This window comes from Corynebacterium sp. MSK044, assembly GCF_030232825.1.
GTDB lineage: Bacteria > Actinomycetota > Actinomycetes > Mycobacteriales > Mycobacteriaceae > Corynebacterium.
This window is the reverse complement of sequence record NZ_JASPJJ010000002.1, coordinates 57672-115342: the sequence shown is the minus strand read 5'-3', so window position 1 is coordinate 115342 and position 57671 is coordinate 57672. Positions and strand designations below refer to the sequence as shown.

Below are 57671 nucleotides of genomic sequence, written 5' to 3'. Positions count from 1 at the left end.
ACGGGCTTCACTATTACCGCCGCCAGTGAGATCATGGCCATCCTTGGTCTGGCCACGGACTTGGAGGACCTTAAGAAGCGTCTGGCTCGTATCACCATTGGTTTCACATATGACCTTAAACCTGTCACAGCGGGGGAGATCAAGGCTGAAGGTGCGATGGCGGCGCTGCTCAAGGAGGCGATGAACCCGAATTTGGTGCAGACCCTCGGCGGCACACCCGCCTTCATCCATGGTGGCCCCTTTGCCAATATTGCGCATGGCTGTAACACCCTCGTCGCTACGCAAACAGCGCGGGCTTGTGCTGACATTGTTCTCACAGAGGCGGGCTTTGGTTCGGATCTTGGTGCTGAAAAGTTCTTTGACATCAAGGCTCGTTATGGCGACCTCGATGTTGCTGGCGCCGTCGTCGTGGCTACGATTCGCTCGCTGAAGTACAACGGCGGTGTTGCCCGCGAAGACTTGGAACAAGAGAACCTCGACGCTCTGCGCGCTGGCGTGGTGAACTTGGAGCGCCATGTGGAGAACATCCGCAAGTTCGGCGTCACACCTGTTGTGGCACTGAACCGCTTTACGTCTGACACCGAGGCGGAGATGAATGCTATGCGCGAATGGGCTGCTGGTTTTGGTGTGGCTCTGGCGCAAGCCGACGTGTGGGCCAAGGGCGGGCAGGGCGCACTTGAGCTGGCTGATGTGGTGCTAGACAACCTCACTGAAAACACTTCGACGCAGCTCTATGACGCGGCTGACGGGATTGAGAATGCGATTGAGACCATCGCGAAGGAGATCTACCGTGCGGATGCGGTGCAGTACTCCGTCAACGCCCAGCGCGACCTGAAAGCGCTCAAGGAAAACGGCTGGGACACGCTGCCGGTGTGTATTTCCAAGACGCAGTACAGCTTCTCCGATGACCCGGATCAGCTCGGCGCACCGACCGGGCACACTTTGCACGTGCGCAAACTCATTCCACGTACTGGCGCTGGTTTCATCGTTGCTCTGACCGGTGATGTGATGACCATGCCGGGTCTGCCCAAGGTGCCCGCCGCTAACAACATTGACGTGGACGGCAACGGCAAGATCACCGGGTTGTTCTAAGCGCCAGCAGCAGTATCCGCAGTGCTGCCCGGCCACCCCGGGTAGTTCGGCGGGGTACCACCGAACTCAGGACACAGTGACTGGAAGGCACACCAGTCGCACAGCTTGGATTTCTTCGGGCGGAAGTTGCCGGATGTGCCATCGGCCTCGATCTTGGCCCACAAGTCACCTAGGTCTCGTTCGAAGTACTCGAGCTCCTCACGCGAGGGAGCTAGGAACATGGAGTCCATTACCTTGAGATACATGAGTCGCAGCTGGTGGGGGATCGTGCCAAACAAGCGCCAATACACCAGCGCGTAGAACCGCATTTGGAACTGCGCCTCAGCGGAGAAACGTGGCGAGGGTTTCTTGCCGGTTTTGTAGTCCACCACGCGCACCTCACCCGTGGGCGCGATGTCCACGCGGTCGATGAAGCCACGTACTGGCACGCCGTTAGGCAGCACGGTATCCACGTACATTTCCTGCTCGTGCGAATCGAAGCCGAGTGGATTCTCCATCTCGAAGTAGCCGCGCAGAAGAGTGCGCGCATCGACGAAGAGCTGATGCTCATCCTCGATCGGTTCCGCTTGTGTGGAGTCCTGCTCCAACATCGCCGCCCAGGACGGCTTAATCTGCTTCACTGCGGCCGGGTACGTGCGCTGTTCACGGGGCCACGCGTGCATCTCTTCGAGCACAGCGTGCACGAGGTTGCCTTTCACCTGTGCCTCCGTTTTGGGCTCCGGAAGCCGATCAATGGCGCGCAGGCGGTACTTCAACGGGCACTGCTGGTAGTCATTAGCGCGGGACGGAGATAATGCGAGCGGTCGTGGAGTCATATTGCTCTTCATCCTAGAGTGGTGTGTATGCCAGTTGCTCACCAGATCAGCGATTTCACCGAGTTCATCACCGCCAGCCCCAGCGCCTTCCACGCCGCCGCGAATACGCGCGATGCGCTTGTCGCCGCAGGTTTCAGCGAAGACACGGCTACCTCACCAGGAGGGCACGTGCTTATCGACGGCGGCGCCGTCATCGCCTGGTGGATCCCCGAGAACCCAAAACCGGGTTTCCGCATCGTCGGCTCGCACACGGATTCACCCGGGTTGATGCTCAAACCCCAACCGGACGTGCAGAGCGAAGGATTCCGCCAGTTGGCGGTGGAGGTCTACGGTGGGCCGATCTTGTCCTCCTGGTTTGACCGGGAACTCCGCTTCGCTGGGCGGGTCGCTTTGCTAGATGGTTCCACGCGCCTGGCAGACACTGGTCCGGTTGCGCGTGTGCCTAACCTGGCGATTCACCTTTACCGCGGCGACACACCAGAAGTCGACCGCCAAGTGCATACGCAGCCGATCATGATGGTGGATTCCCCGATCATGGACATCGTGGCCGCATCCGCTGGGGTAGAGGTAGACGAGATCGTCTCGCACGAACTTATCAGTGCGGACGCGCAGAAGCCTGAGGTCGTTGGGGACATGTTGGCGGCGGGAAGGTTGGATAATGTGTCGAGCCTGTGGGCGTCGATAAGCGCGCTTTTGCGTGCTGTGGAAGAGGATCCGGACCATGTGCTGGTGCTGGCTTCTTTCAACCATGAGGAGGTCGGTTCGGCCTCCGTCACGGGCGCGGGTGGGCCGCTACTGGAGCACGTTCTCACCATGCTGGCTGAAACCACGGGCCAGCCTATCGACGTCTTCCGCCAGTCCACGATGATCTCCGCCGACGCGGCGCATGCTGTGCACCCAAATTACCCGGGCAAACATGATCCGACGCATCGTCCGCTGATGAACTGCGGGCCTGTGCTGAAGATCAACGCGAACCAGCGTTACGCCTCTGATGCGGTAACCGAAGCCGCGTGGATTCGTGCGGCGCGAGCCGCCAACGTCCCGGTACAAACATTCGTGGGGCATAACTCCGTGCCGTGCGGTTCGACGATTGGACCGATTGCGTCGACACGCCTGGGCATTCCCACCGTGGACGTAGGCATTCCGCTGTTGTCCATGCATTCCGCGCGTGAACTTGCTGGTGTACAGGACCAACTATGGTTCGCGGATGCTCTTACGGCATACTTTGTTGGCGCATAACTGATCTCTGGATTGACCCCCAACCACAAGGAGAACCATGTACTCCGGCCCCTTCCGCCCCGGCGATAAAGTGCAGCTGACTGACGCGAAGCGCCGTCACTTCACCATTGAGCTTGTCCCGGGCGCGAACTACCACACCCACAAGGGTGCGGTTGCCCATGACGACATCATTGGTGCCGATGAAGGCTCTGTGGTGCGGTCTTCCATGGGTTCGGACTACCTGTGCTTCCGTCACCTGCTGGTGGACCATGTGTTGTCCATGCCGCGTGGTGCTGCAGTGATTTATCCGAAGGACGCGGGCCAGATCCTCGTTGAGGGCGATATCTTCATGGGTGCTCGTGTGCTGGAAGCTGGCGCTGGGTCGGGTGCATTGACTATGTCGCTCCTGCGTGCCGTGGGTCCGCAGGGTCATGTGTTTTCCTACGAGATTCGGGATGATCACCTGCAGTTCGCGCGTGACAATGTTGAGGAATACTTCGGCGGCCAACCCGAGTGGTGGACCCCGCGTTTGGGGGATTTCGGGGAGGTCACCCAGGAAGATCTTGGCGGACCTGTTGACCGCGTGATCCTGGATATGGTGGAGCCATGGCACTTCATCGAGACCGTGAAGAACGTGCTCATCCCCGGTGGCGTGTTCATGACATACGTGGCCACCGTGCCACAGCTGATGAACATTGTGGAGGGCATCCGCGCTGCTCAATGCTTCACCGAGCCACGCTCCTGGGAGACCCTGCTGCGTGAGTGGAAGGTCGAGGGCCTGGCTACTCGCCCGGAACACCGCATGAATGCGCACACCGCCTTCCTCGTGTGGACGCGGCGTTTGGCAGATGGTGTCACCCCACCGCGACCGCAGCGTAAGGCTCGCCGTTAAACAGAGCCGATAAGCTAAACAGCATGACCGATCCTGCAGCTGAACTCCGGGAACTGAAAATTCAGAACCAAGCCTTGGGCGCGCGCAATAAGCAGCTGGCTGAAATGCTCAAATCGTCGCGCGACAAGCTGAAGGATCTTTCAGCACAGGTGGAAGTCCTCGGTGAACCAGCGTCCACTTACGGGATCTACTTGGGTCCGGCGCGCCGTGGACAGGAAGCAGAGGTGTTCACCTCTGGGCGCCGGATGCGTTTGAAGGTATCGCCGAACGTGGAGCCGGGTTCCTTGCTCATCGGTGCGCTTGTCCGTTTGGGCGAAGGTTCCGTTGTGGTGGAAGCCTGCGGTTTCACCCGCGTGGGGCAGCTGGGCACCGTGTCGGAGAAAATAGGTTTTGACCGTGCGATTGTCTCCGACATGCAGGGCGCTGAACAGGTGGTGCAGCTGACAGAGAAGCTGCAAAAAACAGCCCGTGCTGGTGACACAGTGCTGCTCGACTACAAGTCCGGCTATGCGTTCGAGCGCATCCCTAAAACGGAGGTCAACCAGCTCTCACTCGAAGAAGTCCCGGACGTCACCTACGACGACATCGGTGGCTTGCACTCTCAGATTGAGACGATCCGTGATTCCGTGGAGTTACCATTTGCGCACCCGGATCTGTACAAGGCCTATGACCTCAAGCCGCCGAAAGGCGTGCTGCTGTATGGCCCGCCGGGGTGTGGCAAGACGCTTATTGCCAAGGCCGTGGCCAACTCTTTGTCCTCGCGTATCGGCGATGGCGGCAAAGCGCACTTCCTCAACGTCAAAGGTCCTGAGCTGCTGAATAAGTATGTGGGCGAGACCGAGCGCCGCATTCGCCTCATCTTCGAGCGTGCCCGTGAACTCGCCTCAGAGGGCCGCCCGGTGATCATCTTCTTCGACGAGATGGAATCCATCTTCCGCACACGTGGCTCCGGTGTTTCCTCCGATATGGAGACCACCGTGGTGCCACAGCTCCTCACGGAGATTGACGGTGTGGAAGACATCGCCAACGTCATCGTCATCGGCGCAACCAACCGCGAGGAACTCATCGACCCGGCTATCCTTCGGCCGGGTCGCCTGGACATCAAGATCCGCGTCGATAGGCCTGATCGCACGGAGGCGAAAGACATCTTCGCACGCTACTTGACCGATGACCTCCCACACGATGGGGAGGTGGACGAGCTCATCCAGGTTGCCGTGGATACGCTCTACGCGCCGCGGCCATTCGTGAAGCTCACGCTTATCGACGGCACCCAGGAAACCCTCCACTACTCCGACTTCGTCTCCGGCGCCATGATTGCCAACGTTGTGGACCGTGCGAAGAAGCTGGCCATCAAGGATGAGATCGCCGGGCACGGGTCCGGCGTGACGGCCGATCATCTGCGCGCCGCGGTGCGTGCGGAGCAGGATGAGAGCGAAGACATGCCCAACGTGTCTAATCCGGACGAGTGGGCGCGTATCACCGGGCGCACTGGCAAGCGGGTAGTCGCAGCTGAGGTGCTGTGATAGCTCGAGGAGCCGAAAGGTAGTTAAATATCGCGCAGACGTATCTCGAGGTCGAACGCGAGCACGAGGGCCCACGCCAGTTCACGTTTTTGTCTGAATGTGAGAAACCCGATCTCATCCAACACACTGGTTCTGGAGACCGTTTGCACATTGTCTAGGTTCACCGCAGATTCGTGATCCAGGCCGTTTCGTTCGTCGACGATCACTTCTGTTTTCACCCCCCGCACCTTGGTGAAAATTGGGGCAACCGTGATAGTAGAAAGATAAGGTACGGCGACGTCGCGTGTAAGAACCACTGCAGGGCGGATCTTATCCAACTGAACCCAGTAGATGCCCCCGGACCGGATGTCAGTCATCGAACACTACGTTTCGGCTTACCCAGTCCACTATAAGGTCGGCTTCTGGTTCGGGGTTATCTCGTAGGATCTCCACGTCCCTGAGCGCGATAAGCCTGCGCAGCTCTCTTTCGACTGCACTCTCGACGATGTCCGCGCGGCTGCGCGCTAGTTCTGATGCGACGGCCTCATCCATAGCGGAAACAAGGCTGTCAGAGATCCTCAGCGATATTTGTCTTGTTTGCGAGTTCATGAAGCCTATTGTATCCCAAAATGGGATGTGTCTAATTGGTGGTAGATGGGGAAGGACAGAGTGCGCGAAGAACAGTGTCGAAATCCTGGTCGGACAAATGCGCGAAGCTCATGATGATGCCCTCGTGCTGTTGTTCCGGCCCAGACCACAGGGACTCTAACCGTCCACATTTGATGCGGTCCGCTCGGAGAGCGGCTGCGAACGCGTCGCGGTCGTTAGAGGAACCGAACGTCAACGCCAGGTCGACGCCATTGGATTCCGCCATTTCGCTTACGTGCGCACCACGGGCTTCGAGCACTGGAACGAGATCGGCCTGGATGATCGCCCGTCGTTTCGTGAGCCTGTTCCGCACAGCCTTCGTGTTGCGGCGAACGTGGCCGCTTTGCAGAAGGTGCGCGACCGCTAGCTGAGTGACAGCGGACACTGGCATGCCGAGGATCTTCCGCGTTTCGCGCACGTCCTCAGCGAAGGACGGGGGAGTGACAACGTAGCCGGCTGAAAGGTTGCGGCTGAGCAATGTCGAGAAGGTGCCCAGAGTGAAGACATCTGCCGCCGTGTTCAGCGCCGCCAGGGGCGGTTGTGGTGCGAGCCGGTAGCGGAGCTCCGCGTTGAAGTCGTCCTCGATTAAGACAGTGCCGGTCTCGGCTGCCCAGGTGAGGAGTTCGGAACGACGCCCGGCAGGCATCGACGCGCCGAGGGGGTGCTGGAAGGCGGGGGTGACAAGCACCGCATCCAATTCTTTGGGCAAAAGATGTACGTTCACGCCGGACTCGTCGACTGAGCACGGCACCGCTTCGTGTCCCACAGTCGGGATAACGCGGCGCAGGCCGGGGTGGCCAGGGTCCTCAACTCCGACCCTCAACTGGCCGTGACGCTTTGCGAGGGTGAGCAGGATGAGCATGAGGCCCTCACGCGAACCGCCGGTGATGACAATCTGGTCCTCACTTACAGTCAGACCGCGGGTAAGGCGAAGATGTTCGGCGATCGCACACCGTAATTCGGGTTGCCCGGCGGCGTCGATGGTGATGGCAGGTTCCGCGGCAGCCTCCCGCCACGCTTGGCGCCACGCGGCGGGGCGGACGCCGCCGGCATGTCCCGAAGACGGCTTCAACGAAATAGTTTTTTGCGCTGTTTCAACTTGTGGCCGAAAAGTAGGCTCTTTCGCCGTCCCTGGGATCCCGGCTGGCAGATCGGGGTGCACGCGCGTTGGCGATCCCTGCGATGCGAGCAGATAACCTTCGCTGATGAGCTGGTCATAAGCGGTGACCACACTCCCCCGGGAAATCCCCGCCAGTTTTGCCAGCTCCCGTGTTGAGGGCACAACGTCCCCCGGCTGCAGTGATCCGTCGGTGATCGCCCTCCGGATCGCGGTGGCTACTTGTGCGGGGAGGGGGATGGGGAGGGAGCGGGAGACGTCGATAAGCATACTGGTCCAAAGAATCTAAATAGAACTGGCACTAGGAATCTACCAGTGGGCGGGGGAGACTGGCACAATGACTTTCACTACGAATCTCTCCAAAGCTGAACTGACCGAAACTTTCAAGGGTGGCGTGATCATGGATGTGGTCACCCCTGAGCAGGCAAAGATCGCGGCCGATGCTGGTGCCGTTGCCGTTATGGCTCTTGAGCGAGTCCCAGCGGACATCCGCGCCCAGGGTGGCGTGGCCCGCATGTCTGACCCGGACCTCATCGAGGGCATCCTGGCTGCGGTGGATATCCCGGTGATGGCCAAGGCGCGTATCGGCCACTCGGTCGAGGCCAAGATCCTGGAGCACCTCGGCGTGCACTATGTCGATGAGTCTGAGGTGCTCAGCCCGGCTGACTACGTCAACCACATTGATAAGCGTGGCTTCAACGTGCCGTTCGTGTGTGGTGCCAGCAACCTGGGTGAGGCACTGCGTCGTGTCAACGAGGGTGCTACCATGATTCGCTCCAAGGGTGAAGCAGGAACAGGTGATGTCTCTGAGGCCACCAAGCACCTGCGCACCATCAAGGGTGAGATTGCCAAACTCCAGTCCATCTGGAACTCCAACCGCGATGAGCTGTACGTTGCCGCCAAGGAGCTCCAAGCGCCCTACGAGCTCGTTTCCTACGTGGCTGAGAACGGCAAGCTGCCGGTTCCGCTCTTCGTTGCTGGTGGTGTGGCCACCCCGGCTGACGCAGCGCTCATGATGGAGCTCGGCGCGGACGGTGTCTTCGTTGGCTCCGGTATCTTCAAGTCCGGCAACCCCGAAGCACGTGCTGCTGCTGTAGTGAAGGCAACGCAGAACTGGCAGGACATTGCCACCGTTGCGGAGGTCTCCCGGGGCCTGGGTGAGGCCATGGTGGGCATCAACGTTGCTGACCTGCCGGCACCGCACCGTCTTGCGGAGCGCGGCTGGTAAACAACTCGAACAAAGGAAGCTGTCGCAAGTTCTGTTCTATTTAGACAAATGGGAGGGGGTGGGTTATACCAGGATAATTTGATTAAAATGCCTAGGGCAGAATGCGTGTCTTGTCTGGGACCGGGTTCGTGGAAGTTGACAGGAAGTTTGTATGTGTGGCTCTGATTCAGAAGATATTTAACCGATAACGACTGAACAATGGCCAGGGTAAAGGTCAAGACGTCAGCAAGCCCGGACTAGGAATGGATCGTAAGAAAATGTCCGCAAACCCGAGATTGAGGGTGTTTGAATTTACTCAAACTCTCTCTTCGTGGAAAGACGATATCGTTAACAATTGGGGATGGTCGGATCCAACGTTTCTAGTCGGTTTCCTGTCGATGATTTTTACAGCCGTCGTACCCGTCATTCTATGGAGGATGGGAGCGCGACAATCAAAAACAAACATGGAGCTGCTGGATAGACAAGCCATTAGCCTGTCGCGCCAGGAACGAATTGTGGAGTGTCAGAGGCGCGATTCTCTATTATCAGAGCTTTCAGATGCTGCCAATGAAGCTTATCTGCGAGTCGTATGGGACGAGATCAGAGAATTTCCTGAGAATGATCAGAAGCTCTTGAGGTCGATTATTCGAACCAATCCAAAAATATCGCTTCCAGGTTCCAACCGTGGCCTGAGATTATTGGACGAGTTAGATCAGGATTCTGTGGATGATTACTGCAATGGATTGGAAAGGCGTTACGGAGTTTGTAAAGAGCTTTCCGCCTATCGAGGGCTTTTAGATTTTTTGCGGCTTGTGTCTAGAGAGAACTTGAATATTGATACTTCCTTAGTCGTTGAACTAGTAACAGGGGAATCAGCGGCCGTAGAAAGACCGACACACTTGTTCTTTACAGATCTCGTGCTGATCCATCCCCCGTGTGCAGCGCAACTTATTTATCGATCCGAGGGTATTGATGCTCAAACGGCGGGTGGCCTCAAGCTCAATGTCCTTACCGGAGTATTTTTGGCAGTAAAACTTGTTGAAAAAGCCGACTTCGAAGCCCTGAGGGTGAGTGGCAAGAGTAGAGACGATATAAAGACGGAATTTGTTAGGTCTATTCCTCTTGCTCTGGCTCACCTAATGCATCGGGGCGGTTTACGGTCAGTGGAGAGATGGTCGTATTCTGATTCGTCCGAGAAGGTATCCGCAACTATCGCATGGTTGATCTTTGCAGTCGGAAAATTTGCTGATGTAGATGACCACTGGGCGTCTCGAATGGTTGAAAACCTAGAAGCTGCAATTTCGTCCATTCCTGCTCAAGATCGACGCTGGGGCGTTGATGCCCAGGATATTCGTGAGGGTTTTGATCAGATCAGAGTGAAACAACCGGCTTTGTGGGCAAGGTTTGGTGGCGAACTTGAAAAGGCGGCATCAGAGATCGGATCTTGGCGTTCGTAGCAAGTCCTTGGGTTTTTGTTTAGAAGACTGAAATGGTAGCGGTGTGGTGAGTATCTGGTAGCGCCTGAGTGAGTATCCGGTAGCGGAGGCTCGCCAGGGCTCCGCACCTGCGGCGAGTCGGTCAAGGGTTCAGAGATGGTGGCGTTGTCAAGGGCGGGTTTGATACCGGCGCTCCGAGGGCTCGGTACTGCCGCGTTCCGAGTAGTTGGTACCTGGACAGCAGAGCCGGGCCGACTGTATGGCCCCGGCTGCAGGCATTACTCGTTCGAGCAGGCCACTGGGGGTGTCCTTGCACATGGTGAAGACTTCTATGCGGGTTCGGTGTCCGCTATGTTGCAGCCGGCTCTCCGTCAGCGTTATTCGCGATTGCCCGCAACGGTTCAGTGTGTCTTCGGTGCCCAGGGGGCTCGGCTCGGGCTCGCCAGAAACCCCACTACCACTGTTGACGGCCTGGAATCGAGACAGCGGTGCAGTCCGCGAGTAGGGCTCCAGGCATTTCCTTCGTATAACGGGTTGGAGCTGCCACAGCATCACCGAAACACGGTACTTCCAGCATCAACTATGAAAGCGCCCTGCAGTACCGAGTACGCGGAACACCGGTACCAGCTACGCGGAATCGCGGTACCAACTACCCCGAATCGACAGGTATCAAGGATGGGCTTGGGCCGCTCCTGAAGCGAGATGAACTGCAACCGCGCCTTGTTCAATTTAGTGGCGAAGAGTCGGGGGCGGCCGTGGAGGCTTCCGCGGTATAGCTCCAATTTCAGCAGCGGACTCCATCCGGAACGTGCCGCACCCGAATAAAGCGGATACAGGAACCATCACCCCATGCAATTTGAGCCGCTACCGGATGCTCACTGAAGCGCTACCGGATAGTCACGACACTGCTACCAAATAGCCGGTCGCAACAGTTTTCCTTCTAGTGATGTTTTGCGGCTCGTCGCTTGGAATGCCGACACCTTGGCGACTATCTGAAAGTGAGGATCGTAACCTTCTAGTAGAGGAGCTTGCGGAATGAATAACAGCCACATGTCACGCTTGGGTATGTCGCCCCTGTTGAGACCGAAGCAGCATGTTTTGGGCAGTAAACCAGGTGAAAGCAACTACAGAAAGCTCGGAAAACGCGTTAAAAGCAAATCCCGGGATAGCTCGAAAAGCACACGAGCGCATGGTCTACAGGAGTAGGCTGTGCGCTCGTGAAACTTATACCATCGTTCGGGCTGAATAGCCCGGCGCGCATGACGGCGGTGGGCTTCCTGTTGCTCATCTTTGTGGGCACGCTGCTGCTGATGCTGCCGGTGTCCGCTGTGGGGGACACGTGGACGCCCTTTATGCCGGCGCTGTTTACCGCAACTTCTGCGGTGACCTTGACTGGTCTCATCGTTGAAGACACGGGAACGTATTGGACTGGTTTTGGCCAGGGCGTGATCATCGTGCTCATCCAGCTTGGTGGCTTGGGCATCATGTCCTTGGCGGCCTTGTCTGGTCTGGTTGTGACAGGCAAGGTCAGTTTGAAAGCGCGGCGCACGGGGGCTGCTGAAGGGCGACCGATGTCCGGTGCTGGTTTGCGGCGCACCTTGATCTTCACGGTGCTGTTTACCTTGGCTGCGGAGGTTCTCATAGCGCTGGTCCTCGGCCTGCGCTTTGCGTGGGGCTATAACCATTCGTCTGGTCGCGCAGCGTGGGAAGGCATCTTCCATGCGATTTCAGCATTCAACAATGCGGGATTTAGTACGGAGAGCGACAATCTTGTTCCCTTTGCCGCGGATGCCTGGATCTTGCTCCCCATTGCTGTCGGGTTTATCGCCGGCGGTTTGGGCTATCCCGTGTGGTCCGAAATAGCATCACGGGTTCGGCACCGGACATCGCGCGCTCGCCGCATGTCGTTGACGGCGCGGATGACGTTCGCAGCAACGGGCTTTCTCCTTCTCGCCGGCACCGTGTTGATTGCCTGTACGGAATGGGAAGGCCAGCTGGATGACATGCCCGTGTGGCAGAAGCTGCTCAATGCGTTTTTCTCCGGCGCGTCACCGCGGACGGCCGGGTTCAATTCCATTGATTTTGGGGATGCACACCCCATCACGCTCATGGGCACGGACCTGCTCATGTTCATTGGTGGTGGCTCAGCTGGTACCGCGGGCGGTATCAAGATCACCACGGCCGTCGTGCTGTTGGCTGCCATGGCTTCAGAGTTCCGCGGCCGGGAAGAAACAACCGTGGGTAAACGGACGTTGCCGGAGTCAGCCACCCGGCAGGCACTCGCTCTAGCATGTGCCGGTTTTGCTGTTGTCATTCTCGGTGTTGGTGCTGTGCGAGTCTTTGACCCGGAGTTCACCGGTGACCAGGTGGTGTTTGAAGTGCTCTCCGCCTTCGGCACGGCTGGTTTGTCCACTGGTATCACTGCGTTGCTGTCCGCACCGTCGCAGATTGTGCTGTGCTTCATCATGTACCTCGGTCGCATTGGCTCTGTCACATTCATTGCAGCGCTAGCCGCATCGACGTTGAATCGTCATTACAGCTACCCGGAAGAAAGGCCCTTCATTGGCTAAGCAGATTCGCGCGTTCCACCGCTCCCATGGACGCATTAACATTCCACCGGTCATGGTGATCGGCCTCGGTCGCTTTGGTATCTCTCTCGCCTCGGAGCTCACAGCCAACGGCGTGGAAGTCCTCGGTGTCGATGCAGATAGTCGCGTGGTCAAGGAGCACGCGCCGTACCTCACCGATGCTGTGGTGGCAGATACAACAGACCCGGAAGCACTAGAGCAGCTGGGCCTGGATGACATTGAGTGTGTCGTGGTTTCTGTGGGTAGCCAGCTGGAAGCATCCATCCTCACGGTTTCGCACCTGCTTGATGCTGGTGTTCCGGATATTTGGGCGAAGGCGAGTTCAGAGCCGCACGGCCGGATCCTGAGCCAACTGGGCGTACACCACGTTGTGCACCCAGAGCGAGACACCGGACGCCGTGTAGCGCACCTGCTTGGCGGCAAGTTCCGGGAATTCGCCGAGGTCACTCCGGGTTACTGCGTGACCTCGATGAGTGCACCCCATGCTTTTACCGGCTTTGCCTTGGACCTGGAGGAGATCTGGCGGAAGCACCGCGTGCAGATCATCGCGATGAAACACGACAACGGCGATGTCATGCCGATGGTCAATGGGACGGTGCTCGCGCCCTCCGACATCATCATCGCTGGCGGTAGCCCAGCTGCACTGGAATCTCTCAACAGATAGGCGGCTATTAAGCTGAACTCTCATGACGCGTTTCATGGGTACAGAGACCGAATACGGCATCACCACCCCCGCCCAGCCGGGTTTGAGTCCGATTGTCAGCTCCACCCACTTGGTGGTGGCGTATGCGGCGATGCACACGGCGGCTCGTGCCCGCTGGGATTACCAGGATGAACACCCGCTGAAGGATTCGCGCGGGTTTGACCTGAAGCGCTACCAAACGGTTCCCATCGTCGCGCCGGATGCGCTGGGTGTGGCCAATGTGGTCACTGAAAACGGGGCGCGATTTTACGTCGACCACGCCCATCCGGAGTACTCAAGCCCGGAAGTCTCCGATGCGTTCAGTGCGATGGTCTATGACGCGGCCGGCGACATCGTTCTGGGCCAAGCAGCCGCGCGCGTGCAAGAGCTCTACGAAGAAGGAGTCTCCGTCCTTCATGGGCACGATCCGTGCCCACCGGTGAAGCTGTACAAGAACAACGTTGACGGCAAGGGCGCATCCTACGGCTCGCACGAGAATTACCAGTACTCGCGTTCAACGCCGTTCGATGCGATCACGCAGGGCCTTATCCCGTTCTTTGTTACCCGCCAGATCTTCACCGGCGCGGGCCGCATGGGTTTGGGGGAAGCCGGGGAGGAGGATGGTTTTCAGATCTCCCAGCGTGCAGATTATTTCTTCCAGGAGGTCTCGCTGGAAACCACTCTTAACCGCGGCATCATCAACACCCGCGATGAGCCCCACGCAGATGCCACGCAATTTGGGCGCCTCCACGTCATCGTGGGCGATGCGAACATGTCGCAGTACGCGAATCTGCTCAAGCTCGGCACCACGAAACTCGTGCTTGATGCGATTGAACAGGGCGTTGACTTCAGCGATCTGCGCCTTAATGACCCGGTTGCAGAACTCAAGGCAGTCTCGCGGGACTTGAACTTCACGCACGAATTGACGCTAATCGACGGCTCATCCACCACCGCCATTGCCCTCCAGCGGGCGTATCGGGATCATGTGGTGGCGGAAACGGACGCGGATAAGCAAGTGCATGCCTTGTGGGGCGAGATCCTCGATGATCTGGAGCGCGAGCCGCTGAGCACGGCGGATCGGCTTGATTGGGCGGCGAAGTACACGCTGATCAATGGGTTCATCCAACGCGGAGTGGGCTTGGGCGATGCGAAGTTGAAGGCCGTGGACTTGCAGTACGCGGACATTGATCCGCAGACCTCGCTCTATCACGCGCTCGTGCGGGCGGGCAGGATGCGCACGCTCGTCAGCGCGGAAGAGATCGCGCATGCAGCGGCGAATCCGCCGGAAGATTCGCGTGCCTACTTCCGTGGCCGCGTGGCTGCAAAGTTCGGGGCAGATGTGCTGTCGTCGAGCTGGCAAACCATTCAATTTGATACGACACAGGGGCCACGGACGATTTCGATTGCCGCGGTGGACAAATTCACCAAGGCTGACGTGGCCCGCATTTTGGACACGGCCAAAACAGCGGATGACATCGTCGCTGTCCTTGGCACACAGGCGAAGTAGGGTAGAGGACATGGCTCAAGAGCACATTACGAAGCACTCTGGTGGATCCGAGGACGAGGGCGACGCCCAGGACGCCGGCCAGGTCACCATCAATACTGCCGGCACGGATGATCTGTTGGATGAGATCGATTCGCTGCTGGACAACAACGCTGAGGAATTTGTGCGTTCCTACGTGCAAAAAGGTGGCCAGTAGTGGCTGATCATCCTGTGGTCTACCCGCGCCGCATTATGGGCGTGGAAACCGAGTTTGGACTCACCGCTATGCGCGATGGCTCCGCGGTCCTCGGACCTGAAGAGATCGCGCGTTACCTGTTTAAACCCGTCGTGGCTCAGTACAAGAGCACGAATGTGTTCACGGAGAATGCTGCACGCCTCTACCTCGACGTCGGTGCGCACCCGGAATACGCCACGGCGGAATGTGACTCGCTGACCCAGCTACTCAACCACGATAAGGCTGGTGAACTGCTGTTCAACGACTTGGCTGCCCAAGCGGAGGAGACTCTGGCGAAGGAGGGGATCGGAGGAGATATCTACATGTTCAAGAACAATGTGGATTCCGCAGGGAACTCCTACGGCACCCACGAGAACTATCTGATCAGCCGTGGACTTTCGCTGAAGCACTTTGGTAAGCGCCTTCTGCCGTTCCTGATCACGCGACAGTTGCTGTGCGGTGCCGGCATGATCAAGAACGGTCAGTTCGTTCTCTCCCAGCGCGCCGATCAGGTGTGGGAGGGCGTGTCGTCTGCTACCACGCGTACCCGCCCCATCATCAATACCCGCGATGAACCACATGGAGATTCTCGCCGATTCCGCCGCATGCACGTCATCGTGGGTGATTCCAACATGGCTGAACCTTCCTTTGCTTTGAAGATCGGCTCCACACAATTGGTCATTGAGATGCTCGAGGCCGAGTGGGATATTCCGGCTTTCGACGTCGCTGAGCCGATCAAACACATCAAGGAAATCGCTGCGGATACCACTGGCCAGACACCACTGGTGCTCAAGGATGGTTCCACGGTGAGTGCCCTTGAGATTCAGCGTGGCGTCTACGAGGCAGCAACCCGCTGGCTGGAACAGCGCCCTGATGAAGGCACCCCAGTTGAGGAGCTGCGCCGCGTGCTTGAGCTGTGGGGACGGGTGCTTACGGCCGTCGAAAAGCAAGACTTTGAGCCTGTCAGCACTGAGATTGACTGGGTGATCAAGCGGAACCTGTTGGAGCGTTATCGTGCGCGCCTGGGCGGGGATTGGTCCCACCCAAAGCTGGCGCAGATCGATCTGGCTTACCATGACATCAACCGCGAGCGTGGCCTGTTCTACCTGCTGGAGCGCAAAGGCATGGTCAAGCGGTGGACAACCGATGAGGCAATTGCAGCCGCCGCGCATACCGCTCCAGAGACTACGCGTGCACATTTGCGTTCGGTGTTCCTCAAAGAGGCTCGTGCGCTTGGTGCCCACCACACCGTGGACTGGGTTCACCTCAAGGTTGATCGCCCCGTGCCGCAGACCGTGGACCTGCAGGATCCGTTCGCGGTGACAGATTCCCGCGTGGATGGTTTGCTGGACTATATGCGTGAACACGCCGATGAACTCGATGCGCCACTAGGGGGAATTCGTGGCTAAACCTTCCAACTCTGTGCACCCGAACGCGGATGCCGCGATTCAACGTCTGACCAATCTCACCTTTGCGCTGCTGGGCTCCGACCGTCCCCGCGAGTACGAGTGGGTGCGCAGCAACGTTGAGGGGTATGAGAATCGAACGGACGTCGCGTTCAAGCGCATGATCACCCGCGATGTCGTATCTTTGAAGCGTGCCGGCGTGCCCGCGCGTGCGGAAAACGGCCTGGTGTGGGTGAACAAGGACGCGTACGAGCTGCCACCTATTTCCTTCACCGATGAAGAAGCATTCGTCCTTGGGCTAGCGGGAGACCTCGGCACGCAGGGGAGCCTTGGTGCTTTCGCGCGTTCCGGTTGGACCAAGATTGCCGCTGCTGGTGCCACGCGCACGTTTGATGAGGCTCCCATTGCAGCTTTAGACAACGATATTTCGCGCTTGGACTCAGACATTGTGGCTGCTGTTACCGCGTGCGTGCGTGCGAAAACCAGAATGCGCTTTGACTACAGGCCTTCGCCCACTGCGGACGTGCAAACGCGGACAATGGATCCGTGGGGGATCGTTGCACTAAACAACCGCGCTTATGTTGTTGGTTTTGATGTGGAGCGCCAGGCACCGCGCAGCTTCCGTGCTGTACGCGTATCCAACATCCGCAAAGTCCAGGTCACAGATTTCACTGAAGCTGACAAGCCGCTGCAACAGGTGGTGGAGGAGTCCCTGCGTGGTCCAGTTGTCGATGCGGTGGTAACCATCGAGCCAGGCACGTGCACTGAACTCGCGGCCGCTGGTGTAACCCGCGCTGACGGCGCTCTCGTCTTCAAAGGTGTTGAACGCGATTGGCTCGTGCGCACCGTGGCCAGTTACGCACCACACGCGGTCGTCGACGAGCCAGCGGACGTGCGTGACAGCGTGGTGGCATTGCTGCGCGCTGCTGCACAAGGAGGCGAAGAGCAATGACGAAGAAGGACAGCCCGGAGAAAATCTCTCACCTCGTGCGCACGCTCAACCTCATTCCGTACCTGCACAAGCACCCGCACACGACGCCGATGGAGATCGCCCGCGACCTTGGGTATTCGCACACGGACGTGATGGACGATCTGCAGCGACTCATGCTGTCTGGGGTGGGCAAGCGCCCCGAGGAACTGATCGATCTCGCCCCTGAGTGGACGGGTGTCACCGTTATCGATGACCAAGGCATGAACGCGCCTTTGCGCTTGACTCCCACCGAGGCCAACGCCTTGCTTCTCACCCTCGAATCGCTGGAAACAATGCCGGGTCTCATTGACCACTCTGCGGTGACCTCGGCCGCCCAAAAGATCCGTGAAGTGATGAGCAATGTGGGCGTGTCTGATGCTGAGCACCCGGATACCCCCGGTGCATTGGGCACGATTTCCGAAGCGCTGGCGCAGCGTCGGATGCTGCGACTGAACTACTACTCAGCCACATCCGACACAACCCGCGAACGCACCGTCGCCCCAGTTGGCATCTTCCATCGCGATGGCAATACGTACCTCTCCGCAGTGGAGGAGGGCGCAGCGAAAACCTTCCGTGTCGATCGCATTAAAGATGCATTGCTTATCGACGCCCCCGTGCCCGCCTCATCTACCCCCGGCGGCCCGGTATACGACGCGACCGATCCTTTTGGCTTCGGCACCGCCAAGGTGGCCACGCTGCGCATCCACCCGGAAGCAACCTGGCTGGCAGATTTCTGGCAGATTGAGCTCCACGACGAGCGTGATCGAGGGTGGGTCGTAGCCTCGATGCCGTACGGCAGTGATGACTGGCTTGTGCGTTTTTGCTTGAGTCAGGCTGACCGTGTGGCGGTCACCGAGCCAACGCATATCGCCGAAGAGCTTGCCGCTCGTGGAAAAGCTGGCCTTGAGCGTTATGCTTGACGGGATAGTTCGCCCCACTGTGTGAAAGGAAATCCGATGCCAAACCTCGGTGCGATGGAAATCCTCCTTATTGTCTTTGTCATCCTTCTGCTCTTCGGTGCAGCAAAGCTACCGGACCTTGCCCGTTCTGTTGGTCGTTCCGCGCGCATCTTCAAGTCCGAGGTTAAGGAGATGCAGAACGACGAAGCATCTGCCGACCAGAACCAGAATCAAGCTCCGGCCCAGCCGCGTGAGCTCACCAGTGGAAACGCCGGAAACACGGCTGCACAGTCTTCTGCTGAGGAAGGTTTCTGGGATCGCCCGGAGAACCAGCGGACTAATCCGGCTAATTAACCCGTGACTTCTCAGCCCACCGCATCCCCGCAGAAGAAGAGGCGGCGGAGGCGGAATAACCCCGAGGGATCCATGTCCCTCGTTGAGCACTTGCAGGAGCTGCGCCGCCGGGTGCTGATCTCCTTAGCCGCCGTCGTTGTGGGCACCGTGCTCGGGTTCATGTGGTACCAGTGGGCACCCGGCAACATCTTGCCCCTGGGAGAAATCATTCGCCGGCCATACTGTTCGTTGCCGGTGGAGTTGCGCGCTGACCTCACCTCGGATGGCTCGTGTCGCCTTATCGCGACCTCCCCGTTTGAGATGTTCATGCTGCGCCTGAAGGTTGGCTTCCTCGCGGGACTCGTGGTTTCCTCACCAGTGTGGCTCCTGCAGATCTGGGGCTTCATCACCCCCGGCCTGCTCAAGGATGAGCGTCGCTGGACCCTCTCCTTTGTCACCTTTGCAGTGACTCTTTTCGTTGCTGGTGCAGTGCTTGCGTACTTCATCGTTGACCAGGGCCTGTACGTGCTCATGTCCATCGGTCGTGAGTACCAAGTCGGTGCCCTGTCCGGTGGCGAGTACTACAACTTCGTTCTCGCACTCATCGTCATCTTCGGCGTGAGCTTCGAGGTGCCCCTACTCATCATCATGCTGAACCTGGCCGGATTGTTGCAGTACGAGCAGGTGCAGGACAAGCGCCGCATCATCATCGTTATCCTGTTCATTTTCGCTGCGTTCATGACACCGGGCCAGGATCCGTTCTCCATGATCGTCCTGGCGCTGTCGCTGTGCTTCCTCGTGGAGATGGCGTTCCAGTTCTGCCGTATCCATGACAAGCGCAGCGCCAAGAAGAATGAATGGGGCGAATTGTCAGACGATGAAGCATCGGGCCCCATCGCCGCGCCGACACCAGTGGGTGCCGCAACGTCTGTCGGTGGACCGTCGGGGGCTGTACACGCTTCGCCCGCACCGCAGGCCCCGTCACCGGTTGCTCCACCAACGCGTTCAGAAGGCATCAACAACGCCTCTGACACCCCGGGCTACTTCGACGACGTTCTCTAACTACCACCACGTAGGGTGGGGGACATGGAAACCGGCTCATTGTCTTCGCATCTCGACGAGTTTCGTGCCACCAAAAGCTTCCCCCTCGATGATTTCCAGGTGGAGGCCTGCCAAGCAGTAGAAGATGATCGGGGCGTACTCGTGTGTGCTCCGACGGGCTCCGGCAAAACCGTGGTCGGTGAGTTCGCAGTGTCTTTGGCCCTCTCCCGTGGGACAAAGTGCTTCTACACCACGCCGATTAAGGCGCTGAGTAACCAGAAGTACCACGACCTCATCGATGAACATGGAGAAGATGCGGTCGGTCTTCTCACCGGTGACACAAGCATCAACGGCAAGGCCGAGATCGTGGTCATGACCACCGAAGTTCTGCGCAACATGATCTATGCCGAATCCCCGGCGTTGGATCGTCTTTCCCACGTGGTGATGGATGAGATCCACTATCTCGCCGACCGTGACAGGGGAGCGGTGTGGGAAGAGATCATCCTCAACCTCGACGAGTCCGCGCGCATCATCGGCTTGTCCGCAACGGTGTCCAATTCCGAGGAATTCGGTGAATGGCTGGGGGAGGTGCGTGGCGATACTGCCGTCATCGTCTCGGAGAAGCGCCCCGTGCCGCTCAATCAGTTCATGATGGTGCAGCGCAAGATTCTCCCACTGTTTGAACCAGGTACGGACGGCCAGGTGAACAAGGATCTAGAGCGCACCATTGAGCGCTTGGAATCCGGCGCCGCCAACGAAGGCCGCGATGATTTCCGTGAGGGCCGTGGTTTCCGCTCCCGTTCGGGTGGTGGACGTAGTGGCTATCAACGGACCCAAGATCGTGTTCGCCCGGTTGGCCGGCCGGAGGTCGTGGAATCCCTCAAAGGCCGCGACATGCTGCCTGCCATCGTGTTCATTTTCTCCCGGGCTGGCTGCGATGGAGCGCTGTTCCAGTGCCTGCGTTCCCGCAAGGAGCTCACCACCCCGGAGGAAGCAGAACTGATCAAACAGATCGCGGATGAAGGTGTCGAAGGAATCCCGGAGGAGGACCTGGAGGTTCTCAACTTCCGCCAACTGCGCACCGCGTGGTCCAGGGGGTTTGCTGCGCATCATGCGGGGTTGTTGCCGGCGTTTAAACACATCGTCGAAAAGCTCTTCGTACAAGGTCTCGTGCGTGTTGTTTTTGCAACGGAGACCCTCGCTTTGGGCATCAACATGCCGGCGCGAACCGTGGTTCTGGAAAAGCTGGTCAAGTTCAATGGTGACGCACACGTTGATCTGACACCGGGGCAGTACACACAGCTGACCGGTCGTGCGGGCCGTCGTGGCATTGACACGATTGGTAACGCGGTCGTGCAGTGGTCACCCGCGATGGACCCGCGCGCGGTGGCGGGTCTTGCGTCGACGCGCACGTACCCGCTCATTTCGCTGTTCACGCCGGGTTACAACATGGCCATTAACATGCTGCAAATGAACGGCTTTGAGGCCTCGATCCGGCTGATTGAGAAGTCGTTTGCGCAGTTCCAGACTGACCGCAGTGTCGTCGGTGAAGTCCGCAACATTGAGCGGAAGAAGAATCGAATTGAGTCCCTCCGGAGCTCATTGAACACTGAACTCGCGGAGCTCGGTTTTGATGAAAGCGATGATTATGTGGCCGAGCTCGTCGAGTACACCCGCTTGCGCAAGGATCTTTCGGAAGAGGAGAAGCGCTCCAAGAAGAACTCTTTGAATGAGCGCAACAAGGAGATCCAGCGCGTGCTTGGCCGGCTGCAGATTGGCGATGTCATCGCGTTGCCCTCCAAACGCCGACCTGAACTGGCTGCCGTTGTCGCTCCCGCCGGACGGAAAGACGATCCGCGACCATGGATCACCACCGAACGAGGCTGGTCCGGGCGCATTGACGCCGCTGCTTTTGCTAACGCACCAGTTGTCGTCGGTTCCATCAAGGTGCCACGCGACATCGCGCATAAGCCGCGCAAGCACACGCGCAAGGTTGTGCAAGAGCTCAACCGCGGTCGATTCAAGGCACCGAAGAAACTGAAGACGCAGGCACGCGTGAGGCCGTCGAAACGCATGCTTGAGCTTCGCGACGCTATCCACAGCCACCCGGTCCACTCCTGGCCACCAGCGGAACGTGAGCGTTTGGCACGCATCGGGGAAGAGATCGTGCGCGAGGAGCGCGCCCTGGCCTCCAACCAATCGAATGTGAACGCGCAGACCGACACTTTGGGCAAGACCTTCGAGCGCATTATCGGGCTGCTCACGGAGATGGATTACGTGGAGATCATCGATGGTGAGCCGACGGTGACGGAGGAAGGCGAACGCCTCGCTCGTATTCACAACGTGTCTGATCTGCTCGTGGCGCAGTGCCTCAAGCGCGGGATCTGGGATGAGCTTGACCCAGCCGAACTCGCTGGCGTCGCCTCCATGTGCGTGTTTGAAAACCGTAAGACAACCGGTGGGTACCCCGAGGCCGCGACCGACCGCATGGCTGACGCTATGAACGCAACTAACCGGATCCATGGGGAGCTGACCAGTGATGAGCAGCGGCATCGTCTGCCACTGACCAATATTCCGGATCCCAGCTTTGCGCTATCCATCCACCAGTGGTGCGCGGGCGCGCCTTTGGGCTACGCGCTAGCGGCAGCCGCGGAATCGGGTGCTGAGCTCACCCCGGGTGATTTTGTGCGCTGGTGCCGCCAGGTCATCGATCTGCTGGAGCAGATCGTGCGCACCGGCTACTCCGAGGAGATCAAGCAGAATGCACGCAAGGCAGTCGATGCGATTCGTCGTGGTGTGGTGGCCATCGGCAACTAACTCTTCCTCTTTTTCGTCTGCGTTTTACGATGGCGGGCATGATGCTTGATACCTACGCCCGACGGATCGCAGTGCTTCAGAAGAGAGTTTCTGATTCAGCCCTGGGTGGTGCCATTATCGGCACCGGCGCGGAGCTTGCCTACCTCACCGGCTCGTGGTCCACTTCGCATGAGCGGCTCACTGCTCTAGTCGTGCCACCTTCTGGCTATGCCCGTCTGTTCGCGCCAGCGACAGATGCCTCCGCAGTGGCGGAGGTTGGAAACATCCCCGGTGTTGTGGTGGAGACCTGGCGCGATGGAAACGAACCGTACGAACGGATCGCGGATCTGCTTGCGGATGGTCCGGTTGCGCTTGGTTCTTCACTCACCGCTGACCATGTTCTGCGTTTGCAGATGGCGGGGGAGATAGGGGAGACGGTTCTCGCAGCCGATGTATTGAGCGACGTCTTCGCTGTCAAGGAACCAGAGGAGATCGCCGAGCTGGAGCAGGCCGCGCATGCCATTGACGCGGTCCACGCTGCTGTGCCGGAATTGCTCGTCGCTGGCAAGACTGAGCGTGAAGTGGCTGATGAGCTTGATCAGCTCATTCTGAAAGAGCACGCCACCGTCGACTTTGTCATCGTGGGTTCCGGCCCCAACGGCGCCAACCCGCACCATGATTTCTCTGATCGCGTTCTTGAACCAGGGGACCCCGTTGTGGTGGATATTGGTGGTTCCCTGGCCAGCGGTTACCACTCCGACTGCACCCGCACCTACGGCGTGGAATCCATGCCAGACCGTGCTGTCCTCGCTGCCTATGAGGAGCTCCGCGCAGCCCAGTTGGAAGCATTATCCACGGCTCGGCCCGGCATGACCGCCGGCGAATTGGACGCAGTGGCGCGTGGGCGCATCAACCAGGCGGGCTATGGAGTGAACTTCTCACACCGGCTTGGACATGGCATTGGATTGGCGTTGCATGAGCCCCCATTCCTGGTCAGCGGCAGTGACACGGTCCTGCAAGAGGGCATGGTGTTCTCCATTGAGCCGGGCATCTATGTCGACGGCCAGTGTGGCATGCGCATTGAGGACATCGTGGTTCTGGAAGCCCAGGGGGCGCGCCCATTGAACCTGGCGCCGAAAGACCTACTCGGTGAAAGTCACTGATCCATATAATCGGCAGGCATGACACACCACGCCAGCTCACACGACGGAACGCTTCTTCTCCTCGGCGCCACCAGTGATATCGGGGGTGAAATCGCCGTCCGGATGTGTGCTGGACGAAAGGTTGTGCTGGCGGGGAGGAACCCGGAGGGATTCGGGGGCGTCGAAAAGCAACTGCGTGAGGCGGGTGCTACTGATGTACGGGCACTGACCTTTGATGCGACAGACCTTGCCTCACACCGCAGTGTTGTTGAAGAAGCTGGTGCGAAGGGCCCGATCACCACGGCCATTGTGGCTTTCGGCATTCTCGGTGACCAGGAGCGTGCGGAGCACGATGAGTCTCATGCAGCGGAGATCGCCACAATTGACTACACCACGCAGGTGAGCATGCTCACTGTTCTCGCGGATGTCATGAAATCGGGGGAGATCTTCGCCTTTTCTTCGATCGCCGGGTGGCGGGCGCGTCGTGCGAATTATGTGTACGGCTCGACGAAGGCAGGGCTCGATGCCTTCTGCCAGGGATTGGCCGATCGATTGAATGGTGGTCCGTTGAAGCTCATTACCGCGCGGCCAGGCTTTGTCATCGGTTCCATGACGGAGGGCATGAAGCCCGCGCCCATGTCCGTCACACCAGACCACGTTGCTGATGCGGTAGTCGCGGCGGCACGGAAGGAAGGCAGTCGGACCATCTGGATTCCGCGCCAGCTGCAACTGCTGGCGTGGATCATGCGGTGTGTGCCTCGACCCATCTGGCGGCACATGCCACGTTGAACCCGAGGTTAAAGGAGCCAACGATGTCGACGAAGAAGAACCGCATTATTCCCCGCACTGTGATCGCAGGTGCCCTAGGAGCTGTTGCCACCGCGGCGTGGTGGCAAACTCGTAAAACGGGGACGCACGGGTTGTACATCCGAACTCTGCTCCCACTCGTGGTGGACTTCCTCACACCCCGGCGAAACCCAAAAGCGCCCGACCTCAACCCGCAGTGGCTTGCCGGACAAACGAATGGTGAGCTCATCCGCGCTGATGAAGTGCGCGTGATGGGGCTGAACTCATCGATGAACTCGGGCGCCGCATGGCGTATTGAATACTCAACGACGGATGCGGAAGGCCGCCCGCTGTTGGCTACCGGGCTGGTGATTCGTTCGAATAACCCCTGGGAGGGCACAGGCCCACGCCCTGTCATTGCGCATGCACCAGGCACGCAAGGCACGGCGGCGCACTGCGATCCCTCACATTCGCTGTCGGTGTTCACGTCGTTCAAACTGCCTCTGGATATCATTTCGGCCTACGAGCAGCCAGCGATCAACATGTTTGTCGCTGCTGGATGTCATGTGGTGGTCACGGACTACCCGCGTGATCCGGAATCAGGCCGGCAGCTCTACTGCAACCATGTCGCGGGTGCGCATGCTCTTTATGATGCGGTGCGGGCCGCCCGCCACCTCGGCATCGAGAGTGAGACGCTGGGGCTCTTCGGGTTTTCCCAGGGCGGTGGCACCGTGGCTGCAGCAGTGGAGGAGCCAGACTACGCGGGAGATCTGCAGCCGAAAGCGGCGGTGTGTGGTGCACCGCCATCAGACTTTGACGCGATCCTGGAACATGTTGAAGCAGAGACAGCCTCATTCGTTCTGCCCTACGCGCTCGATGGGATGATGGCGACGGAGCCGGCGATCGAAGCGGAACTCGCTCCGCTTCTAACGGATTCGGCGAAGGAGCTCTTGGAACTCGCCCGGAACCGCTGCGTGCTGGGGGCCATGCCGCATTCGGCGAGGCAGGATACGTCGAGCTGGATCGTCGATAAGCGATCATTGCCTGAGGTGATCGCCTCGTTGCCGGCTACCCGTGAAGCGATGGACAAGATGCGATTGGGGTCGCGCCCGCCGCGTGTGCACACTCGGCTATGGGCAAGTGTGCATGATGACATCATCCCGTATTCCTCCACGCAGAAGCTTGCCGACGAATGGGGTATCGATCTGCTGACTCGCCGCCTGTTCCCGCTGCTGCGTTTCGACGTGGGCAAGCACCTCATCCCATTCTTCATCTGGATGCACGATGACGTGACGTGGCTGATTGGCAACCTGCAAAAGAATTAGTCTGCGGTAGTGTTCACCGCATGCCCTTTATTGCCATCTATGTCCTGATCGAAGCGCTCGCATTCTGGGGAGTGAGCAAGCTCGTCGGTGTCGGCTGGGCGCTCGCCGGCTTGTTCATCCTGATGGCTTTTGGCGCGGTGGCTGCCAGCATGGCGCTGCGCTCAGAGCTCCAGCGTGCATCAATGGGGACGTCGACCATGGGCCAGTTTGCCGGTGGCACAGCTCTTGTCGCAGCTGGATGGGGTTTATCCGTGATTCCGGGCTATGTCTCCTCGCTGTGCGGTGCCTTGCTCGTATTCCGGCCTACGCGTGAGCTGATTCGCTCTTTGCTTGCTCGTAGCTGGCAAAAGAAGATCGAGGACTTTGGCGTGAAGTTTTACAGCTCCTCACCAATGAGCGGTTATTCGCCCACGTACGGCTCGTTCATTGACCACGATGAGATTGAACAGTGGTCCCAGGATGCCCGCCCCGAAGACTTCGGTGAAGCGGGGGATTCACGCTAATGGCCCGCCCGGTGGTTATTGCATGTTTGCGTGTTGCCCTCGCCGCCCTCGGCGGTGGCCTCACGTACTTCTCCTTTGAACCGCATGGGCATGCCTTCGCAGGGATTGTTGGCATTGCGTTGCTGTGGGCTGCTCTCCAGCCTTGGAGTGAGGCCCCTGGGCCTAGCGTGAAGCTCGGTGCGTTGAGTGGACTCGTGTACGCACTGAGCCTGTATCTGCCGCTTCTGCCGTGGGTCGGGGAATTCGTTGGCGTTCTGCCCTGGGTCGCATTGTCTATTTTTTGCGCGCTGTACTCGATTGTCACCGGAGTGTTTGGCACGCTGCTCGGGCGTACTCGCCTTGGATTCATCGGCTTCCCGTTCGTGTACGTGGCGGTGGAGTACGCGCTGTCTTCCTTCCCCTTCGGGGGCTTCTCCTGGGTGCGATTGGCATGGGGACAGATCAATAGCCCGCTGGCCAACCTGGCCTGGATAGGCGGCCCAGCCTTGATTACCTTCGCGGCGGTCATGGTGGCGAGTGCCGTTGGTACGGCGCTCCTCGTGTTGCTCCCTTGGGGGCAACGCCACTCGCAGTCACGATCGCTGGCCGTCGCTGCCTTGGCGCTGGCTATCGTGCCGCTGATGGCGGGTGCTGCTGCGGGCATGAACCTGAACAGGGACGCGAACACGACAGGTGAGGTCACAGTCGCAGCAGTACAGGGCAATGTTCCGCGCCTAGGACTTGACTTCAACGCGCAGCGCCGTGCGGTTTTGCAGAACCACGTGCAGCGTACGCATGAGCTCGCAGCTGACTTACACTCGCAGAACCTTCATGCGGATCTTGTTTTCTGGCCGGAGAACGCTTCGGATGTGAATCCATTCCGGGATGAGGAGGCACGTGATCTCATCATGGGTGCCGTCACAGACGTTGGCGCGCCGGTGCTCGTGGGCACATTGACCAAAGACAACGTCGGGGACCGCAACACCGCGGTGGTCTTCGACCCAGTAGATGGGGCAGAGGACAAGCACCATAAGAAATATCTGCAGCCGTTCGGTGAATGGATGCCTATGCGGGATTTTTTCCGGCGTTTCTCCCCATACGTGGACCAGGCCGGTGATTTCAAACCCGGCACAGGCAATGGCGCTGTGACCATGGGCGGTCATGTTGTTGGTGTGGCCACGTGCTATGAAGTCGCATTTGACATGGCCTACCGCGATGCCGTCAAAGCAGGTGCGCAGATCCTCACCACACCGACCAACAACGCCACCTTCGGGTTCACGGACATGACTTACCAGCAGTTGGCAATGAGCCGGCTGCGTGCGATTGAGACGGACCGCGCTGTGGTTGTGGCTGCCACGTCAGGTGTGTCCGCGATCGTGCACCCCGATGGTTCCGTGTCACAGCACACCGAGATCTTTGAACCGGCGCATCTGATTGAGAAGTTGCCGCTGCGCGATTCTGTCACCTTTGCAGTACGTTACGGCGAGCTTATTCAGTGGTTGCTGGTGGGATTTGGGCTTGTGATCATGCTCGCGTCGTTGTTCCGGGCACGGCGGGGGTATGCTTCAAGGTTGACCGACGAGCAGCCCGCGCTGCACCGTAACCAACAATAAGGAGAGACCGTGGCTGGTAAACCCAGTGACTCAACGCTGGTGATCATCCCCACCTACAACGAGTTGGAAAACCTTCCGCTCATCATCGGACGTGTGCGTGAAGCAACGTCGGAGGTGGAGATCCTTGTTGTTGACGATAATTCTCCCGACGGCACCGGCGCCAAGGCTGATGAGATCGCAGCATCTGACAAGCACGTGCACGTCCTGCACCGCCAGGAAAAGACTGGCCTGCTGGGTGCCTACGTCGCTGGCTTCGAGTGGGGCCTTGAGCGTGATTACCAGGTCATCTGCCAAATGGATGCGGATGGCTCTCACGCGCCGGAGGAGTTCCCGCGTCTTCTTGCCGCCATTGATGCGGGTGCAGACCTGGTGATTGGTTCCCGCTACGTGGAGGGCGGTGAGGCTGTGAACTGGCCGCGTAACCGTTATCTGCTGTCCAAGGCTGGCAATATGTACGTGTCGCTTGCGCTGGGTACTGATGTTGCGGATATGACTGCGGGGTACCGCGCGTTCCGTCGTGAAGTTCTTGAGACTATCGACTTTGATGAGCTCTCCCGCAAGGGCTACATCTTCCAGGTTCAGATCGCCGACAAGGCCGATCAGGAGGGCTTCGACGTGCGTGAGGTGCCCATCACTTTCACGGACCGCACTTTGGGTGAATCCAAGCTGGACGCCAGCTTTGCCAAGGACTCTCTCATCGAAGTATCCAAGTGGGGCTTTGAGCGCCGTTCCACGCAGCTGAGCAACCTCAGCCATGAGATGGGCCGTCTGGCTAAGTACCAGCTCAGGGAGCTAGGTGTGAACAAGATTCCGCGCAGGCTTTCGCGCATGGCTACAACGACCAAGGACATGGCAGAGGAAGGCACGAAGCTGCTCAAGTACGAAGTTGGGCGTCTGGTGAACAACCGCCACTAAAAGTCTGCATACATGCGAATACCCGGTCAGCTTGAACTGGCCGGGTAATTTGCTTATCGATGCAGAGTGCGGGCACGCGCCGACAGTTCGGTTTAGCTTTCTGCTTGTTCCTTAGCCAGGCGAGCAGCAGCACGGCGACGCTTACGCAGCTGCTCCAGGCGCTCCTCAAGCAGCTCATCGAGCTCGTCGAGCGTGCGGCGCTCACACAGCATGTCCCAGTGGGTGCGTGGTGGCTTCACAGGCTTGGATTCAACGCCTTCGCCCTCCATGAGAGTGCCGGTCTGGCCGTTCTTGCATGGCCATTCCTCGGGGATTTCGGCATCATCAGCAAAAGGGATCTCGAAGATCTCGCCCGATGGGGTGCGGTACTTGGCCATCCTGCGGGGAGCTAGGTCGTGGTCACGGTCCGTTTCGTAGCTCACTGCGCCCATGCGACTACCACGGAGTACCCGGTCAGCCATGCTTTACCAATCCCTTCATTAAAAGTCTCGGCCTGGAGTGTAGGCCGTGCGATCTACGAGTATAACGACTCATATGCATAACGCGCCTTTGGCTCGGTTTGTTCCGCGCCAATGATAAATTTTTTATTTCGTAACGCTACGATATTGGTTGCTATGGATAACGATAGTGGGGAAGTGCTCTCCGACTGCGAATGGTGCGGTCGGCCATTTGCGCAAACACCAGGCCGTGGGCGCCGCAGAAAATATTGCAGTGACTCGTGCAAACAACGCGCCTATGAGGCGCGGCGAGGCATCCCAGCGCGGACACGCAACAGCCTCGAAGCATTTGAAAGCCATGAGGTTGACCCCCAGCGTGCAGAAGGTATTCGCGACCGACTCTTTGAGCTGAGGTGCGCAGCTGAAGATGTTGCTACGGCAGCCAAGGAGGGTGCGGATGCTGAGGAGATTGAGTCCTTGTGCGTTGAGCTGGTTACCATGGCTAAGAAGCTAGAAAACATTCGTTAAAGTCCGTTTAGGAAGGCGCGAACATGAGTGATATCGAGCGTGACGGCGAGACTGTCCGCGAAAAGAAGCAACGCAACAACAAGCCAATCATCATTGGTGGTGTTATTGCCGTTACTGTTCTCGCGCTGCTCGCAATTATTCCTATGGTGATGGCACTGATGGCTACGCCAGGTATCAAAACCGAGCCCATTGACACGGATGGTGCCAAGCCCGCCACAGCGGACATGGATGGGACGTGGGAGGTGCTCAGCCGCCAAGGTAAGAACTACACCTCGGCTGGCTTTACCTTCGATGAGTTGCTCCCGGGTGACGCTCGCACAACATCAGGCTCCACGACGGCTGTGAGTGGTGAAATGACCGTCGAATCCGGAACTTTGACCGCCGGCGAGATAACCGTGGATATGACCAATATCGTCACGGACCGCGACCGCCGTGACGTTAATGTGCGTAGGAAGATCCTTTATACGGAGAAGTACCCGGAAGCATATTTTGTTCTCACCCAGCCGGCGGATGTTTCGGCGCTACCAGAGGATGGAACCACGGGCACGGTGGAGCTAACAGGTGACCTGACTATTCGCGGTGTGACTAATGAGGTAACTCAGGACTTTACGGTGTTGCGTACCGGTGATCACGTCATTGTCCATACGGACATTCCGTTTAACCGTCTTGATTACGGAGTGGAGACGCCAGACTTCGTCGCGGCCAAGATTGCTGAGGAAGGCGAGATCAACATTCGCCTTAACTTGGTGAAGAAGGATTAGCCGAGGCTAAACGCCATCTCTTCCCCTTTTGTCCGATAATGTACATTATGTCAAGTAGGGTTTGATGGGGAAGATTCTTAGTCTTTCGGGCTAGCCTTTAGCGCACTCCCCGCCTGTGCCGGTGCGTCAGCGTGTATTGCACAACATCGAGCATTCCCAATTCAGCCATGGCTTGGCGTAGTGCGAGCTGCCAGACCCATAGGCGCCGGTACACCGCATCAAACCCATCAGCCGCCGCTTCACGTAGTTGGCCTTGGAATGTGGTCAGCTGGTGTTTGAGCGACAACGCCAGGTGATCCGGAGCGTGTGTTTCGCCGATTACCCGCAACCCGGTGTATTTATCGGCAATCTTCCTCAACTCGTCAGAATTGCTGTACTCCAACGATGGCCAGATATAGGCGCGCAGAGACTCCATGGCGTCGCGGGCGGGCCCTGAGATCTTCTCTGTGGCTGTCACGCATTGAATCACTGCCCTGCCGTTCTTCGATAGCAATGAATCCATCAGTTCCAAGCGGGCACGCTGATGCGGCTTAGGCAAGGTCTCCAGGTTCTCTGCGCAGACGATCGCGTCATAGCGTCCCGCGCGGCGTGTCAAAGCGCGTGACAGGTCTTCAGCCACACTGATGTGAACGGAATCCGCTACCCCAGCGAGCGTGAGACGCTCTCGCAGCGTTCGCACCACCGCCGGGTCCGTCACCACGGCATCGACAGTTGCGCGGCGTGACGCAGCCGCGATTGCCACTGCGCCCCCAGAGCATGGAATCTCGGCGACTTGGGTGCCGGCGCGGACCCCGGCTTCGTCGAGAAGCATGCTCACGCTGCGCGTCTGGGCGTCTCCGAGGTCATGCTTCATCGTTTCCAGAGGTGGCGCGAAATGTGTTGTGTCTACAAAGTAATTCGTGGGCTCCTTGCCACGCCCAGCGGCCGGCACGAAAGATTTATGGCTCATACGTTCCGTAGTGGGAACGCCCGTAGAAAAATGACCCGCGAATGCGCTCATGCCATCCCCGGCGTAGCGTGCGACGAGTTCCGGTGGAACCTCTCCCCCGACGAGGTGCGGATCTTCCTTAATATGCGGTGTTCGCGGGGCATACCCGGAGGAAAGCAGGCCCCGAATGACCTTCACCAGATCCGCGGAGGTATCCGTCCGCCACTCGCCTGCCATGTACCCTTCTGCAAGCCCCACCCATCCGCGAACGGCGATGCGCTCAAAGAGTTGTGCATGATCCACTACGAGGTCGTGGTCCCCCTCTGGCGACAGGTCAAGGCCTGCTTGGGCACAATGGCGGGCAAATTTCGCTTCCGCCATTCTCGCACGGATGCGCATTCCTGCAGCTGAAGGGATATATACGAGGGACGGCCAACGTTCGGCGTCCACAGAATCCAGGTGAGCAGAATAAGCGGGATGAGTGGGCACGTGCTTCAGGATAAACCTTTGGGATGCCCCATATGCGGAGCCACGGCGCGCTTAGAAAACAAACCGGCGTATGATCACATGACGGATCTGCCTATAAGGCTTCACCCAGGCTAAAACAGGCTCGCAACAAGCCACGCGCTCAAGAAGAAAACTTAAAGGAGTTTTTTACATGTCCGACAAACCGTACCGTCCGGCCGGAAACCGCCACCATGTTGTCATCATTGGCTCTGGTTTCGGCGGGCTCTTTGCCGCGCGTGAACTGGACGGCGCTGATGTGGACGTGACGCTCATTAGCCGCACGAACTTCCACCTCTTCCCGCCGCTCCTGTACCAGGTAGCCACCGGCATCCTTGGCAGCGGTGAGATTGCTACATCCACCCGCCAGATCCTGGGCAAGCAGAAGAACACGGACGTTGTGCGTGGTGATGTCACGGACATCAACCTGAAAGACAAGACCGTCACCTTCACCGAGGGTCAATTCACCCGTGTCTACGAGTACGACTCCCTCATCGTTGCTGCCGGTGCTGGCCAGTCTTACTTTGGCAACGACCACTTTGCTGAATTCGCTCCGGGCCTGAAGACCATTGACCATGCACTGGAGATTCGCGCACGTCTGCTTTCCGCTTTCGAGCGCGCTGAAGTCACCGAGGATCCGGCTGAGCGCGAGCGTCTGCTCACCTTCGTCATCGTGGGTGCAGGGCCGACGGGTGTCGAGCTTGCTGGCCAGGTTGCAGAGCTTGCCCACCGCAGCTTCCGCAACGAGTACTCCAATTTCCGCCCGTCGAGCGCAAAGATCGTGCTTCTCGACGGCGCTCCGCAGGTCCTCCCACCATTTGGCAAGCGTCTGGGCAGGAAGGCTCAGCGTGAGCTGGAGCGTCTTGGTGTGACCGTGTACTTGAACTCCCTGGTGACCAACCTTGATGCGGATTCCGTCACCTACAAGGACATGACCACCGATGAAGAGACCACGATTGAGTCTTACACCAAGATTTGGTCCGCCGGTGTCGCTGCTTCCCCACTGGGCAAGATGGTGGCAGAGCAGGCTGGCCTCGAGGTTGACCGTGCCGGCAAGGTGCCGGTAAACAAGGACCTGTCCGTTGGTGATCACCGGGACGTCTTCGTCGTCGGCGACATGATGAACCTTGACCGCCTCCCGGGTCTTGCCCAGGTGGCTATCCAGTCTGGTGAGTACGCTGCGAAGGCCATTAAGGCCGGTGTTGAGCAGAACCAGCAGCCGGACGAGCGCGAGGCATTTGAGTACTTTGACAAGGGCTCCATGGCTATCGTGTCCCGCTTCCACGCTGTGGTGAAGATGGGCAAGGTGGAAATCGCTGGTTTCATGGGCTGGATCATGTGGCTGTTGGTACACGTATCCTTCCTGGTGTCCAAGCGCAACCGCATCGTGTCCATGTTCACCTGGACGTTGAATGCTCTGTCGCCCAAGCGCTACAACCTGGTGTCCACGTTGCAGCACATGCACGCGCGGACCGGGCTGCTCCAGCTGCAGAAGCAGGTGGGAGACGATGCAGATAAGTTCGCTGAAATCCGTGACACCAAGGATGAGAACTAAAGCCCTACTGCTGTAAGATCCCGGCTATCTCCACTCCCCTTCTACATCTGAAGCGGGGTGGAGATTTTGTCCCTAATCCACACGACCCAGGAGTAACAAGGGGGTCCCCGCAATGCCGCCCAAGATTCCGTTGCCACGCAACCGAAAGGCTCCAGCACAACGCGAACGTCGTCCCCTGCCTGTTCCTGTGGAACGGTCGGTGGATTTTTGTCGCGTCTTCGTTGATGGGGTGAACCAACCAGGTACGTACCAGTTCTCCACCGCCATGCAGCGCGTGCAGGGCGCGGACAACGCCTATGTGTGGCTTTCACTCAAAGAACCCAGTGTGGAGCAAATGGAACAGGTTGCCGCTCTATTTGGGATCCACGAACTGATTGTTGAGGACGCGGTGACGGCCCACCAGCGCCCCAAGGTTGAGCGCTATGGGGATCAACTCTTCATTGTGGTACGCACAGTGGAATATCGCGATGATTCTGAGGTGACAGATCTCCGCGAGATCATTTCTACTGGTGAGGTCCAGATACTGATTGGCAGTAACTTTGTCATCACCATCCGCCACGACGCGGAACTACCCAACCTAACGCGTGAATTGGTGGAGGACCCGGAGATTTCCTCTCTTGGTCCGGCGGCCGTGGCGTGGAAAGTCGCTGACCACATCGTGGAAAACTACGCCCGGGTAACCACCTACCTGAGTGAAGACGTGGATGAGTTGGAAAATGAGGTGTTTACACCACGCCGAGAAATCAACATCGACAAGATCTACATGTACAAACGTGAAATCTTGGAGATGCGCCACGCTATTGATCCACTTGGTCCGGCACTCCGGACTGGGCTCTCCTTGCACAATGATCTGTTGAGCAAGGAGCTGAGCTCCTACCTGCGCGACGTTCAGGACAACGCGATGATTGTCACTGATACCGTGTCAGGCTTTGATGAGCGGCTGTCATCCCTTTTGGATGCTTCCGTGGCAAAGGTTTCCATGCAGCAGAACACCGACATGCGCACGATTTCTGCTGTGGTTGGTATGGCAGCGCTGCCCACGATGATTGCCGGAATCTATGGCATGAACTTTGAGTACATGCCGGAGCTCGGGTGGCACTACGCCTACCCCATTGTGCTCCTAGTCATGCTGGGCAGTATGGCAGCCATGTACTGGTGGTTCCGTAAGAACCACTGGCTCTAGCGCATCACCATGGTGCGCAGCGTGGTCACTGCTGCGAGCTTGCCGTCGTGCCGCATTTCAATCTTCCAGATCTGTGTGCGACTGCCCACGTGAATCGGTGTTGCCTCGGCTTCAATCACGCCAGACTGCACGCTGCGGATCAGGTCGGTGTTGTTGTTCATACCCACCACCGGTGCGCCGGCTGCTAGGTAGCCAGCGAAGGAACCCATGCTCTCCCCGATGGAGCAGAACACGCCACCGTTAACCAGACCGGCTGGCTGGTGGAGGTGCGGGCCAACCTCAATGGTGGCTACCATCTTCTCTGGGCCGAATTCTTTGTACTGGAGTCCGATGAAGTCATCGAACTTGGTCATCTGGCTGTTGAGGAAGGCAAGTTCCTGCTCAGTAAGTTGCCGTTTGCTGAATTCTTCGAGGTTGCTGAGGTCTTTGATGTCCATGCACCCAAACTGTAGCAACGAACACATTCCTTGTGGCCTGCTTAAGCGAGGATCTTTGTATGCTCTTTCCTATGACTTCGAATGACGCATCGGCGAATGCCACCTCTGCCCCCGCTGATTCCACCGCTGGTCTTGCACAGATTGGCGTGGTGGGAATGGCCGTGATGGGTTCTAACCTTGCCCGTAATTTTGCTTCCCGTGGCCACACCGTGGCTATCTACAACCGTTCCCCAGAAAAGACCCGCGCTGTGATGGAACAGTATGGCAATGAGGGCTCTTTCATTCCATCGGAGACTATCGAGGATTTCGTGGCTTCCCTGGAACGTCCACGTAAAGCTGTGATCATGGTGGCTGCAGGCGCCGGCACAGATGCTGTGATTGATCAGCTGGTTGAAGCGATGGATGACGGCGACATCATCATCGATGGTGGCAACGCGCTTTTCACCGACACGATTCGCCGTGAGAAGGAAGTTGCTGCGAAGGGCCGCCACTTCGTGGGCGCGGGTATTTCCGGCGGTGAGGAGGGCGCGCTGCGTGGTCCGTCTATCATGCCGGGCGGCCCGAAGGAGTCTTGGGAGACCCTGGGGCCGCTGCTTGAGGATATTTCCGCCAAGGTGGATGGTGTTCCTTGCGTGACGCACATCGGTCCAGATGGTGCTGGCCACTTTGTCAAGATGGTGCACAACGGCATCGAGTACGCGGATATGCAGGTCATCGGTGAGGCATACCACCTGCTCCGCTACGCAGCAGGCATTGAGCCAGCTGAGCTCGCCGAGATTTTCTCCGAGTGGAACCAGGGTGACCTGGACTCCTACCTGATTGAGATCACGGCTGAAGTTCTGCGCCAGGTTGATGCGAAGACGGGCAAGCCGTTTATCGACGTCGTGGTGGATGCCGCTGGCCAGAAAGGCACCGGCCGTTGGACCGTAAAGGAAGCACTAGATCTCGGCGTGCCCACCACCGGTATTGGTGAGGCAGTGTTTGCCCGCGCACTGTCTTCCTCTCTTGCACAGCGTCAGGCAGTCCAGGAGACCGGCCTTCCGGCTGGCCAGACCGCTGATTTGGCCAGCCTAGGTGTGGACAAGGAACAGTTCGTGGAGGATGTTCGCCGTGCGCTCTACGCATCCAAGCTGGTTGCCTACGCACAGGGCTTTGATGAGATTACCGCGGGCTCGCAGGAGCACGGTTGGGATATTAAGCCGCAGGATTTGGCGACGATTTGGCGTGGCGGTTGCATCATCCGCGCGAAATTCCTCAACCGCATCACAGAGGCCTACAACAACAATCCGGAGTTGCCGTCCCTGCTGCTTGATCCGTATTTCCGCGGTGAGCTAGAGAACGGTCTGATTGATTCCTGGCGCCGCGTTGTCGTTGTGGCAACTCAGCTGGGTCTTCCCATTCCGGTGTTTGCTTCCAGTCTTTCCTACTACGACTCGCTGCGTGCACAGCGTCTGCCAGCTGCGCTGATTCAGGGGCAGCGTGACTTCTTCGGTGCGCACACCTATAAGCGCGTTGACATGGAAGGCACATACCACACCAACTGGTCCGGTAACCGCGAAGAAGTGTCCTCCTAGAGCGGTTCGGGTTCACGAAAGCACCGGAGGAGGCAGTAGACTTCCTCCGGTGCCTACCTTTGACCAGCTGGGATTACCAGCCCCCATTGTCAGTGTTCTGAATAGACAGGGAATCACGGAACCATTTCCTATTCAGGCTGCAGCAATCCCAGACATCCTTGCTGGGAAAGACGTGCTGGGGCGCGGGCCGACTGGTTCGGGCAAGACTTTCACCTTTGGGCTTCCCATGCTGAGCCTTTTGGTCGGTGCGCCATCGCGCCCAGGCAAACCACGCGGACTAATTCTTGCCCCTACCCGTGAATTGGCGGCGCAGATCCGTCAGCGTTTGGATGATCCCGCAGCAGCACTCGGTATGCGTGTCCTTGAGGTTGTTGGCGGTGTGAACATCAACAACCACATTCGTTCCTTGGCCTCCCCTGTTGATCTTCTGGTGGCTACACCAGGTCGTGCCCAGGACCTGATCAACCAAGGCAAGCTTGACTTTTCCGCAGTAGAGATCACGGCTATCGACGAGGCGGATCAGATGGCCGACATGGGTTTTCTCCCTCAGGTGCGTAAGCTTCTGTCTGCAACCCCAAAGCGTGGCCAGCGGTTGTTGTTTTCGGCGACACTGGACGGGGACGTCGATAAGCTTGTGCAACAATTCATGCACTATCCGGTGACTCATTCGACGGCGCCTGTGCAAGCCGCGGTGGATTCGATGGAGCATTACCACCTTCTCGTGGGCACGCGTGAAGCACGCAACGATATCGTGCCCTTTATTGCGGCGCGTGAGGGAAAAACTGTCATGTTCATGCGTACGAAGCATGGCGTTGACCGGCAGGTGAAGAAGCTACGTCGGGTGGGTATCAATGCGCATCCGCTGCATGGCGATAAGGGCCAGGGGGCTCGTACCCGCGCGATTGAGGGCTTTGCGGACGGCTTCATCCCTGTCCTCGTGGCCACTGATATTGCCGCGCGCGGAATTGATATTTCGGATGTTTCACTGGTCGTGCACATTGACCCACCCGCTGAACACAAGGCGTACCTGCATCGCGCTGGGCGTACAGCACGCGCTGGCACCTCGGGCACCGTGGTCACCCTGGTGATGGATGACCAGCGAAAAGAAGTTGATCAGTTGCTTCGGAAGGCTGGAGTCGACGCGACCAAGGTGGAGGTCCGCGCAGGTGATGCAGAATTAGCTAAAATAACGGGAGCGAGAAAGCCCACCGGAAACCCGCTGCCCCCACCAGGACAGCCGGCAAAGGCAGGACAATCCTCGTCTTCCAACCACCGGTCGGCGCGCGGCAACAACCGTCGACGCGGAGGCAACCAACCACACCGCTCAGGCGCGCGCCGCCAGAAAAGGAGTTCAGGGCGCGGAAAGCGCGGCACCAACCGCTCTTCCTAGCGTCCCCGGCCCATGGACATTCTCATATCCATCCTCGCCCTTCTCGGGTTTATTTTGCTCACAGCCTCCACAGGCTTGTTCGTTGCTATTGAATTCGCTATGACGGGGCTGGAGCGCTCGGTGCTTGAGGCCCATGTCCAGGAAAAGGGCGATAAAACAGCCAAGGCAGTTCAGCGCGACCATTCGAATCTTTCCTTCGTACTCTCCGGGGCGCAGCTAGGCATCACCCTCACCACGTTGGCCACGGGCTTTCTGGCAGAGCCTGTACTCGCTCGATTCTTCGGGCCCGCGCTAGAACTCGTGGGTTTGAATGAATCTGCATCACGCGCTGTAGCCATCGTGTTGGCACTCATTGTGGCCACTATTTTGTCGATGGTCTTCGGCGAGCTGGTGCCCAAGAACATCGCCATTACTAATCCGTTGGCCACCGCGCGTTTCGTAGTGCCGCCGGTGAACGCTTTCAACACTGTGTTCGCCTGGTTTATTAAGTCCATGAACGCCTCCGCTAACTGGTTCGTGCGCAAGATGGGCATTGAGCCTGCTGATGAGTTGGCATCTGCCCGCTCTGGCCCAGAACTCGGTGCGATGGTGCGCAGCTCAGCTCAAGCCGGTGGTTTGGATAAGGAGACCGCGCGGATGATTGACCGGTCCCTCCAGTTCGGTGAAACCACGGCGGAGGAAGTGATGACGCCGAGGTCCACTATCGATTCCCTCGATGCTGAAGACACGGTCAGCGACCTCATTGCGCTGGCTATGGAAACAGGACACTCCCGCTTCCCCGTTCGCCGCGGAGATTTGGATGACACGATTGGTCTTGTCCACATCAAGGACGCTTTTTCCGTGGACCGTGCACTGCGCGCCACAACCAAGGTGGAAGATCTAGCTAAACCGATCAGCTCTGTACCGGGCACACTCGATGGTGATGCTGTTTTGAATCAGGTGCGTTCCGCTGGCTCTCAAGTGGTGCTCGTCGCCGATGAATACGGAGGCACACAAGGATTGGTCACCATTGAGGATGTTGTTGAGGAGATCCTCGGCGAGGTCTATGACGAATACGATGACCGTGAATCAGAGCGTGACTTCCAACGATTCGGTTCTTCGTGGGAGGTCTCCGGGCTCGTGCGCCTGGACGAATTGAGTGACCGAGTCAGCTACCTCGCTCCTGACGGGCCTTACGAAACGCTGGGTGGGCTGATCATGTTCGCCCTAGGACATATCCCCGAAGTTGGGGACACAGTGGTGTTGCCAAGGACTGAACAAGAAGTCCACGAGGATTTTGAAACCGGTAATGCGGGTGCCTGGATTGCACGTGTCACCCAGATGGACGGGCGTCGCCTGGACAAGGCGATTCTTACTCCCATTTCCCATGAGGATGTTGCGAGGTACCAGTCATGAGTCTCGGTCTAGCAACAATTCTTATCGTCGTTTTGCTCGCGGCAAACGCCTTCTTCGTTGCTGCTGAGTTCGCCCTAGTGTCGTCCCGCCGGGACCGCCTTGAATCGATGATCGCGCAAGGCAAAACGGGTGCGAAGAGGGCTCTCGACGCATCTGAGCATCTTTCCTTGTACCTGGCTGGTGCTCAGTTTGGCATCACCATCGCGTCATTGATCTTGGGTAAGGTCGCAGAACCTGCAATCGCCCACTTCTTGGAGCGTCCGTTTGAGTTCATCGGCGTGCCCGACAATCTGGTGCACCCGTTGTCCTTCGTTATCGCGTTGCTGTTCATCACAGTTTTGCACATCATCTTTGGTGAGATGGTTCCCAAGAATGTGGCCATTGCAGGGCCTGAAACACTAGCGGTGTGGTTGACCCCAGCCATGGATCTGTGGGTAAAGGTAACGCGTCCGTTGATTTATGGGCTGAACGAGATCGCACGCTTCACCCTTAGGCTGTTCGGCATTGAACAGCGTGACGAGCTTGATGCGACCGTGGATCAAGAACAGCTCGCTTCGATGATCCTAGAGTCCCGTGAGGAAGGCTTGTTGGATGCGGAGGAGACTCTGCGTCTAGCGAATGCCTTGAAATCGGAATCGCGCAACCTGAAGGAAGTAATGATCCCGATCGATCAGCTGGTAACACTCCCCTACTCACGCACCGGCATTCCGCTGTCTGTTCTGGAGAACGCGGTGCGAGAGACCGGGTATTCCCGCTTCCCAGTAGAGGGCTCCGGTGGAGCTTTGGTCGGCTACATCCACGTCAAGGACGTGCTCGATCTGCTGGACACGGATGAGTCTGGTGTCACGGATCCTCTGATCCCCTATAACCGTGTGCGCAGGCTGAGCATTGTGGATGGCTCCGGCAGCCTTGATGATGCCTTGACGGCTATGCACCGGCGCTCTGCCCACATGGCACAGGTCCGCGATAACGGTGAGCTCGTCGGCGTGCTTGCGCTGGAGGACCTTATTGAAGAGTACGTGGGAACCGTGACCGACTGGACGCACGAGGAAGACTAGTGGACCAGGTGGTTCTTCCCCGCGCACAGTGGGAAGCCGACGCAGCAGCGCATGAGGAGCGCACCCGCCAGTGGATTGAGCCGAACCTGCAACGTCGTGCGCGGGGTGAGAAGCATCCGATCTGGGACTTCCTCTTCGACTACTACGCTGTGCGCCCGGCGCATGTGTATCGCTGGCACCCGGGGTTAGGCGTCGCTTTAGAAGATGCGGCCGATGCCCCGCAGACCCGATGGCGTGACTATGCAATCAGCGGCGATGGCACGGTGACCGCGGATGTTGCGAGCTTTGTGGCCCACCGTGGACCAAGTCTTGCTAAAACGCTCGAGCTACTTACTGCTATGGAGCTCAACCGGCCACAGTTTGATTGTTTCGGGCTGCACGAGTGGGCGATGGTGTACCGCACCAAGAAGCCGCGCCATGATCTTCCGTTGCGTTTGGGCACGCGTGGGACAGCAGAGGTTGTGGAATCGCACACGCTCAAGTGCACGCACTTTGATGCTTATCGGTTCTTCACTCCACCGGCGAAGCCGCTGAATCTCACGGTGTTGAGCAACGACACGCGCCCCGCCCATGATCAGTGTGCCTGTTTGCATACCGGAATGGATTTGTTCAAGTGGGCTTTCAAAGCCGGCCCGCTTATTCCCGGCTCCCTTCTTCTGGATTGCCTCGAGTTAGCCATGGATATTCGCCTGTTGGACATGGAGGCCTCACCCTATGATTGCCGCCCGCTGGGGTACGGGGTTGTCGCAATAGAAACGGCAGAGGGGAAAGCAGACTACGTGGCACAGCAACGAGCTTTTGCGCAGCGTGCGGAACCTCTGCGACACCAGCTCGTGCGCTTCTACGAGCTCGCGCTGTCAGCCGATAAGCTGTAGTGCGGAAACTCACTGCACGAAAGGGACCTCCAGATGGGACGCCATTCCTCGGGGAAGAATAATTACGCACTGTCAAAGGGGGCCATTGCCTTCCTTGCCTTGATTGCGATTCTTGGGCTCCTTGCGGCGTATATCTTCTCTAACCGCAGCAACACCAATGATGAGCTCAATGCCGGTGGTACGGAGGAGGAGTCGTGTGTCGCGGGAGACCTCGCGTTGCCAGTCGCCGCTTCCTCCGAGGAAGTTGGGCGCATGCTTATCGACGTCTACTCGGAGACCGCCCCCGTCGTCCGCGACTACTGCGTCCGCCCGGTGTATGTGGATTCACTGGCGGAAGCTGCAGTGTATATTGCTCCGAACACTTCCATCTCCCATACCGAGTTGGAAGAAGCCGGACGGGCAGCAGCAACGAATGAACCGTTGACGGTGGCGTCCGTTCCAGCGGGTGTTGCTGGTTCCACTGAGGTTAAGCCTGACACCGTTGATGTGGCTACGGTGGATTTCCCCATTGGGGATCAGCCTGAGGCCTCAGCTCTGGTGGCCGCTAAGCTGGCCCCTTCTGAAAGCGAAGCAGTTGCTGCTTTGACCGAGCATCGCATCGCGTCTACCTCGAAGGCCGAGTTGAACTCCACTCGTCTCATTGCCACAGCGGAGTTTGCCACCCCTGAAGGCTTTAAGTTCAGTCGGGTTGAGGGAGCCGACATTGTTTATTCTGCTATCCCCTTGACCACGTCGGACATCGTCACTGAGGATCAAGCCCGTGCCGGCCAAGCTTTTGCTGACACAACCGGCAAGCTTTTCACCGGTGATGGTGCAACCAAACTTCCTGTCATCGCTGAATCGGTGTGGGCCGCTGCCCTGCCTGAGGGTGGCCGATTGAAGACTGGTAGCGTGGACAACAGCACTGAATCAACAAACATGGCAACTGCAGCATCCACAGATACGCTCTTTGTTCTAGATACGTCCGCGGGCATGACCAACTATGCTTCTGCGGCCGAGGACGGTATTGCCCAGGCAGCGAAGAAGCTTTCCGCTGCGGGCCACCGTGTTGGTCTATGGAACTACTCCTCTCCCTTGTCCCCTGGAGTGGCTAACGGCTACCGTACCAATGTCGCCTTGGGAGACAACGGCGAGGAGGTCGCCAGCGCAGTCACACGCTTCCTCAACGACGGCAGCCCTCAAACCCACGAGGTTGTTCTTGCCGCGCTTGCTTACGCCCAAACAACTGCGAGTGCTGAGAACCCAGTGCGCATTGTCCTCGTCACCTCCGGCACGTCTGATGCGTCCACCCCGATCGCTGAATCGATCAAGCAAGCCGGGGACGCCAGCGTCGAACTGTCAGTCGTCCACGTTGGTGGCGGCGAAGAGGATAAGGATCTTGCCTCCGCCGCACAGTCTGCGACAACAGCGGCGGATGCTAAAGCGCTGCCTCAGGCTATCTTCGGCGCAGCGGCTGTACGCTAGCCACCCCATAACCCAAAGGAACCTGCTGCCTCATATTGAGGTAGCAGGTTCCTTCTTTAAGCTTCGGAAGTTTTAGGAGCTACGGCGACGGCGGCGGTCAGCCAGCTCATCTAGAGCCACCACGTTGTCAGAATCTTCCTTGGACTCGATGTCCCCAATACGCTCGGATGGGAAAGCGGAGATCGTGCCGGTGAGTTCCTTAACAATCTGCGGGACAGCAATAGCAAACACGCCCTGGCCACCACCGAGCAGATCGATGATTTCGTCGTTGCTGCGGCATTCGTAGACCGTTGCACCGTCCGAAACAAGGGTGATCTCTGAGATCTCGCCGACACCGCGGTCGCGCAGGTTGTCCACAGCGAGACGGATGTTCTGGAGTGAGATGCCGGTGTCCAACAGGCCCTTGACAATCTTCAGAACAAGGATGTCTTTAAAGGAGTACAGACGTTGGGAGCCCGATCCGGTCGCGTTGCGGATGGAAGGACGCACAAGATCAGTGCGTGCCCAGTAGTCGAGCTGCCGGTACGTGATGCCGGCAACTTGGCATGCGATGGGCACACGGTAGCCAACCTCATCGGAAGGACCCAGATCAAACAGGGTCTCCTGGACTGGGGCCTCGATCTCGCCGTCGGCGGCGTAGGTGTCAAACGTACTCACGTAATTACTCCCATGAAGTTTCAAAAGGGGCGCACTAGTTATTAAATGCCAAGCTTAAACTTCGGTCAAGACTTCGACGCGCAACACGCCGTAACTTAAACCTCTACTTTAAGTTTAGTCCTATCTTGCACCATTGTCATCTTAAATAACAACAGTAGCTTTTACATCACTAATCACATAGGTAACAGCTCTAACTGTGCGAGGTGTCTAAGTGGGTGGCAGTGATGGGGGTTCTACTCCCCAGCTTCGCCGAACCCGAGATCCCCTTCTTCAACACCAAGATCGCGCATGAGCTGCTGGAAATCTGCGTCAGCTTGTGCATCCCCACTCGCAGATTCGGGGTGCCTCTGGGGTTGGCTGTTCGTGTCCAATTCAACATCAAAATAATCAGCGGCGTCTTCTGGGGACAACCAGATAGAAGCTTGATTAATCACCTGCTCATCTACCTCGATAGGTAGATCCATCATCGAAGCAATGATGAAGAGATCAGACGGACGACAATCAACTTCAGTGCCATTGTCCATGGTGATCTGCCCCATAAAAACACCGTTGTAGTAACTGCTGATTTCAAGGGCTGAAACGCCGGTTGTGGAGTGTGCGATGACTTCGGTCAACACATCGTGAGTATCCGGTCGCTTTGGTTCCCACTCAGCAATCCGGCCGACGAGCTGCGCGCCACCAACGGGCGGTAACCAGACAGGAAGGAAACGTTGGCGTTCCTCCCAAAGCAATACCGCGCAGAGGAAGTTTTCGGGCCCGATGGGAAAGACTCCACAGAGCTTAACGGGTACTGTGCTCATGGAGCGACTACCTACCACTTGAGCGCCGCAGCTCGTTCTTCACCAAAGATGTGTTCAGTGCCAGGATCTGGCTCATCATGTTTTGTGCCATTTCATCAGCCTCCTGAGCAGCAGAAGCCTTCCCTGATTTCGCCACTGGCTGGGTCACGCTAGCGATTAGATCAGCCTGACGTACTGCAGCTTGGCGCAAGGTCTTGATGTGGCGCTCATCCAACCCGAACTGGATCAAACCATGAACGGCGGAAAGAGCGCGGACATCATTTGCGGAGAATAATCCTGAAGGATCAGGGTGAATCAAACCTGCTTTGATACAGGACTCCACGAGCGCCGGATCGCACTTCGCTTGCTCCGCCAACATGTCATCGGAGAAGCGGGCTGGCGCCTGGGCCGCAAGACTGTCGGTGGTGAAGAACTGCTCTGCTGGCTGTCCAGGAATCAGGGCGGCTACTGCGCCATTGTCCATGGCTTCAAGCTGCTCACGGATGACCTTAAGTGGAAGATAGTTATCGCGCTGCGTTACCAGAATGTATCGCAGGCGATCCACATCAGCGTCTGTGAAACGGCGGTAACCAGATTGGGTGCGCTCGGGCGAAATTAACCCCTCAGATTCAAGGAAACGGATCTTGGACACCGTGACATCCGGGAATTCCTCACGCAAACGTTTAATCACCACACCGATAGACATGGTTTTCACGCCCGTGCGGGGGGCGGGCGTTGCGGGAGTAGTCTTCCGGATTGCGCTCACGGCGTTCAGTTCACCTTGAAGGAGGGGCTAGGGGTACAACAAAGTCGCCTCGTCGATGACGAGTGCTGTAACGGGGTTTATGCGTTGTCCGCAATAAAGACCAGACGGAACTTGCCAATCTGGATCTCATCGCCCGTGGACAGTGCCTGCGAGTTACGTGGCTCACGGTTGACGTAGGTGCCGTTGAGCGATCCGACATCCACAACCTCAAACTCGCCTGCGTTACGGCGGAATTCAGCGTGACGGCGGGAAACGGTCACGTCATCGAGGAAGATGTCAGCCTCTGGGTGACGGCCGGCGGTGGTGGTGTCCTGGTCTAGCAGGAAGCGTGCGCCAGCATTCGGGCCACGCTTTACTACGAGGAGGGCTGCGCCCTCAGGCAGGCCCTCAACGCCGCCTACGTTCTCAGAGGCGGTAGCTCCCGTCTCCATCTCCTTCAGAAGATCGGCACGGAATACCGAAGTGGTTTCTACCTGTGCCTCCGGCGTACCGGTGTTCTCGCTCATGTCTTCTCCTGACGTTGTCGACGGAATCAAACTTACCGAACAAATTTCAGTACAAAATTTAGTCCACGATCATCATACCGGCATCTTGAATCACTGCGAGTTAGAACCGGCTGAGTCGCAGCGTTTTCACAGTCTCACCTGGAAAAAAGGAGTTCCGACACGCCGGAGCTAGGCGTTCCAGTAGCCTCCACTGCCCTACCGGAACATGTTGGCAATACCCGAAATGACGGAGTTGCCACCGCCTGACAAAGGGTTATCGGAGACCATATAGGTCCAGGTTGCGCTGGGCCGTTTCCAGCCGGCGTCTTCCATGTGGGCCCCGGCATCGTCGATAAGCACACTATTGAACGTGTCTACTGCCTGTTCAACCGCACGATTGGCCAGGTGCTTGAACTCGCGCACGGCAATGCGGTGGTACTCAGTCAGGGGCGTCTCACGCGCGATGGCGCGCAAGTGGATGGACTCTCGCACCTCATCCATGTGGGCCAGATGTTCTGACCATTCGTCATCCAAGTGGAAAAGCATGATCTCACGCGCAGCTTGTTCCAGAACGCCCTGATCAATGCCCGCAGCCTCAAGCTCAGCAGCACGCTCCGAACTACGCTCAGCGAGCTCAACCCAAGCCCGGTCGGTGTCGAGGAGGGTGGCGCGGCGTTCGTCGATAATCGCCCGATGATCAGCCAAGAGTTGGTTGTACTTCCACGTCTGCGCGTGGATTTCCAGCAGCTGTCCCTCGGTCACGCGCTGGCAGTGGGCGATGAAATCATGAACGCGCTTGGTGTCAATCCGGCCAGTCTCATCAGGCTGTGCTGTGATCTGCTCATCCGCGCCTCCTGCGGTGACGATGTCATCCTCCAAGGAGACGAAGAACAGGCTCAAACCCGGATCTCCTTGGCGTCCAGCGCGCCCACGCAGCTGGTTGTCCAAGCGTGCTGTGCGGTGGCGTGCAGTGCCGATCACAGCCAAGCCACCGAGTTCCACAACAGCATCGCGGTCAGATTCATCCGCACCGCCGAGACGAATATCAGTACCGCGACCAGCCATCTGGGTAGACACGGTCACGCGACCCAGATCACCGGCTTCGGCGATGATGCGGGCTTCTTCCTCATCGTTCTTCGCGTTGAGCACGTTGACGGTAATCCCCTGCTCCTCCAATGCCTCCGCGAGCGCCTCCGATTCAGCCACGTCATGTGTACCCACGAGAAGCGGCTGGCCAGTGGAGTGAATGTAGGCGATCTCCCCCACCAGCGCCTTGAACTTATCGTCCATGGTGGCGTAGATTCGATCCGCTTCGTCGAAACGTTGTAGCGGTTTCGCCCGCTCAATCGTGGACACACCAAGGTCATAGAACTGGCGGAGCTGATCCGTTGCCTCCACCGCCGTACCGGTCATGCCGCACACCAGTGGGTATCGGCGCATGAGAGCCTGGAGGGTAATGGAATCGAGGATCCGGCCCCCTTCGGAGACATCCAAGCCTTCCTTCGCCTCTACAGCGGCTTGGAGGCCGTCAGGCCAGCGCTGCAGCTCGGCCACGCGGCCGCGTGAGGCATCCACGAGGTCGATTTTGCCGTCCTGCACGATGTAGTGGACATCCCGGATGAGCAGGGCCTTCGCGTGCAGCGCCAAATTCACACGGACCAGGATGGTGCCAATGTTCTCATCGGAATACAACGAATCAATTCCAAGGGCCTTCTCAATCTTGGCCGCACCGTCATCGGTGAGGAAGACATTCCGGCGGTCTGAATCGATGGTGTAGTCTTTGTCTTCGACTAGATGGGACACCGCCTCAGTGATCTGGCCGGTGGCCTGCTCCCCCGGTTTCGAGCCGGCGAGGACGAGGGGGACCAAGGCTTCGTCCACAAGCACACTGTCTGCTTCATCGACGAGCGCAACATCTGCTGGGGCCTGGACTGTCTGGCTTCGGTGCGTGATCTGGTTGTCGCGCAGATGATCAAAGCCGATCTCGGCGACAGGCGCGTACACAATGTCACTCTTGTACGCCGCAACGCGCTCTTCGCGTGTAGAGGCCTCCGTGACCGACGCGACCGACAACCCAAAGAACTCCACGAGTGGTCGCATCCACTCCGCATCGCGATGGGCGAGGTAGTTATTCACCGTGATCACGTGCACCCGTTTTCCGGTCAGTGCGAAACCCGTCGCCGCCATCGCTCCAACGAGTGTCTTGCCTTCACCCGTGGCCATCTGGATGACATCACCTTCGAGCAGGCGGAGCACCGCCTGGTTCTGTACCTCAAACGGCGTCATGCCGAGCGTGCGCGTCGATGCCACGGTGAGCAATGCGAGGAACTCCGGCTTCTTCGAAATCTCCCCGTTCGCAACAGTCTCCCGCACCGCCTCAGCGATCTGCGCGTCGCTGTACTGCTCATATCCAGCGATCAGCTCATGCGCTTGCGACACAATGCCTTTCGACTTCTTGTTGTTGCGCTCGGCGGTTGAGCCCATCGCCTTCCAGAACCAGTCAAACTTGCCCATGGGGCAACTTTACGTGACCAGCCGATTACATCAATCAATCCCCCGTGGGGTAATCTAGCGGACGTTCGCCTCATGCAGGCTTAACGCTTGCGCTTATCGACGAACAGCGGGCTGTGGCGCAGTTTGGTAGCGCACCACACTGGGGGTGTGGGGGTCGCAGGTTCAAATCCTGTCAGTCCGACAAAATCTTTTCGGGGCTTATACTTCAGGTGAAATGAGTCACACTCATTTCACCCTTTCGCTATTTTTCCACCTGCCCGCAAAGGACACTGGTATGGCGACGAAGTCCACCGACCCCACTCAGCCCAACAAGCCCAAGAAGCTCAAGCGGAAATACAAGCAGCTGAAGCGCCGCTATGAGAAGTTTCCGGAGCAAGTCAAGATGACTTTCAACATCCTGGGCACCGTTGCACTCTTTGGCTTCTTCATTGTCATGTCCTTCTTGATCATGACGATCCTGTGGTTGTTTTTCACTGTCCCCTGGTTAGCCTCTGGTTTGTCATTGGCGCTTTTCCTTCTCATGCTTAGTGGAATCAACGGATGGACCAAAAACGGAACGTACCTTTTCTGGGGTGCGATTGGTCTTACTACGCTTCTGGATTATCCCGGAAATCCGATTTACTACAGGCCCTTTGAAAAGCTCTTCCTCGAGGAACGACAGTTCGTTTCCGGCACCGCGACCATTGAAAAACCTTCGGCGGGTGAAACAGTGCTGAGCGGAAACAACGTGATTGTCGATGCTGCCGGGGACGTCATCTACGACATCATCGACTTCCACGTCTTCCTTTACCGTCTCGCTTTCTACGCCATTCTTTATGGCTCCCTGATCACCATTCGGGGCTACTTGCCAAAGGGGGAGGTTCCAAAGAATCAAGCTGCGTGGTACGGACCATCGACGATCACGGACTAAGCCTTAGACCCCGAGGAAGACGTCGACTAGCGCATTAGGTGTCGGATTCGACGACGCGGTAGTTAGCCCGGTTGACGAACTTGGACGTTGCACGCTTAGCGACGAGCAGCCCAATGAAACCAAATGCCCACACGGCAAGGACCGCGAGCCAGCCGATGCGGAAGGACTCCCAGGTGTAGTTGCTGCCTGTCGAAGTGGCGTCGAGCAAGAAGCCAACGCTCGGCGCAGCAATCATGGTGGCAACGAAGCCGCCCATGTTGGCCAGGCCGGTGCCGGTGGCCAGAATCTTGCGGTCAACTTCCTCACGGACGGAGTCAAAACCGAAGTTGGATTTAGCACCCATTGCTGCCATCAGAATGTTGAGCACAATGACTGCCCAGAAGGCAGGCGGGTTAGTGGGCAACAGGAATGCGACCCAGATGAGAAGGTCCATGACGGCGATGATTGCCACCACGTTGATGCGTTTGCGGCCCGTGCGGGCGGAGATCATTCCCATGAGTGGGCCAGCGAGGATGACGGCCGCGGTGTTGATCACCAGAACGGAACTGGCTTGAGCCGGGCTGAGTCCCAAGCCCAAGGTCATCAGCGGCATGCCCCACAGAAGGGTGAAGATGCACTGGTGCATCAGGCCGGTCCAGTGAGTGAAGAAGCCCTGCCAGCACACCGGGTTGGTCAGGACCATCTTCAAGGTTTGGCCGATGGTGAGGCGCTCCGATTCGGTGCTACGGTGGGCGTTTTTGTCTTTGCGGGCGTCGGGGGCGTCGGCAAGCGCAACGAGCCCCACGATTACGATGATGAGGCCGGCGGTACTGACGGACAGGAACGCGGGCACCCACCCCGCGGCATGAAGGATGGCCAGGAACGGGACGGCGGAGATGAATTGGCCTAGCTGGCCCAGTCCCGCGGTGAGCTGTGTGAACAGCGGAGTCAGGCGCAGCGGGAACCATAGGGGCAACAAACGCATGGCTCCCAAGAATGCAGTAGCGTCGCCCGCACCAATGAGCACACGAGCAGCGACTGCGAGTGGGTATGACGTGGTGAACGCGATGATCACCTGGCCGATGGCCATGATGAGCGCACCAGCGACCATTGTCTTCTTAGGGCCGATGCGGTCAATGATGATGCCGGTAGGAATCTGCGCCAAGGCGTACACGCCCACCTGGACAGCGGTGAACACAGCCAGCTGGGAGGCGTTGATGTGGAAGCGATCGAGGGCCTCCACGCCGGCAACACCGAGGGACGTACGGCCGACGATTGCCACGACGTAGGTAAGCAGAGCCGCCACCCACACGACAAGCGCGCGAGCAGTCAGCTGCTCACGCGGGTTCTTTGGTGTGGAGTCTGCGGGTTGGCTCCGTGTTGCTTCCGGTTCACGAGAATGACGCTGATTTTCCACGCGTCTCATGCTAGACCTGCCCCACAAACTGTGTATCGGCGGGTCGTGCTCTCCCCATTAGGGGGAGAGCACGTTTCGTGCTTCTGGACAATCTGCCGGTGATGCAGACTTCAACCTGCGGATTTGTTACTCACGTACTTGGTTGCGGTCTCATTCCATGGGCTGTGCGACTGCCACCGCTCATTGGGTTTCTCGTTGCCGGCTTTGCGCTCCATGCCGCTGGCGTAGAACATGTTGCGGCACTCGACCTCTTCTCCGACATCGGCGTGAGCCTCATGCTGTTTGCCATTGGTCTGCGCCTCGACCTCAAGGCGTTGACCGATGAATGCGTGATCAGTTCAGTGGCCATGTACCGCGAAGATGTCGAGGACCTGGAAGCCCTTGGCCTCAACGTTGTCGTCCACCTCCAAGACGGTGCCGGCGAATCCTTGGCAGAACGCACCTTCATTGAGAACAGGCACCGGCAGCTGAAGGCGGAGTAAACCTATGCCCCACTCTGGAGCCTAGTTGCGCCGGGGGATGCGGAAAAAGTCCAGGATCGTCTTCGTCGCAAAGTTTTTGCTTGTTAGTGCGCCCGGCCCGATGTCGATGAGACCGCCGGGCCACACGTGTCTACTGCCCTCGAGGCGGTAATGCTCCAGCGGCGCATCGCAATGCTGCCAGGTGAGTTTTTGTCCCGGACGTTCAAAGGGTTCAGCGATGGGCTGTGGGTGGCAGTGATTCCGCTTCTCCGCTTCGACGAGAACGCGCTGTACAGGCTCATAGCGGGTGTGATACCGCCAGCCGCCTTCATAGTCGATGACTGGATCGGCAGTGCCATGGAAGTCAATCTGCTTCATGGGCACCGGCGCGCACCCCTCAAACACCTTCTCGTAGTAGGCGGCTGACACAGTGGCAATACCGGTGAGATGGTGTGGCCGATGGCAGGCTGCATACGCCACAAATCCGCCGCCGTTGGAGTGGCCGGCAGCGAACACACGGGCTGGATTAACCGGATAATCGCGCAGCATCTGCTCACGCACCGCGTCGAAAAATGCGAGGTCCTCCTCCCCCGTCGTCGTTGCGTACGGTGCGGGAGCCCACGAGGTGTTCACGCCCTGCATGTACACCACAACAGCGTGGGCGGAATCAAAGTTCGTGGTGGCGCGCATCTGATCCATGGTCATGCGGTAGCCGTGAAAAACCATGATGAGTGGCAACCCATCAAGCGCGTGCACATCCGTTGGTGTGGAGACGAGGTATTCGCGTTCATGCCCGCCAATGTGCATCGTGCGGCGGTGCGTCGTCGTTGGGCCATTGGCCATTGGGCGGTATTCCGGCGGTTCGTTGAAGACTTCCACGACTTTGTCCTCAACCGCGGCTTTGCCCGGCAGTGAGCCGCATGCGCTCACATGAAAGCAGCTCAACAGCACCACAGCAGCAGCAGCAACTGCTGAGCGGAAAGCAGATTTTAGGCGGGCATTTTTCACTCGTTCTAACCTACGCTACTTGCCCAAAAATTCACGTCCTACCCAGACACCAGGTACATTGCACCCCATGAGTTTCGGCCCGGAGCAACATCGCTTCATTCCAAGCAAAAAGAATGCGCCGGGGTTCAGCGACGAAACAGCACGCACGTTCACCGCGGGGGCGTTTCAAGCAGGAGCATCGCTTTACGACGATGTCCGGCCTTCCTACCCTTTCGCGGTTTCTGAGCTTGTCACTGATGCGACAACCGTGATTGATGTCGGTGCAGGATCGGGCAAACTCGCGGCAGATTTGCTGACCCCTGGGCGCACGGTCTTTGCTGTGGACCCGTCAGCAGACATGCTTACCGTGTTGAAGCAACAGCACTCAGCAGTACATGCTTGGCGCGCAACTGCTGAGGCAACCGGGGTGCGGGATAGTTCGGTGGACGCCTACGTCAGCGCGCAAACCTGGCACTGGGTGGACACTGCAGCAGCAAGCGCGGAGGCTGACCGAGTAGTCGCACCTGGTGGCAAGCTCATGTTGTGCTGGAACACGCTGGACGTTTCCCACTCATGGGTACTGCGCTATTCCCGCATCTCCCATTCCGGTGACGTGCACCGCGAAGGTTTCTACCCTGAGGTATATGCCCCCTGGTCCCTGACTGAGGAGCTTCGCCTGCGCTGGTTCCAGGAAGTCACCACGGCTGATTTGTTCGCGTTGGCTAAAACGCGGTCCTACTGGTTGCGTGCATCAGACACGACGCGAGCGAAGGTAGAGGCGAATCTGAGGTGGTACCTCTACGAACGATTGGGGTTTGAAGAAGGAGATCGGATTCCTCTGCCCTATCGCACCGACGCATTCTTGTATGAGCGTGCTTAGTGCTCAGCCCAGGTGATACCAAAGAAATCGAGAATAATCTCGGTGACATCAATGCCCCGACTGCGTGCCCAGATTCCTGCTGGCCATTCATGGCCCATGCCCTCGACAGGAATGTGAGCAGTCCGCGCCTGGTCGCCGTTGCGCTCAGCGAAAGCAGTGGCAACATCCCGTGCTGGTTGGATGACTCCCCCGCCACCACGGTTTTCACCGGCATAGGGCACAACGTCGTCCCAGGTGCCATGGATATTTAGGTAGTCAATGGGAGATCCTGCAGCTAGCTCATCCGCACTCGACCGGATGGCACCGGCAACGGTAGCTGCACCGGCGTACTTGTCTGGGTTGTTTGTGGCCAGAACAGCAACGAGCCCACCGCCATTGGAGAATCCGGCGAGGTACACGCGCTGCGGATCAATGGAGTACGCAGAGCTGATGTCAGCAATAATCGCTTCGATCAGTGCGGTGTCTTGCTCCACCGTCGTGATGGCATAAGGCGCTGGACTCCACGCCAGGCCCTGTCCAGTGGGAGTGACAACGACAGCGTTGGCTACGCCAAGGTTTGTGCCAATGAGAAAGTCGTAGCCATTATCCCCCTTGCCGTGAATACCCACGATCAGTGGCAACGGCTCACCATTATGCGCCGTTGATGGGACAGAACAGTGGTAAGAAAACTGCTGTGTTCCATGACCGGGCACGTCAACGGTGACAGTGCGAGTGCTGCGAGGGTGTGGCACGACAGTTGGCTCCTAGCGGCGCTTCGGGTTGCGCTCACGTACGCGTACGGCGAAGCGCACTGGAGTGCCGTGGTAACCGAACTGCTCACGGAACTTACGCTCCAAGTAACGGCGGTAACCAGCATCCAGGAAGCCAGTGGTGAACAGCACGATGGTCGGCGGACGTGTGCCCGCCATGGTGGCAAAAAGCACCTTGGGCAGGCGGTTATTCTTCATCGGCGGAGGGTTAGCGGCAATTGCCTCACGCAGCCAGTTGTTCAGCTGGCCGGTGGAGATGCGGCGATCCCAATTTTCCAGTGCCGTGATCATCTCCTGCTCCAGGCGGTGCAGACCGCGACCGGTCTCGGCGGAGATATTGATCTTGGATACCCACGGCAACTGGTTTAGCTGCATGTCGAATTCGCGGTCAAAGTAGTACCTGCGGTCCTCATCCATCAGGTCCCACTTGTTGAAGGCAATGACCATGGCCTTGCCCGCATCCAACACCATGGAGATGACGCGTTGGTCTTGTTCAGTGATCTCCTGGGATGCGTCGATAAGCACGACGCATACTTCTGCCGCATCGATCGTGCCGCGCGTACGCAACGAGGCGTAGTACTCATGCCCCGTTGCGTTCTTGACCTTCTTGCGTAGGCCAGCAGTATCAATGAAGCGCCATAGCTTTTGATCCAGCTGGATGAGCTCATCCACCGGGTCAACCGTCGTGCCGGCAACGTTGTCCACCACGGCACGGTCAGACTTGGACAGCTTGTTCAGCAAAGAGGACTTACCCACATTCGGCTTACCCACCAGGGTCACGCGGCGTGGGCCCTCCGTGATGGAGTTGGCGGACTTGGGTACTTCAGGGAAGAGACGGATGATCTCATCCAAAACATCCGCACCACCGCGACCGTGCAGAGCGGACACTGGCCACGGATCGCCCAAGCCGAGGGAATAAAACTCCGCAACGTCCGCCCACTGGGACTCAGACTCAAACTTGTTCGCAACAAGAATGACCGGCACATCAGAGCGCTGCAGGTTCCGTGCCATTGCGGCATCGGACTCTGTCACGCCGACGTGGGAATCCACGACCATGAGGATGATGTCTGCATCATGCATCGCTGCTTCTGACTGGTGCGCGATAGAGGCGTGAATGCCCTTGGCATCCGGGTCCCACCCACCGGTGTCCTGTACCCAGAAACGGCGGCCTGCCCAGTCAGCCAAGTAGCTCACGCGGTCACGGGTCACCCCTGGGTGGTCCTCGACCACGGCTTCGCGGCGACCCAGGAAACGGTTGACCAAAGAGGACTTGCCTACGTTCGGACGGCCAACAATGGCAACCGTGGGAAGAGCTTCCTCCAAGTGCCCATCCGCATTGATGCGCTGAACGCCAAAAGCAGCTTCGACCTCAGCCCAATCCTCCTCGGACATGTCGTTGGTGATGTCAACATCACCTTCGGAATCCTCACCGTAGTCGGCGGGGCCGAACTCCGATTCGTCGAAAAGCTGCTCAGCTTCCTCCCCATATTCAGAGATGAAATACTCTTCGCCCTCATAGTCCGCGGGGTTGAACTCGGTGTACTCGAACTCCGTGGGCGCATCTTCCGAAAACTCGTTGTTGTTGCGCTGGTCAGTCATCATGCACTCCTTTCAATCAACGCGATGAGGGTAGCCAGGACCTCGTCCTTGCTCATGGTCGAAGTATCGATGATCTCCGCATCCTCGGCGGGACGAAGCGGACTCGTCGCCCGCGAAGAATCCAGCTCATCGCGGCGGATCACGTCGGCGAGCACAGTGGCAAAGTCGACCTCGCGCCCAGCGGAGACATCTTGGTCATAGCGGCGCTGCGCGCGCACCTCCGGTGAAGCCGTGAGGAAGGCCTTTGCCGGCGCGTCAACAAGCACAACCGTTCCAATGTCACGACCCTCCACGATAGCGCGGTGCGCGTCACGTGCGAGTTTGCGCTGCAATTCCACGAGGTTCACGCGTACCTCCGGAATCGCTGACACAGCGGACACATTCTGCGTAACGTCCCGTTCGCGGATCTCCCCCGAGACATCCTCCCCAGCAAGAATCACTTCGGTAGAATCCGGATCATCGGAGACTTCCAAAGGCAGATCACGAGTGACCTCAATGACGGCAACCGTATCAGCGGGGTCCACACCAGCACGGAGCACAGCCAAAGTGGCCACCCGGTACATCGCACCGGTATCCACATACTTTGCGTTGAGCTGCTTAGCCAACGCGCGGCACGTGGTGGATTTACCGGTCCCTGACGGCCCATCAACAGCAAGGATCAATCCGCCATCAGGCATGTTCGTCAGCATTGCCGGGTTAGTGTTTTGGATCTTGTCGGTGCTGCTCATTTACATCTCCACTGCCTTGTACAGAGCCGTCAGCTCCGAATCATTGAGCGCACGCATCGCGCCTGGTTTCAGCTCTCCAAGCTGAACCGTGTGCACTTTCGTGCGCACGAGACGCTGCACCGGGTAGCCGGCGGCCTTGAGCATGCGGCGGACGATGTGCTTGCGGCCCTCATGAATCTCCAATCGGATCAGCGATTGGCCTTGGTGAGTGTCCACGATCTGCACGTAGTCAGCCTTGGCCATACCGTCATCCAGCTCAATTCCGTTCTTGAGCTCGCGCACGAGTGCTGGCTTTGCTTCGCCCAGCACTGTGGCCAAGTACGTCTTGGACACGCCGTAGCGTGGGTGCATGAGGCGGTTAGCCAGCTCACCATCATTGGTGAGGATCAGCAGGCCTTCCGTGTCCGCATCAAGCCGGCCCACGTGAAAGAGGCGGTTACCGGCCACAACACGGTCAGCCACAACATCGCCCACGCAGGGTCGGCCGAACTCGTCCTCCATGGTCGTGTGCATACCGCGTGGCTTGTTCAGCGCGAAGTACTGGTGATCCTCATTCACATTCACACGCACACCATCAACACGGATGATGTCCACGTTCGGGTCCACGCGCACGCCCTGTTGGCGGATGATCTTGCCGTTGACCTCAACGCGACCTTCATCAATCATCACTTCGCAGTTCCGGCGCGAGGCAACGCCAGCCTGCGCCAGGACCTTTTGCAGACGAATGCCTTCTGCTTGACGACGTTTCTGTGGCCTACCCGTGCGGTGATCCCGTTCGTCCGGACCGCCGAGTTCCACTGCCTTGCCCTCGGGGGCGACGGGATCTTCACGGTAGTCCCACCAGTTATCAGCGAGCGGGTGCGGTTCTTCTGCCGCCTTTTCAGCAGCGGCACGACGCTCACTCAAGCTGACGTTCTGGTGTTTGGCGGGCTTTGCGTTGGAGAGCAAGAACTTCTGGTCCTTGCCCCGATTCTGTTGATTGTCATGGCTCTTGTTCGAGCCCTTATCCGGTGAGCCTTCTCGGCGAGCGGTAGGTTTCATAGTCCCCGAATCTACCAGGCATCTTCGATGGAATCGACTTCCGGAAGCAGCGGTGCCAAGTCTGGCAATCTGTCCAAAGAATCGATGCCTAGCTGCTCCAAGAACAGTTCGGTGGTGACGTAGCGGTGCGCACCAGACGATTCATCGGGTTCCACCTCAGCGATGAGTCCACGCAGAGTCAACGTGCGCATGACACCATCGACATTCACTCCTCGAACACCCGCTACTTGGGCTCGCGTCACCGGCTGCCGGTAGGCAACCACGGCCAGTGTTTCCATCGCCGCGCGACTGAGTTTTGTTTGCGTACCATCCACCAAGAAAGCTTCTACTGCATCAGCATTCTCTGGCCGGGTGTACAACCTCCACCCTTCAGCTGTTTCACGCAAGTCCATTCCAGAGCCACGGTGATCCAATTCTTCCGCCCACTCTTTCAGAGCTAAGGCAACATCTTCTGGGGCTGCATGCAAAGCACCGGCGAGGTCCGCCACGGTGGCGGGTGTATCGATCACCAGGATGACGGATTCAATCTGTGAGCGCAGCTGCGAGACCATGGGCAGGTCCGAGTTCTTCTCCATGTTCCCTACTCCCAGTTCTGCGCGGCCACCACCGCGGGATCCACATTTTTACCAGTCCACGCAATATCCAATTGCCCGAGGGCCTCCTCCTGCTGGGCATCAATCGCATGGGCCTTATACAGCTCTAACACTGCCAAAAATCTGCCCACAACTTCCATTGTTTTAGTGCAGTCACGGGTCAGCGCGGTGAACGTAAGCCAATGATCTGGGCCGGCGAGTTTTAGCGTGTCCAAGATCTTCCCGGCCTGCTCCGGCACAGATACGGCCTGGGCATGCACGTGGTCAGTGCGCACTGTTTCTGGTGGCTTCGGCCGAAAAACAGAGGCAGCTAGCTCCGCGAAACTGCCCGCTGTGTGTCCGAGCTCCACGGGCGGCATGAGATCGAGGAACTGATCCTCCATTCCCACTGCGCGGGGATACCGCCGCCGGGCA

General features: G+C 58.3%; 54 protein-coding genes and 1 tRNA gene (2 of these 55 cut by a window edge). 36 read left to right on the top strand and 19 right to left on the bottom strand.

Features of this window, described 5'->3' with window-relative positions; genetic code table 11:
• On the top strand, nt 1-1092 hold the 3' portion of the coding sequence (locus QP994_RS02070; RefSeq protein ID WP_284865201.1) for a formate--tetrahydrofolate ligase. The gene continues 573 nt to the left of window position 1, outside the view; the window shows 1092 of its 1665 coding nt (coding positions 574-1665); its start codon lies beyond the left edge, outside the window; the stop codon is at nt 1090-1092.
• On the opposite strand, the gene QP994_RS02065 is transcribed toward QP994_RS02070, so the two are convergent.
• Nucleotides 1089-1919 carry a RecB family exonuclease gene (locus QP994_RS02065; RefSeq protein WP_502869992.1) on the bottom strand — a complete coding sequence of 277 codons (831 nt, stop codon included), beginning with the start codon at nt 1917-1919 and terminating at the stop codon, nt 1089-1091. The two genes, QP994_RS02070 and QP994_RS02065, sit on opposite strands and share 4 nt — an antisense overlap.
• 15 nt (nt 1920-1934) lie before the next feature.
• Between QP994_RS02065 and QP994_RS02060 the strand changes: the two genes are divergently transcribed.
• The 3 genes from QP994_RS02060 to arc are packed head-to-tail and all read left to right on the top strand — an operon-like array spanning nt 1935 to nt 5540.
• On the top strand, nt 1935-3146 hold the full coding sequence (locus tag QP994_RS02060) for a M18 family aminopeptidase (RefSeq protein ID WP_284865200.1): 1212 nt from the start codon (nt 1935-1937) through the stop codon (nt 3144-3146).
• Between the two features lie 37 nt (nt 3147-3183).
• Nucleotides 3184-4017 (top strand): tRNA (adenine-N1)-methyltransferase, encoded by an 834-nt coding sequence (locus QP994_RS02055; protein ID WP_284856350.1) that lies wholly within the window; start codon nt 3184-3186, stop codon nt 4015-4017.
• 23 nt (nt 4018-4040) lie between these two features.
• Nucleotides 4041-5540, top strand: coding sequence for a proteasome ATPase (gene arc / locus QP994_RS02050; RefSeq protein ID WP_284865199.1), 1500 nt, complete (start codon nt 4041-4043; stop codon nt 5538-5540).
• Between the two features lie 23 nt (nt 5541-5563).
• On the opposite strand, the gene QP994_RS02045 is transcribed toward arc, so the two are convergent.
• Nucleotides 5564-5896, bottom strand: coding sequence for a type II toxin-antitoxin system PemK/MazF family toxin (locus QP994_RS02045; RefSeq protein WP_284856348.1), 333 nt, complete (start codon nt 5894-5896; stop codon nt 5564-5566).
• A 263-nt stretch (nt 5897-6159) separates the two neighbouring features.
• Nucleotides 6160-7554, bottom strand: a complete 1395-nt coding sequence (pdxR, locus tag QP994_RS02040) for a MocR-like pyridoxine biosynthesis transcription factor PdxR (RefSeq protein ID WP_284865198.1) — start codon at nt 7552-7554, stop codon at nt 6160-6162.
• Between the two features lie 67 nt (nt 7555-7621).
• On the opposite strand from pdxR, the gene pdxS reads away from it, so the two are divergent.
• The 18 genes from pdxS (at nt 7622) to QP994_RS01950 (ending at nt 28623) form a co-directional block, all read left to right on the top strand.
• Nucleotides 7622-8512, top strand: coding sequence for a pyridoxal 5'-phosphate synthase lyase subunit PdxS (gene pdxS, locus QP994_RS02035; protein WP_284865197.1), 891 nt, complete (start codon nt 7622-7624; stop codon nt 8510-8512).
• Between the two features lie 242 nt (nt 8513-8754).
• A complete protein-coding gene (locus QP994_RS02030) occupies nt 8755-9948 on the top strand; it encodes a hypothetical protein (protein WP_284865196.1) in 1194 nt (397 codons plus the stop codon).
• Between the two features lie 1238 nt (nt 9949-11186).
• Nucleotides 11187-12497, top strand: coding sequence for a TrkH family potassium uptake protein (locus QP994_RS02025; RefSeq protein ID WP_284865294.1), 1311 nt, complete (start codon nt 11187-11189; stop codon nt 12495-12497).
• Nucleotides 12490-13179 (top strand): potassium channel family protein, encoded by a 690-nt coding sequence (locus QP994_RS02020; protein ID WP_284854839.1) that lies wholly within the window; start codon nt 12490-12492, stop codon nt 13177-13179. Before QP994_RS02025 ends, QP994_RS02020 begins: the two co-directional genes overlap by 8 nt.
• A gap of 22 nt (nt 13180-13201) precedes the next feature.
• The gene (gene dop / locus QP994_RS02015) at nt 13202-14704 is read left to right on the top strand and encodes a depupylase/deamidase Dop (RefSeq protein ID WP_284865195.1); all 1503 of its coding nucleotides are present in this window, start codon (nt 13202-13204) and stop codon (nt 14702-14704) included.
• 10 nt (nt 14705-14714) lie between these two features.
• Complete coding sequence (locus QP994_RS02010) at nt 14715-14897, top strand: ubiquitin-like protein Pup (protein WP_284865194.1); 183 nt, start codon at nt 14715-14717, stop codon at nt 14895-14897.
• Nucleotides 14898-14932: 35 nt separating this feature from the next.
• Entirely contained in the window at nt 14933-16324 is a 1392-nt protein-coding gene (gene pafA / locus QP994_RS02005) for a Pup--protein ligase (protein ID WP_284865293.1), read from the top strand.
• Complete coding sequence (locus QP994_RS02000; protein WP_284865193.1) at nt 16317-17273, top strand: helix-turn-helix transcriptional regulator; 957 nt, start codon at nt 16317-16319, stop codon at nt 17271-17273. The genes pafA and QP994_RS02000 overlap by 8 nt, the downstream gene beginning before the upstream one ends.
• Nucleotides 17270-18211: a helix-turn-helix transcriptional regulator gene (locus tag QP994_RS01995; protein WP_284865191.1), complete on the top strand. Its 942-nt coding sequence runs from the start codon at nt 17270-17272 to the stop codon at nt 18209-18211. The genes QP994_RS02000 and QP994_RS01995 overlap by 4 nt, the downstream gene beginning before the upstream one ends.
• 36 nt (nt 18212-18247) lie before the next feature.
• Nucleotides 18248-18544, top strand: coding sequence for a Sec-independent protein translocase subunit TatA (tatA, locus tag QP994_RS01990; RefSeq protein WP_284865190.1), 297 nt, complete (start codon nt 18248-18250; stop codon nt 18542-18544).
• A 72-nt stretch (nt 18545-18616) separates the two neighbouring features.
• Entirely contained in the window at nt 18617-19585 is a 969-nt protein-coding gene (tatC, locus tag QP994_RS01985) for a twin-arginine translocase subunit TatC (protein WP_284865292.1), read from the top strand.
• 24 nt (nt 19586-19609) lie between these two features.
• On the top strand, nt 19610-22381 hold the full coding sequence (locus QP994_RS01980; protein WP_284865188.1) for a DEAD/DEAH box helicase: 2772 nt from the start codon (nt 19610-19612) through the stop codon (nt 22379-22381).
• Between the two features lie 38 nt (nt 22382-22419).
• Complete coding sequence (locus QP994_RS01975) at nt 22420-23523, top strand: M24 family metallopeptidase (protein WP_350338193.1); 1104 nt, start codon at nt 22420-22422, stop codon at nt 23521-23523.
• An 18-nt stretch (nt 23524-23541) separates the two neighbouring features.
• Complete coding sequence (locus QP994_RS01970) at nt 23542-24291, top strand: SDR family oxidoreductase (protein WP_284854846.1); 750 nt, start codon at nt 23542-23544, stop codon at nt 24289-24291.
• A 23-nt stretch (nt 24292-24314) separates the two neighbouring features.
• On the top strand, nt 24315-25613 hold the full coding sequence (locus QP994_RS01965; RefSeq protein WP_284865187.1) for a lipase family protein: 1299 nt from the start codon (nt 24315-24317) through the stop codon (nt 25611-25613).
• A 20-nt stretch (nt 25614-25633) separates the two neighbouring features.
• On the top strand, nt 25634-26116 hold the full coding sequence (locus QP994_RS01960) for an FxsA family protein (RefSeq protein WP_284854848.1): 483 nt from the start codon (nt 25634-25636) through the stop codon (nt 26114-26116).
• Nucleotides 26116-27708, top strand: coding sequence for an apolipoprotein N-acyltransferase (gene lnt, locus QP994_RS01955; protein ID WP_284865186.1), 1593 nt, complete (start codon nt 26116-26118; stop codon nt 27706-27708). Before QP994_RS01960 ends, lnt begins: the two co-directional genes overlap by 1 nt.
• Nucleotides 27709-27717: 9 nt before the next feature.
• Nucleotides 27718-28623 carry a polyprenol monophosphomannose synthase gene (locus QP994_RS01950; protein WP_284865184.1) on the top strand — a complete coding sequence of 302 codons (906 nt, stop codon included), beginning with the start codon at nt 27718-27720 and terminating at the stop codon, nt 28621-28623.
• A 92-nt stretch (nt 28624-28715) separates the two neighbouring features.
• Here QP994_RS01950 and QP994_RS01945 read toward each other — a convergent pair whose 3' ends face one another.
• Nucleotides 28716-29084, bottom strand: a complete 369-nt coding sequence (locus QP994_RS01945) for an RNA polymerase-binding protein RbpA (protein WP_284854851.1) — start codon at nt 29082-29084, stop codon at nt 28716-28718.
• 153 nt (nt 29085-29237) lie between these two features.
• Here QP994_RS01945 and QP994_RS01940 point away from each other — a divergent pair, with 153 nt between their 5' ends.
• Together QP994_RS01940 and QP994_RS01935 are read left to right on the top strand one after the other, a co-directional pair.
• Nucleotides 29238-29588 carry a hypothetical protein gene (locus QP994_RS01940; RefSeq protein ID WP_284854852.1) on the top strand — a complete coding sequence of 117 codons (351 nt, stop codon included), beginning with the start codon at nt 29238-29240 and terminating at the stop codon, nt 29586-29588.
• A 23-nt stretch (nt 29589-29611) separates the two neighbouring features.
• A complete protein-coding gene (locus tag QP994_RS01935; RefSeq protein ID WP_284865182.1) occupies nt 29612-30349 on the top strand; it encodes a YceI family protein in 738 nt (245 codons plus the stop codon).
• A gap of 97 nt (nt 30350-30446) precedes the next feature.
• Here QP994_RS01935 and QP994_RS01930 read toward each other — a convergent pair whose 3' ends face one another.
• Nucleotides 30447-31766, bottom strand: a complete 1320-nt coding sequence (locus QP994_RS01930) for an SAM-dependent methyltransferase (protein WP_284865181.1) — start codon at nt 31764-31766, stop codon at nt 30447-30449.
• 169 nt (nt 31767-31935) lie between these two features.
• Here QP994_RS01930 and QP994_RS01925 point away from each other — a divergent pair, with 169 nt between their 5' ends.
• Nucleotides 31936-33336 (top strand): NAD(P)/FAD-dependent oxidoreductase, encoded by a 1401-nt coding sequence (locus QP994_RS01925; RefSeq protein WP_284865179.1) that lies wholly within the window; start codon nt 31936-31938, stop codon nt 33334-33336.
• A gap of 112 nt (nt 33337-33448) precedes the next feature.
• Complete coding sequence (locus QP994_RS01920) at nt 33449-34519, top strand: magnesium and cobalt transport protein CorA (protein ID WP_284865177.1); 1071 nt, start codon at nt 33449-33451, stop codon at nt 34517-34519.
• Here the strand turns inward: QP994_RS01920 and QP994_RS01915 are convergent.
• Nucleotides 34516-34956 (bottom strand): PaaI family thioesterase, encoded by a 441-nt coding sequence (locus QP994_RS01915; RefSeq protein WP_284865176.1) that lies wholly within the window; start codon nt 34954-34956, stop codon nt 34516-34518. The two genes, QP994_RS01920 and QP994_RS01915, sit on opposite strands and share 4 nt — an antisense overlap.
• Before the next feature lie 71 nt (nt 34957-35027).
• Between QP994_RS01915 and gnd the strand changes: the two genes are divergently transcribed.
• From gnd to QP994_RS01885, 6 genes are read left to right on the top strand one after another with little or no spacing between them, the layout of a single operon-like run.
• Nucleotides 35028-36530 (top strand): NADP-dependent phosphogluconate dehydrogenase, encoded by a 1503-nt coding sequence (gene gnd, locus QP994_RS01910; protein ID WP_284854858.1) that lies wholly within the window; start codon nt 35028-35030, stop codon nt 36528-36530.
• A gap of 49 nt (nt 36531-36579) precedes the next feature.
• The gene (locus QP994_RS01905; protein ID WP_284865175.1) at nt 36580-37920 is read left to right on the top strand and encodes a DEAD/DEAH box helicase; all 1341 of its coding nucleotides are present in this window, start codon (nt 36580-36582) and stop codon (nt 37918-37920) included.
• A 12-nt stretch (nt 37921-37932) separates the two neighbouring features.
• Nucleotides 37933-39315: a hemolysin family protein gene (locus QP994_RS01900; protein WP_284865174.1), complete on the top strand. Its 1383-nt coding sequence runs from the start codon at nt 37933-37935 to the stop codon at nt 39313-39315.
• Nucleotides 39312-40373 (top strand): hemolysin family protein, encoded by a 1062-nt coding sequence (locus QP994_RS01895; protein ID WP_284854861.1) that lies wholly within the window; start codon nt 39312-39314, stop codon nt 40371-40373. Before QP994_RS01900 ends, QP994_RS01895 begins: the two co-directional genes overlap by 4 nt.
• Before the next feature lie 8 nt (nt 40374-40381).
• Nucleotides 40382-41248 carry a 3-methyladenine DNA glycosylase gene (locus QP994_RS01890; RefSeq protein ID WP_284865290.1) on the top strand — a complete coding sequence of 289 codons (867 nt, stop codon included), beginning with the start codon at nt 40382-40384 and terminating at the stop codon, nt 41246-41248.
• Between the two features lie 33 nt (nt 41249-41281).
• Entirely contained in the window at nt 41282-42712 is a 1431-nt protein-coding gene (locus tag QP994_RS01885; RefSeq protein WP_284865173.1) for a vWA domain-containing protein, read from the top strand.
• A gap of 72 nt (nt 42713-42784) precedes the next feature.
• On the opposite strand, the gene QP994_RS01880 is transcribed toward QP994_RS01885, so the two are convergent.
• The 5 genes from QP994_RS01880 to secA2 form a co-directional block, all read right to left on the bottom strand.
• On the bottom strand, nt 42785-43369 hold the full coding sequence (locus tag QP994_RS01880) for a MerR family transcriptional regulator (RefSeq protein WP_284865172.1): 585 nt from the start codon (nt 43367-43369) through the stop codon (nt 42785-42787).
• A gap of 233 nt (nt 43370-43602) precedes the next feature.
• Complete coding sequence (locus QP994_RS01875; protein ID WP_284865171.1) at nt 43603-44169, bottom strand: bifunctional nuclease family protein; 567 nt, start codon at nt 44167-44169, stop codon at nt 43603-43605.
• 7 nt (nt 44170-44176) lie between these two features.
• Entirely contained in the window at nt 44177-44914 is a 738-nt protein-coding gene (gene ftsR / locus QP994_RS01870) for a transcriptional regulator FtsR (protein ID WP_284865169.1), read from the bottom strand.
• A gap of 77 nt (nt 44915-44991) precedes the next feature.
• Complete coding sequence (gene odhI / locus QP994_RS01865) at nt 44992-45420, bottom strand: oxoglutarate dehydrogenase inhibitor Odhl (RefSeq protein ID WP_284865168.1); 429 nt, start codon at nt 45418-45420, stop codon at nt 44992-44994.
• A gap of 195 nt (nt 45421-45615) precedes the next feature.
• Complete coding sequence (gene secA2 / locus QP994_RS01860) at nt 45616-47913, bottom strand: accessory Sec system translocase SecA2 (RefSeq protein WP_284865166.1); 2298 nt, start codon at nt 47911-47913, stop codon at nt 45616-45618.
• Nucleotides 47914-48020: 107 nt separating this feature from the next.
• On the opposite strand from secA2, the gene QP994_RS01855 reads away from it, so the two are divergent.
• Nucleotides 48021-48094, top strand: a tRNA-Pro gene (locus QP994_RS01855).
• Between the two features lie 33 nt (nt 48095-48127).
• Entirely contained in the window at nt 48128-48823 is a 696-nt protein-coding gene (locus QP994_RS01850) for a hypothetical protein (protein ID WP_284865165.1), read from the top strand.
• Nucleotides 48824-48857: 34 nt separating this feature from the next.
• Here the strand turns inward: QP994_RS01850 and QP994_RS01845 are convergent, their stop codons facing one another.
• The gene (locus QP994_RS01845; protein ID WP_284865164.1) at nt 48858-50228 is read right to left on the bottom strand and encodes an MFS transporter; all 1371 of its coding nucleotides are present in this window, start codon (nt 50226-50228) and stop codon (nt 48858-48860) included.
• 68 nt (nt 50229-50296) lie between these two features.
• Here QP994_RS01845 and QP994_RS01840 point away from each other — a divergent pair, with 68 nt between their 5' ends.
• Nucleotides 50297-50701 (top strand): cation:proton antiporter, encoded by a 405-nt coding sequence (locus tag QP994_RS01840; RefSeq protein WP_284865163.1) that lies wholly within the window; start codon nt 50297-50299, stop codon nt 50699-50701.
• Nucleotides 50702-50722: 21 nt separating this feature from the next.
• Here QP994_RS01840 and QP994_RS01835 read toward each other — a convergent pair whose 3' ends face one another.
• Nucleotides 50723-51688, bottom strand: coding sequence for a CE1 family esterase (locus QP994_RS01835; protein ID WP_284865162.1), 966 nt, complete (start codon nt 51686-51688; stop codon nt 50723-50725).
• Between the two features lie 67 nt (nt 51689-51755).
• Here QP994_RS01835 and QP994_RS01830 point away from each other — a divergent pair, with 67 nt between their 5' ends.
• A complete protein-coding gene (locus QP994_RS01830) occupies nt 51756-52547 on the top strand; it encodes a class I SAM-dependent methyltransferase (protein ID WP_284865161.1) in 792 nt (263 codons plus the stop codon).
• Here QP994_RS01830 and QP994_RS01825 read toward each other — a convergent pair.
• The 6 genes in view from QP994_RS01825 to QP994_RS01800 are tightly spaced (at most 39 nt apart) and all read right to left on the bottom strand, a layout consistent with a single transcriptional unit that may run on beyond the window.
• On the bottom strand, nt 52544-53278 hold the full coding sequence (locus QP994_RS01825; protein ID WP_284865160.1) for a CE1 family esterase: 735 nt from the start codon (nt 53276-53278) through the stop codon (nt 52544-52546). The two genes, QP994_RS01830 and QP994_RS01825, sit on opposite strands and share 4 nt — an antisense overlap.
• A 12-nt stretch (nt 53279-53290) precedes the next feature.
• On the bottom strand, nt 53291-54895 hold the full coding sequence (gene der, locus QP994_RS01820; protein WP_284854875.1) for a ribosome biogenesis GTPase Der: 1605 nt from the start codon (nt 54893-54895) through the stop codon (nt 53291-53293).
• Nucleotides 54895-55584, bottom strand: coding sequence for a (d)CMP kinase (cmk, locus tag QP994_RS01815; RefSeq protein ID WP_284865289.1), 690 nt, complete (start codon nt 55582-55584; stop codon nt 54895-54897). Before cmk ends, der begins: the two co-directional genes overlap by 1 nt.
• A 39-nt stretch (nt 55585-55623) precedes the next feature.
• Complete coding sequence (locus QP994_RS01810) at nt 55624-56664, bottom strand: pseudouridine synthase (protein ID WP_284865159.1); 1041 nt, start codon at nt 56662-56664, stop codon at nt 55624-55626.
• Between the two features lie 11 nt (nt 56665-56675).
• Nucleotides 56676-57239: an SMC-Scp complex subunit ScpB gene (gene scpB, locus QP994_RS01805; protein ID WP_284854877.1), complete on the bottom strand. Its 564-nt coding sequence runs from the start codon at nt 57237-57239 to the stop codon at nt 56676-56678.
• A gap of 5 nt (nt 57240-57244) precedes the next feature.
• Nucleotides 57245-57671: the 3' portion of a segregation and condensation protein A gene (locus QP994_RS01800; protein WP_284854878.1), read on the bottom strand. Its footprint extends 413 nt past the window's final position; 427 of the gene's 840 nt are visible here — the last part of the coding sequence; its start codon lies off the right edge, out of view — the gene reads right to left on this strand; its stop codon occupies nt 57245-57247.

What these genes read in the sequence shown, in the direction of transcription:
- QP994_RS01875 (WP_284865171.1), bottom strand. Translation starts at nt 44,169, where the DNA reads ATGAGCACAGTACCCGTTAAGCTCTGTGGAGTCTTTCCCATCGGGCCC.
- QP994_RS01970 (WP_284854846.1), top strand. Translation starts at nt 23,542, where the DNA reads ATGACACACCACGCCAGCTCACACGACGGAACGCTTCTTCTCCTCGGC.
- secA2 (WP_284865166.1), bottom strand. Translation starts at nt 47,913, where the DNA reads ATGGGCAAGTTTGACTGGTTCTGGAAGGCGATGGGCTCAACCGCCGAG.
- cmk (WP_284865289.1), bottom strand. Translation starts at nt 55,584, where the DNA reads ATGCTGACGAACATGCCTGATGGCGGATTGATCCTTGCTGTTGATGGG.
- QP994_RS01830 (WP_284865161.1), top strand. Translation starts at nt 51,756, where the DNA reads ATGAGTTTCGGCCCGGAGCAACATCGCTTCATTCCAAGCAAAAAGAAT.
- QP994_RS01980 (WP_284865188.1), top strand. Translation starts at nt 19,610, where the DNA reads ATGGAAACCGGCTCATTGTCTTCGCATCTCGACGAGTTTCGTGCCACC.
- QP994_RS02045 (WP_284856348.1), bottom strand. Translation starts at nt 5,896, where the DNA reads ATGACTGACATCCGGTCCGGGGGCATCTACTGGGTTCAGTTGGATAAG.
- tatA (WP_284865190.1), top strand. Translation starts at nt 18,248, where the DNA reads ATGCCAAACCTCGGTGCGATGGAAATCCTCCTTATTGTCTTTGTCATC.
- QP994_RS01925 (WP_284865179.1), top strand. Translation starts at nt 31,936, where the DNA reads ATGTCCGACAAACCGTACCGTCCGGCCGGAAACCGCCACCATGTTGTC.
- QP994_RS01935 (WP_284865182.1), top strand. Translation starts at nt 29,612, where the DNA reads ATGAGTGATATCGAGCGTGACGGCGAGACTGTCCGCGAAAAGAAGCAA.
- QP994_RS01845 (WP_284865164.1), bottom strand. Translation starts at nt 50,228, where the DNA reads ATGAGACGCGTGGAAAATCAGCGTCATTCTCGTGAACCGGAAGCAACA.
- arc (WP_284865199.1), top strand. Translation starts at nt 4,041, where the DNA reads ATGACCGATCCTGCAGCTGAACTCCGGGAACTGAAAATTCAGAACCAA.
- tatC (WP_284865292.1), top strand. Translation starts at nt 18,617, where the DNA reads ATGTCCCTCGTTGAGCACTTGCAGGAGCTGCGCCGCCGGGTGCTGATC.
- QP994_RS02030 (WP_284865196.1), top strand. Translation starts at nt 8,755, where the DNA reads ATGGATCGTAAGAAAATGTCCGCAAACCCGAGATTGAGGGTGTTTGAA.
- QP994_RS01895 (WP_284854861.1), top strand. Translation starts at nt 39,312, where the DNA reads ATGAGTCTCGGTCTAGCAACAATTCTTATCGTCGTTTTGCTCGCGGCA.
- gnd (WP_284854858.1), top strand. Translation starts at nt 35,028, where the DNA reads ATGACTTCGAATGACGCATCGGCGAATGCCACCTCTGCCCCCGCTGAT.
- QP994_RS01810 (WP_284865159.1), bottom strand. Translation starts at nt 56,664, where the DNA reads ATGAAACCTACCGCTCGCCGAGAAGGCTCACCGGATAAGGGCTCGAAC.
- QP994_RS01965 (WP_284865187.1), top strand. Translation starts at nt 24,315, where the DNA reads ATGTCGACGAAGAAGAACCGCATTATTCCCCGCACTGTGATCGCAGGT.
- QP994_RS01940 (WP_284854852.1), top strand. Translation starts at nt 29,238, where the DNA reads ATGGATAACGATAGTGGGGAAGTGCTCTCCGACTGCGAATGGTGCGGT.
- QP994_RS01960 (WP_284854848.1), top strand. Translation starts at nt 25,634, where the DNA reads ATGCCCTTTATTGCCATCTATGTCCTGATCGAAGCGCTCGCATTCTGG.
- lnt (WP_284865186.1), top strand. Translation starts at nt 26,116, where the DNA reads ATGGCCCGCCCGGTGGTTATTGCATGTTTGCGTGTTGCCCTCGCCGCC.
- QP994_RS01920 (WP_284865177.1), top strand. Translation starts at nt 33,449, where the DNA reads ATGCCGCCCAAGATTCCGTTGCCACGCAACCGAAAGGCTCCAGCACAA.
- QP994_RS01885 (WP_284865173.1), top strand. Translation starts at nt 41,282, where the DNA reads ATGGGACGCCATTCCTCGGGGAAGAATAATTACGCACTGTCAAAGGGG.
- QP994_RS02055 (WP_284856350.1), top strand. Translation starts at nt 3,184, where the DNA reads ATGTACTCCGGCCCCTTCCGCCCCGGCGATAAAGTGCAGCTGACTGAC.
- der (WP_284854875.1), bottom strand. Translation starts at nt 54,895, where the DNA reads ATGACTGACCAGCGCAACAACAACGAGTTTTCGGAAGATGCGCCCACG.
- pdxS (WP_284865197.1), top strand. Translation starts at nt 7,622, where the DNA reads ATGACTTTCACTACGAATCTCTCCAAAGCTGAACTGACCGAAACTTTC.
- dop (WP_284865195.1), top strand. Translation starts at nt 13,202, where the DNA reads ATGACGCGTTTCATGGGTACAGAGACCGAATACGGCATCACCACCCCC.
- QP994_RS01995 (WP_284865191.1), top strand. Translation starts at nt 17,270, where the DNA reads ATGACGAAGAAGGACAGCCCGGAGAAAATCTCTCACCTCGTGCGCACG.
- QP994_RS01850 (WP_284865165.1), top strand. Translation starts at nt 48,128, where the DNA reads ATGAGTCACACTCATTTCACCCTTTCGCTATTTTTCCACCTGCCCGCA.
- QP994_RS02065 (WP_502869992.1), bottom strand. Translation starts at nt 1,919, where the DNA reads ATGAAGAGCAATATGACTCCACGACCGCTCGCATTATCTCCGTCCCGC.
- QP994_RS02060 (WP_284865200.1), top strand. Translation starts at nt 1,935, where the DNA reads ATGCCAGTTGCTCACCAGATCAGCGATTTCACCGAGTTCATCACCGCC.
- QP994_RS02010 (WP_284865194.1), top strand. Translation starts at nt 14,715, where the DNA reads ATGGCTCAAGAGCACATTACGAAGCACTCTGGTGGATCCGAGGACGAG.
- pafA (WP_284865293.1), top strand. Translation starts at nt 14,933, where the DNA reads ATGGGCGTGGAAACCGAGTTTGGACTCACCGCTATGCGCGATGGCTCC.
- pdxR (WP_284865198.1), bottom strand. Translation starts at nt 7,554, where the DNA reads ATGCTTATCGACGTCTCCCGCTCCCTCCCCATCCCCCTCCCCGCACAA.
- odhI (WP_284865168.1), bottom strand. Translation starts at nt 45,420, where the DNA reads ATGAGCGAGAACACCGGTACGCCGGAGGCACAGGTAGAAACCACTTCG.
- QP994_RS02025 (WP_284865294.1), top strand. Translation starts at nt 11,187, where the DNA reads ATGACGGCGGTGGGCTTCCTGTTGCTCATCTTTGTGGGCACGCTGCTG.
- scpB (WP_284854877.1), bottom strand. Translation starts at nt 57,239, where the DNA reads ATGGAGAAGAACTCGGACCTGCCCATGGTCTCGCAGCTGCGCTCACAG.
- QP994_RS01975 (WP_350338193.1), top strand. Translation starts at nt 22,420, where the DNA reads ATGATGCTTGATACCTACGCCCGACGGATCGCAGTGCTTCAGAAGAGA.
- QP994_RS01915 (WP_284865176.1), bottom strand. Translation starts at nt 34,956, where the DNA reads ATGGACATCAAAGACCTCAGCAACCTCGAAGAATTCAGCAAACGGCAA.
- QP994_RS01900 (WP_284865174.1), top strand. Translation starts at nt 37,933, where the DNA reads ATGGACATTCTCATATCCATCCTCGCCCTTCTCGGGTTTATTTTGCTC.
- QP994_RS01945 (WP_284854851.1), bottom strand. Translation starts at nt 29,084, where the DNA reads ATGGCTGACCGGGTACTCCGTGGTAGTCGCATGGGCGCAGTGAGCTAC.